Genomic DNA, 54,906 nt, shown 5'->3' on the forward strand with positions numbered 1-54,906 from the left:
GCCCCCGCTCTGCGCCCCTGCCTGATCGCTTCGCGCTCAGGCGTTCATCGGCACCGGAAGCGGTGCCTCCGAAAGCGTGCCTCTTCACCCCTGAAGAGGAGAGGGGTGACGCGCGCCGGCCGCTCCGTGCCCGCAGAGGGCGCTCTGCTTTTCTGTAGGGGCGAATTCATTCGCCAAGCAGACCGCAGGTCTGCCTTGGGAAATCCGAAACCAGCCGAACGACCCTCACCCCCAGCCCCTCTCCCAGAGGGCGAGGGGTGACGCGCGCCGGCCGCTCCGCGCCAACCGGCAGGCACTTCGCCCCTCTGTAGGGGCGATTTCAATCGCCAAGCAGACCGCAGGTTCGCCCTAGAGACCCCCAGCACAACCCAACCACCCTCACCCCAACCCTCTCCCGCAAGCGGGAGAGGGGGCTGTCCGTGCCGGCGTTCAGCTCCGGCACAATCCTGTAGGGGCGATTTCAATCGCAAAGCAGGACGCAGTCCTGCCCTGAGGTACTCACAACGGGCACTCAACCCACCCTCAAACACCTCCCTGGCGCCATCCGTGTCTCACCCTGGCATGCATTCACTTGCCGGCTCGCAAACTGCCGGCTAGCCTGCCCCACGGTCTGAACAAGGAACCCCTAGATGCTGAACATCGTCCTGATCGCCGGCTCCAGCCGCGCCAACAGTCAGTCGGGCAAGGTTGCCCGTTTCATCCGCCAGCGCCTGATCGAACTCGACAAGGCCAGCCCCAGCTCCTGCAGCATCATCGACCTCGGCCAGGGCCCGCTGCCCCTGTGGCCGGCAGAAGACACCGGCCCCTGGAGCGGATACCAGCAGCAATTGCGCGACGCCGATGCGGTGGTGGTGATCGCCCCCGAGTGGAACGGCATGGCCTGCCCGGCCATCAAGAACTTCTTCATCTACGCCAGCAAGGCAGAGCTGGCACACAAGCCGGGCCTGCTGGTGGGCGTGTCCTCCGGCATCGGCGGCGGCTATCCCATCAGTGAGCTGCGCGCTTCGAGCTACAAGAACTGCCGCCTCTGCTACCTGCCGGAGCACCTGATCATTCGCGGCGTCGAGAAAGTGCTGAACGAAGTCGAGCCGGTGAGCGAAGACGACCAGCGCATCCGCACCCGCATGGACTACGACCTGGATATCCTGGCGCGTTACGCCGAAGCCCTGAAGCCGGTCCGCGAAGCCATCGACATGAGCATCCCGGCCTTCGCCAACGGCATGTAAGCAACACAGTTGCTGTAGGGGCGACGACAATCGCTCCTACAGCAATTGATGCTTGTGCAGCAGACGATAGAAAGTCGGCCGCGACACCCCCAGCACCTTGGCCGCATGGCTGAGGTTGCTGCTGTAATGAGCAAGGGCGTCGCATAACGCCTGATATTCAGCCCGCCGCTTGTAGTCCTCCAGCGTGCCCAGCAGGGTGCCATCCACCGGGGCGCTCTGCAGTCCCAGGTCATCCGCCTCGATGGGGCCATTCTCCGCCAGGGCATAACCCCGCCTTACCCGGCTGGCCAGCTCGCGCACATTGCCGGGCCAGCGGTGACGGACCATGGCCGCCAGCGCCTCCTCGCTGAAATGGCTGGGTCGGCGCCCCGCCTCCAGGCTGTAGAGATCGACGAAGTACCCCGCCAGCAGCGCGATATCGCCCTGGCGTTTGCGCAACGGGGTGATCTGCAGGCGGTTCTGTTCCAGCCACTGGCACAGGCCAGGATGGAACGTCCCCTGCTCTACCAGATCGCCCAGTTCCTCGCGGGTCGACGCCAGCACCCGCACATTCAGGCTCAGCACCTCGCCATCGGCATGGCGCAGGGTTTTGGAGCGCAAACAGGACAACAGCCGTTCCTGCTGGCCAGGTGGCAGCTCATGGATGGCGTCGAGAAACAGGGTGCCGCCATTGGCCGACGCCAGCTTGCCCTGGTGGCCGAACAGCAGGTTGGCGGTTTCCGCTTCAGGCAACACACCGCAGTTGAAACTGACGAATGGTCCCGCCACCCGTCGCGACATCCTGTGTAGCGTTCGCGCCACCAGCTCCTTGCCGCTGCCGCTCTCCCCCAGGATCAGCACGGGCTTCTCGCATGGCCCCAGGCGCGCCAATTGCTTGCGCAAGTCCCGCAACGGCCGGCTCTGGCCCAGCAATTCATTCTGGTCGCCCCGGCGATTGCCGATGCCTCGCAGGCGCGCAATGCCGAAAGCGCGCCCCAACAGGCCCTGCAGGCGCGGCAGGTCTACCGGTAGCGGCACGGCGTCGAAGAACCACTCGCCGATGAACTCATCCACGCCCGCCCCCGCCTCGGTCAGCGGATCGATCAGGGCGATCCATTCGGTGCCACTGCGGCTGATCAGGTGTTTGATCCCCTCCGCGCGTTCCAGGTGGTCGCCACGCAATCGCAACAGCCCGATGTCGTAACTGGCCGCCAGGGCCTCGTCCAGGTTCTGGCTGGACACCGTCCAACCAGCCTCTTCCAGGTGGGGTAGGATTCGCCGGCAGTGGTCGCAAGGGTCGACCAGCAGGAGGCGTCGCGGTGCAGAGGAGATGGCTTCCAAAATGAACCTTCCTTGACGCCAAAAATTTGTATTGCCAATAAAAACAATAGTTTGGACGCACTATTTGTAACGCTAGCAAGAACTTTGGCGCGCTATGGAATGTTTCTCTATAAGCGCAATTTCCCTTCGAACTTTGCCCGCCACCACCTCCGGCAATCGTCTCGACAGCGTTCCAATCCGGGCCAATACTCGTGCGATTCCTCCCCTGCCTTGCGGGGCCTGCCATGAACCTGCTTCTACGTGCGGCCACCCTCGACGATCTGTCGGCGCTGGTAGAGCTTGAGACGCGCTGTTTCGAGGCCACCCGCCTCGGCCGGCAACAGTTTCGCTGGATGATGCTGGAAGCCAATGCCTGTCTGATGGTGGCCGAGGGCGATGGCCAATCATTACTCGGCTATGCACTGGTGCTGTTCCGCCAGGGCAGCACCCTCGCCCGCCTCCACTCCGTCGCCACCGACCCGCGCGCCCGTGGCAACGGAATCGGCCAGCGCCTGCTGGACATGGCCGAAACCAGCGCCCGCGAACATGATTGCGCCTACCTGCGGCTGGAGGTCTGCCCCGACGATCGCGACGCCGTGGCACTGTTCGAGCGCAATAGCTACGACCAGCTGGAGCTGCTGAGCGACTTCTTCCCCGACCACCGCGAAGCCCTGCGCATGGAAAAACGCGTGGTCCGGCATCCGCAGGCGTTGCAGCGCCCGGTGCCCTATTACCACCAGACCACCGAATTCACCTGCGGCCCGGCGTGCCTGCTGATGGCCATGGGCGCCCTGGACGGTGCCGTGCCCGGCAATCACCAGGACGAGCTGCGCCTCTGGCGCGAAGCCAGCAGTGTGCACATGCCCGGCGGCCACGGCGGCTGCAGCCCGCATGGACTGGCGCTGGCAGCCTGGCGGCGCGGCTATCGGGTGAGGCTGCACCTGAGCGACAAGGGCCCGTTGTTTCTCGATGAGGTGCGCAATGCCGGCAAGCGCGAGGTGATCCGCCAGGCGCACGAAGACTTCTGTTCCGCCCTGGAAAATACCGACGTCGAACAGCACCTCGGTGACGAACTGGACCTGCGTCCCGTGCTGGATGCCGGTGGCCAACCGCTGGTGCTGGTGGACGGCCATCGCCGCAGTCGCAGTCGGGCGCCGCACTGGGTGCTGGTGACCGATTGCGACCACAACTTCATCTACCTGCACGATCCCAATGCCGAACGCAGCCTGCACAGGCGTGCGCAGGACTGTCAGCACATTCCAGTCACTCATCGCGAGTTCGAGCGCATCAGCCGTTTCGGCCTGGGGAAACAACGCGCGGCGGTGGTGCTCTATCCGCGAGGGACTTAGCACAATTACGTAGTAGCACCTTGCCAACACCCATAGCGATTGGCATAAGGTAGGAATTTTTCAGCAAGCTACAAGGAAGTATCTGATGCGCGTGCTTCGCCGTGTCCTTTGGCTGGTGCTTTTCCTCCTGCTCGCGGGCCTTGCGGTCGTCCTCTATTACGTCGCCAACCCCAACCTCCCGACCTACCAGGCGCCAGACCAGCTGCACTACCTGGACCAGTGGAGCGACCAGGAGCGCCAGACCTACTACTACACGCCACAAGGCACCACGGTTAAGGGCCTGCGCTACGAGTGGTTCACCGCGCTGGAACTGCCCTTCTCCCGCGACAAGTTCGCCCGCCCGGAATACCTGGCGCGCTTCGGTTTCCTGGTAGACCCGAAACAGACCGCCACACCGCAGAACCCCGGCAACCTGCCGGTGGGCATGGCGCGTCACGAGGACGAGAAGACCGGCGTCCACTACCTCGACATCAGCTGCGCCGCCTGCCACACCGGCGAGCTGCGCTACAAGGGCCAGGCCGTGCGCATCGACGGCGGCGCCGCACTGCACTCCCTGGCCTCCACCGTGCCCACCCTGCGCGGCGGCGGCTTCGGCCAGGCGCTGGGCATGAGCATGGCCTTCACCTACTACAACCCGCTGAAGTTCAGCCGCTTTGCCGAACAAGTGCTGGGCGAACGCTATCCAGAGGGCAAGGACGAGCTGCGCCGCGACTTCAAGAACGTCCTCGACCGCCTGCTCGGCACCGCCTGGAACGATACCCATCGCGGGCTCTACCCCACCCAGGAAGGCTTCGGCCGCACCGACGCGTTCGGCCGCATCGCCAATAGCGTCTACGGCGACGCCATCAGCCCCGACAACTACCGCGTAGCCGACGCCCCGGTGAGCTACCCGCACCTCTGGGACATCTGGAAGTTCGACTGGGTGCAGTGGAACGCCTCGGCCATGCAGCCCATGGCCCGCAACGTCGGCGAAGCGCTGGGCGTCGGCGCCACCCTGCACCTGTTCCAGGCCGACGGCAGTGCTGTCCCGGAAGCCGAACGCTACGCCTCCACTGTGCGCGTGCGCGATCTCCACACTCTGGAAGAAACCCTGAAGCAGCTCGCCCCGCCGCGCTGGCCGGAAGAGGTCTTCGGCAAGGTGGACGTAGCCCGCGCCAGTCAGGGCCGCGCCCTCTTCGCTGAGAACTGCGCCTACTGCCACGCCCCCCACGTGGTCCCGGCGGACAAACGCATGGCGCCCGATCGGGACCCGGAGTGGCACATGCGCGTCGTGCCCATCGAAGAAATCGGCACCGACTCCACCACCGCCGACAACATCGCCGATCACCGCTTCGACATCAGCAAGCTGGGCTGGACCCGCGAACAACTGGCCAAGCTGGATGTGAAGCTGTTCGACGGCAGCCTGGACAAGATCGACTTCAAGAGCATTTCCAGCGCCCAGGGCCTGGCCTACATCACCGCCTTCGTCGAGAACCAGGCCTACCAGCAGGCCGGTATTTCTGGCGAGGAGCGTGCCCGCATGGACGGCTTCGGCCTGCCCATCGGCGTGCAGGAAAAACGCGGCTACAAGCCCCGCCCCCTGGACGGTATCTGGGCCACCCCGCCCTTCCTGCACAACGGCTCGGTGCCCACCCTGTTCCAGCTGCTTTCCCCGGTTACCGAACGGGTCAGCCAGTTCCATGTCGGCAGCTTCGAGTACGACCCGAAATTCGTCGGTTTCCAGACCACCGCCTTCCCCGGCAGCTTCCTGCTGGACACCCGCATCAAGGGCAATGGCAACGGTGGCCACGAGTTCCGCGACGGTTGCCGCAAGAACGGCGTGATCGGCCGTGCCCTCTCCCCGGATGAACGCCTGGCGCTGATCGAGTACCTCAAGGTGCTCGGCAACCCTACGCTGGAAGGCCAGCTCACCCCGGTGGAACCCCGCCCCTGGACCCCCGGACCGTCCTGCGAGGGCTGAGCCCTCGCCAACACTGAAGCAGACAAAGGACACAAGCACTCATGCTCAAGCGTTTCTGGCTCTGGCTCGGCCGACTCCTCGGCAAGCTCCTTCTCTTCGTGCTGGTGGTCGGCGTGATCGGCTGGCTGGCGGGCGAGGCCTACTACGGCTGGAAGTTCTCCGGTCCGGTGCCCACCGAAGAAGTCATCCCCGCCGATGAAGCGGTGCAGACCCGCGCCATCATCGAAGACGCTGTCCGCATCGTCGAACAGCACCGCGACAATACCCGCGTGCTGCGCGACGCCCACGCCAAGGCCCACGGTTGCGTGAAGGCGGAAGTCAGCGTCCTGCCGGACCTGGACGCCAGCCTGCGTGCCGGCGTATTCACCGAGCCGGGCAAGACCTGGCAGGCGGTGATGCGCCTGTCCAACGGCAACGCCTTCCCGCAGTTCGACAGCGCGCGCGACGCCCGCGGCCTGGCCATCAAGCTGCTCGACGTGCCCGGCGAAAAACTGATGAAGAGCCCGGTACACGCCAACGAACAGGACTTCGTGATGTTCAACCATCCGGTGTTCTTCGTGCGTGACGTGGCCCAGTACCGGCAGAACTTCAATGCCCAGGCCAACGGCCAGAAGGTCGGTGCCTTCTTCCCCAGCCTCGACCCGCGCAGCTGGGAAATCCGCCACCTGATCATCGCCCTGAAGACCCTCGCACCGGCCCCGGACAGCCCGGTGAGCGCCACCTACAGCTCCATTTCGCCGTACAAGCTGGGCGAGGCGAACATCAAGTACCGGGTCATCCCCGACCCGCAGAGCTGCCCGCCCTATGAGTTGCCGGAGCAGAACACCGCCCTGCCCAACTTCCTGCGCAACGCTCTGTACCAGCAGCTGTCCCTCGACCGCGTGCCGGCCTGCTTCGCCTTCCAGGTACAGAAGCAGAACGCCCAGCACTACATGCCGATCGAGGACACCAGCGTCGAGTGGGACGAATCCGTCTCCCCCTTCGTGACCGTCGCCACCATCAAGGTCCCGGCCCAGGACTTCGACAGCCGCGAGCAGAACGTCGCCTGCGACAACCTCTCCTTCAACCCCTGGCACGGCCTGCCCGAGCATCGCCCCATCGGCGGCATCAACCGGCTGCGCAAGGCGGTATACGAGGCGGTGAGCGCCTATCGCCACGAGCGCAACGGAGCGAGCGACGCGACGGTGCAGTGAAACTGACAAGTAACCCCCTCACCCCAGAGGGAGAGGGGGCTGTCCGTGCACCACCTCGATCCTGTGCTCTTCCTGTAGGGGCGAATTTATTCGCCAAGGGCAGCGCAGCTGCCCCAACCAAGCGATTGAAATCGGTGCGCATAGTGCACTCTACCGCCCCGCCAACAGGAATCCCCGCCCTCACCTGCCCCACCCATCAGTCCGGCAAGGACATGCCCCATGCTGGTGCTAGCCTTTTCTGATACCCGCCGGGCGCCCAGAGCCCGTCCGGCGCAGCGCCTACGGGCCACCCCATCGACCGCGGATCCTGCCCGAGGCCAGCCCGGCTGCCCGTCCCGCCTTCGCCATGAAGCCCGCTCCGGACAGCGAACGTCCACAGGTCACGGAGTAAGGCCATGGCCCAATATCGCGGCGCCCTGCCACAACTGGAGGGCGAGCTTTTCCTCACCGACGGTGGCATCGAGACCACCCTGGTTTTCCATGAGGGGATTGCCCTTCCTGATTTCGCGGCCTTCGTGCTGCTCAACTACCCGGACGGCCAGGAAGCCCTGCGCAAGTACTTTCGCGCCTACTGCGCCCTCGCCAGCCATTACGGCACCGGGCTGATCCTGGAAAGTCCGACCTGGCGCGCCAATCCCGACTGGGCGAGCCACCTCGGCTTCACCCCCCAGGGCATGGCCGAGGCCAATCGCCAGGCCATCGCCCTGCTTCAGGAGCTGCGTGGTGAAGTGGAAAGCGGTCGTACCCCGGTGGTGATCAGCGGCTGCATCGGCCCACGGGGCGATGGTTATGCCGCCGACGAGGCCATGGACGAGTTCGAGGCGCAGCGTTACCACAGCGAGCAGATCGGCGTATTTGCCGAGACCTCCGCCGACATGGTCACGGCCCTCACCATGAACTACGTGGACGAAGCGCTGGGCATCGCCCTCGCCGCACGCGAGGCCCGTCTGCCCGTGGTCATCTCCTTCAGTGTGGAAACCGACGGCAGACTGCCCACCGGCCAGACACTGAAGGAAGCCATCGAGCAGGTCGACAGCGCCACTGCCGCCTACCCGGCCTACTACATGATCAACTGCGCCCACCCCGACCATTTCGAAGATGTGCTGGTACCAGGCAGCCGTTGGGTGCAGCGCATTCGCGGATTGCGCGCGAACGCATCGCGCAGGAGCCACGCGGAGCTGAACGAGGCGGTCGCCCTGGACAGCGGCGATCCGGAAGAGCTGGGCGCCCAGTACGCACGGCTGCGCCAGCGCCTGCCGCACATCAACGTGATGGGTGGCTGCTGCGGCACCGACCACCGCCATATCGAGCAGATCGCCAAGGCGTGCAAGCCGTTGTTCCGCGCGGCGTTGTAGTAGCGAACCTGTCGCTGTTCTGTAGGGGCGAATTCATTCGCCAAGCAGGACGAAGTCCTGCCCGCCTCCGTAGCCTTGGGGCAGCTTCGCTGCCCTTGGCGAATGAATTCGCCCCTACAAGGTCCCAGTCACCCCAAACATCCCGTTGCACCTCCCCACCTCACCCCAAATACCCGAGTAATGGCCTCAACTATGCTGTAAGTGAACACGGCATGGCGGGAGGCCCTCATGATCCGCTGGCTGCTTGGCAGGCTGCTGTGCCTGGCCCTGCTCCTGCCCGGCACGTTGCTGGCCGCCGGGAGCGTCACCGTGCTGACCGTGGACGGCCCCATCGGACCGGCCACCGCCGACTACCTCACCCGTGGCATCGAACGTGCCGAAACCGACAAGTCGCAACTGGTGGTGATCCAGATCGATACCCCCGGCGGCCTGGACACCTCGATGCGCAGCATCATCAAGGCGATCCTCGCCAGCCCAGTGCCCATCGCCAGCTTCGTCGGCCCCAGCGGCGCCAGGGCAGCCAGCGCCGGCACTTACATCCTCTATGCCAGCCATATCGCCGCCATGGCGCCGGGCACCAACCTCGGCGCAGCGACTCCGGTGCAGATCGGCGGCATGCCGGGGCAGCCGGAGGGAGACAAGCCCACCGGTGACAAGGGCGAGAAGAAGGACGACAAGGCCGGCGTCAGTGGCAATGAGGAAACTCTGGCCCGTAAGCAGGTCAACGATGCGGCTGCCTATATCCGCGGCCTGGCGCAAATGCGCGGACGCAATGCCGAGTGGGCCGAACAGGCGGTGCGCGAATCCGTCAGCCTCTCCGCCACCGACGCAGAACGCCTGAAGGTAGTGGACCTGCTCGCCAATGACGTCCACGACCTGATCGCCAAGGTGAATGGGCGGACCTTTGAAATCGCCGGGCAGAAAGTCACCCTGGTCACCGCCGGCGCACCACTGGTGCAGCGTGAGCCGGACTGGCGCGCACAGATTCTTGCAGTGATCACCAACCCCAGCGTCGCGCTGATACTGATGATGATCGGGGTCTACGGCCTGATCTTCGAATTCTCCAATCCCGGCAGCGGCGTCGGCGGCGTGATCGGTGGCATCTGCCTGATCCTCGCCCTCTATGCGCTGCAACTGTTGCCGGTGAACTTCGCCGGCATCGCCCTGATCCTGCTCGGCATCCTATTCATGGCGGCCGAAGCCTTCATGCCCAGCTTCGGCATCATCGGCTTTGGCGGCATCGCCGCCTTCGTGGTCGGCGCCGTGATCCTGATCGACACCGAAGTACCAGGCTTCGGTATCCCCCTGTCGCTGATCCTCACCGTGGGGCTGTCCAGCGGGTTGGTGATCTTCGCCATCATCGCCATGGCAGTGCGTGCACGCGGGCGGGCGCTGGTCAGCGGCGACGCCGGGCTGGTGGGCAGCCAGACCGTCCTGCTCGACCTGATGGCGGGCGACCCGCGCAGCGGCTGGGTGCAATTGCAGGGCGAGCGTTGGCAGGTACGTAGCGAAGCCCCATTGAGGAGCGGCCAGCGCGTACTCGTGCTGGCGCGCAATGGATTGTTGCTGGACGTGAAGGCGGATGAAGGTCCGCCCAAAGGAGACTGAACATGGCCTTTCCGCTGAGTTTTGCCACCCTCCTGTTCCTATTGATCGTGCTGGCGGTTTCGGCCATCCGCATCTTCCGAGAATACGAGCGCGGCGTGGTGTTCCAGCTCGGGCGCTTCTGGAAGGTAAAGGGACCGGGGCTGGTGCTGATCATCCCGGCGATCCAGCAGGTCGTGCGGGTAGACCTGCGCACCGTGGTGCTGGACGTGCCTCCTCAGGACGTGATATCCCGCGACAACGTCTCGGTGAAGGTCAACGCGGTGGTCTATTTCCGGGTGCTGGACCCGCAACGCGCCATCATCCAGGTGGAGAACTTCCTCATGGCCACCAGCCAACTGGCCCAGACCACCCTGCGCGCGGTGCTCGGCAAGCATGAGCTGGACGAGATGCTGGCCGAGCGCGAACGCCTCAACGTCGATATCCAGCAGGCGCTGGACTCCCAGACCGACGCTTGGGGCATCAAGGTCTCCAACGTCGAGATCAAGCACGTCGACATCAACGAATCCATGGTCCGCGCCATCGCGCGCCAGGCCGAGGCCGAGCGCGAACGCCGGGCCAAGGTGATCCACGCCGAAGGCGAGCTGCAGGCCTCGGAGAAGCTGATGCAGGCGGCGGAGATGCTCAGCCGCCAGGATGGCGCCATGCAACTGCGCTACATGCAGACGCTCGGCTCCATCGCCAACGACAAGACCACCACCATCGTCTTCCCCCTGCCAGTGGACTTGCTCGGAGGCATGGCCAAGGGTGGGCGAAAGGACCAGGAAAGCTGACGACATTCCCGAGACAGCCTGCTTTATCCGCAATTTTCAGGGAGATTCCCTGAAAACCCGCCACAATTCGGCGGGGGCGCAATGGCCGGGTTTCTACACTTGTTCAAAGGACAACAAGAACCCTGGAGGTCGCCATGCGTATCGGAGTGCCGAAGGAGATCAAGAACCACGAATACCGGGTCGGCCTGACCCCGCAATCTGTGGCCGAATTGACCCGCCAGGGGCATGAAGTCTGGGTGGAGACCAGGGCAGGTGCCGCCATCGGATTTTCCGACGAGGACTACCAGGCCGCCGGCGCCAGGATTGCCAGCGGCGCCGGGGAGGTCTTCGAGCAAGCCGAACTCATCGTCAAGGTCAAGGAACCCCTCACCCAGGAGCGCGCGCGCCTGCGTCCGGAGCAGACCCTGTTCACCTACCTCCACCTGGCCCCGGATCGCCCGCAGACTGACGAGTTGATCGCCTCCGGCGCCACCTGCATCGCCTACGAGACCGTCACTGACAGTCATGGTCGCCTGCCCCTGCTGGCGCCCATGTCGGAAGTGGCCGGGCGCATGTCCATCCAGGCCGGCGCCAGTTGCCTGGAAAAAGCCAAGGGCGGTCGTGGCGTGCTGCTGGGCGGCGTGCCCGGTGTGGCGCCGGGCAAGGTCGTGGTGCTGGGCGGCGGCGTGGTCGGTACCCATGCGCTGGCCATGGCGGTTGGCCTGGGCGCCGATGTCACGGTGCTCGACAAGAGCATGGACGCGCTGCGCCGGCTCGACTCCCTCTACGGCAATCGCATCACCACCCTCTATTCCACCCACGGCACCGTGCGTGAGCAGGTGCTGGCGGCGGACCTGGTGATCGGTGGCGTACTGATTCCTGGTGCGGCGGCACCCAAACTCGTCACCGCCGAAATGGTGGCGCGTATGCAGGAAGGCGCGGTGCTGGTGGATGTGGCCATCGACCAGGGCGGCTGCGCGGAAACTTCGCATGCCACCACCCATGCCGAGCCCACCTACGTGGTGGATGGCGTGGTGCACTATTGCGTGGCCAACATGCCCGGTGCGGTGGCGCGTACCTCCACCCTGGCGCTGAACAACGCCACCCTGCCCTTTGTCATCGCCCTGGCACAGAAAGGCACACGCAAGGCGCTGGAAGACGACATGCACCTGCGCCACGGCCTGAACGTGGCGAAAGGACGACTCACCAACGGCAGCGTCGCCGCCGCGCACCACATGGACTACGTGCATCTGGAGGAGATGCTCAAGCAGCTCTGACGGACCTGTAGCGGCGAATTCATTCGCCAAGCAGGCCGCAGGCCTGCCCAAACACAACCCAGCAAAACCAAAGAAGGCGCCCTAGGGCGCCTTCTTCATTCATCAATCCAGCCTCAGCCGCAGCTGAACTGTTTCACCACACCAAGCTCATCGACATCGATGTTCAGGCGGCGGGAGTTGTAGTCCATGGTGATCGGCTGGTGGGGGCGCAGCACACGGGCCATTTCGGCACCAGATTGGCGCTTGGCCTGCTCGACCAGCGCGGTATCGGCATTCTTGCCCACCAGGGCGGCCACGGCGGCGCTATTGCAGGTGCCGGAGAGCGACGGCGTGGCGGCGCTGGTGCTTTCCTCGGCGGCAGGTGCGGCAGCGGCTGGAGTCTCGGGCTTGTCGGTCGAGCTGCAACCAGCCAGGAGCAGGCCGGCAAGGGCGAGACTGAGGGAAATCGGCTTGAAGTACATATGGGGTCCTCTACTAAACGAACATCCTGGCGTGCGCCTGCAATGGCGTTGTGCATCGCGGCGGGGCTCCTGCCCGCGAGCGCACAGCCGGTGCATTCTATCCTCTGCCTTTGACTCCGGTCAGTCAGCTGCGGCCTAATGCCCCGCTCCTGAAACCTGCCGAAACACTCCATGCCCCGCACCCCGAGCATACGCCCCAGCACCCTCCACCTGCCCCAGGGTAATTGGAGCACGGTGCTCGACTGCCTCTGCGACCGCTTCCCTGCCATTGCACGCGAAACCTGGCAGGAGCGCATGGAGACCGGCAAGGTGACCGACGGCGAGGGTAATCCGCTCAGCCCGGCGCATCCCTATCAGGCGGCGATGCGGGTGCACTACTTCCGCGAGGTGAAGGGCGAGAGGGCCATTCCCTTCGAGGAAACCGTGCTGCATGTCGATGAGCACCTGGTGGTGGCCGACAAGCCGCACTTCCTGCCGGTGATGCCGGCCGGCGAGTACGTCGAGGAAACCCTGCAGGCGCGCCTCACCCGGCGTCTGGGTAATCCGCACCTGGTGCCGTTGCATCGCATCGACCGCCACACCGCCGGTCTCGTGCTGTTCTCCGCCAACCCGGCCAGCCGCAACATCTACCACGCGCTGTTTCGCGACCGCGAGATTCACAAGCGCTACGAGGCCATCGCCCCTGCCCTGCCCCATCTGGCGTTTCCGCTGCTGCGGGAAACCCGCCTCGGCAAGGGCGAGCCGTTCTTTCGCATGCAGGAAATCGAGGGCGAGCCCAATACCCGCACCCGTCTGGATGTACTGGAAAAAAACGGCGACCTTTGGCGCTACGACCTTGAACCCATCACCGGCAAGCAGCACCAGTTGCGGGTGCACCTGGCGTCCCTCGGCGCGGCCATCTGCAACGACGGGTTCTACCCGGAACTGACCGACAAGGGCGGACCTGACGACTATGGCCGCCCCCTGAAGCTGCTGGCCCGCAGCCTCGAATTCGATGACCCCATCAGCGGCGAATCGCGCCGCTTCGACAGCCGCCTGCGCCTGGACTGGTAACTCCACACCCCGCCGCGACCCTTGACGGCGGATATGACGGCAATAATATTACAGTCGTAATTCAAGCAGGATATTGCCTGGCTGGAAGGCTCGCGGTTGTCCACTAGGCTTCTGCATTCCCCTTACGACTTTTGCATCGAGGTGAACTCATGAGCGCATACGACGTGGTAGTGATCGGCGGTGGGCCGGGCGGCTACAACGCGGCGATCAAGGCTGGCCAGCTGGGCATGAAGGTGGCCTGCGTCGAAGGCCGGGAAACCCTGGGCGGCACCTGCCTGAACGTCGGCTGCATGCCCTCCAAGGCCCTGCTGCATGCCTCCGAACTCTATGAGGCGGCGTCCGGCAAGGAGTTCGCCACCCTGGGCATCCAGGTCAAGCCCAAGCTCGACCTGGCGCAGATGATGGCGCAGAAGGCCGAGAGCGTGACCGCCCTGACCAAGGGCATCGAGTTCCTCTTCCGCAAGAACAAGGTGGAATGGGTCAAGGGCTGGGGCCGCATCGACGGCGCCGGCAAGGTCGTGGTGACGGCCGCCGACGGTCAGCAGCAGATCCTGGAAACCCGCCACATCGTCATCGCCACCGGCTCTGAACCCACGCCGCTGCCTGGGGTGACCATCGACAACAAACGCATCCTCGACTCCACCGGCGCCCTGTCGCTGCCGGAGGTGCCCAAGCATCTGGTGGTGATCGGCGCCGGCGTGATCGGCCTGGAGCTGGGCTCGGTCTGGCGCCGTCTGGGGGCCCAGGTGACGGTAGTGGAATACCTCGGCCGCATCTGCCCCGGCCTGGACGATGAAACCGCCAAGACCCTGCAACGCGCCCTGACCAAACAGGGCATGACCTTCAAGCTCGGCTCCAAGGTCACCAGCGCCAAGTCCGGCAAGGCCGGTGTGGAACTGTCCATCGAACCCGCCGCCGGCGGCCTGGCGGAAACCCTCAAGGCCGACTACGTGCTGGTAGCCATCGGCCGCCGCCCCTACACCGAAGGCCTCGGCCTGGAAACTGTCGGCCTGACCACCGACACCCGCGGCATGCTCGCCAACGAACGCCATCAGACGCTGGCTCCCAATGTCTGGGTCATCGGCGACGTCACCTCCGGCCCGATGCTCGCCCACAAGGCCGAAGACGAAGCCATCGTCTGCATCGAGCGCATCGCTGGCCAGGCGGCCGAGGTGAACTACAACGTCATCCCCAACGTGATCTACACCCGCCCGGAAGTGGCCAGCGTGGGCAAGAGCGAGGAACAGCTGAAGGCCGAAGGGCGCCCCTACCGTGTCGGCAAATTCCCCTTCACCGCCAACAGCCGAGCCAAGATCAACCACGAAACCGAAGGCTTCGTGAAGGTATTGGCGGACGAACGCACAGACGAAGTGCTGGGCGTTCACATGGTCGGCCCGAGCGTCAGCGAGATGATCGGCGAGTACTGCGTGGCCATGGAATTCTCCGCCTCGGCCGAAGACATCGCCCTCATCTGCCACCCCCACCCAACCCGCTCCGAAGCCCTGCGCCAGGCCGCGATGGATGTGCACGGAGCAGCGATGCAGGCCTGATCCCGAGAGATGCCTGAACCTGTGGGAGCGAATTCATTCTCGAACGAATTCGCTCCCACATGGACTGGATACCATTCGACCCGCCTCAACGGCGGGTTCCATTTGCCCGCACATGACACCCACGCACTCCCGCAGGTTGGCGCAGAGTGAAGCGAAGCCCAACGATCGGCAGTCTGATCGAGGAAGACGTTGGTGTTGGCAGGCGGGTTAGCGAGAAAGACCGCAACTGAAGGTGGAAGTGGGGAGCAGATCGCTGCGTTGAAGCCTGTGGTTAGGAATTAGGTCTGCTTTCGGCCGATTGTGTTGAAAAAGGCGGTTCTGCGACAGCCAGTCGGCCAGGTGCGCCAGCTTTCGAGGTGGCTGCAAGCCACTTCAAGTTGCCTTTCGGCGTTTCACTGAGCCACCGGGCTCAGGTTTGCGGGTTAATTCGAGGGTTTCTGCTCGCAGCAGGCGTACCTATCCCGTGATCGGTGGCCCGTGAGGCATGAGCTTGGCCATGCGTCGCAGGTTTTGCACCGTCGCGGCCAAGGTGAATTCGTCGGTGGCGCCGGTCAGGCCACGCAGCCGTAAACGGTCGAGTTTCATGATCCGTTTGAGGTGGGCGAACAGCATCTCCACCTTCTTGCGCTCGCAGCGAGAGACGAGGTACTCCGGTGTCTTGGCGATGCGTCGAGCCACGTCGCGAGCCGCCTCATGGATACTGCGGACGATCTTCCGATTCGGCGTATTGGGACAGCACTTGGCTTTCAGCGGGCAGGTGGCGCAGTCGGCTTGGCTGGAGCGGTAGATGATGGTGTTGGCCTTGGTCACCCGGGTTCTCGGTTGGGTGAAGGCGCGCCATTCACTGCGTAGCGGTTTGCCGGCTGGGCAGCGGTATTCCTTGGCCTCCTGATTCCAGTGAAAGTCGTTGCTGGAGAGACTGTCGTCCTTGCGTTCGGTCTTGTCCCACACCGGCACATGCGGCGCGATGTTCTTCTCTTCGACCATCCAGGCCAGCATCGGGGCCGTGCCATAGGCGGTATCGCCGATCAGGCGTTCCGGTGTGAGGTCGAAGTGCGCTTCGACGCGCTCGACCATCGTTTTGGTCGACTCGACTTCGGCAGTCCGATGCGCCGGGGTGGCTTCCACATCCAGGATCACGCCGTGCTCGGTGTCGATCAGGTAATTCGTGGAGTAGGCAAAGTAGGCCGGGCCACCTAGCGCGGCGGTCCACCGGGACTGCGGATCGGTGAGTGAAATTTTCTTGGGCAGGGCTTCGGCCAGCGCCTCTTCATCAAGGGCTTCGAGGTACTCGCGCACGGCGCGGCTGCTGAGCGCCGGATCGCGCCAGTCGACCTCATCGCCCGCTACGCCACGTTGCCGGCTGGCATCCGCCTTGATGATGCTGGCGTCGACGGCGAAGCCTTCGCCCTTGATCAGCCCAGCGGTCATGCAGCGCCGGAGCACCTCATTGAACAACCAGCGGAACAGGCCGCTGTCACGGAAGCGGCCGTGGCGATTCTTCGAGAAGGTCGAGTGATTGGGCACTTCGTCTTCCAGGCCCAGGCGGCAGAACCAACGATAGGCCAGGTTCAGGTGCACCTCTTCACACAACCGCCGCTCGGAACGGATGCCGTAGCAGTAGCCGACCACCAGCATGCGCACCATCAACTCCGGATCAATCGATGGGACTGTAGAAGTCGGCCAGGTGAGCACGCAGGTCACTGAGATCCAGGCACTGATCGATGCTGCGCAGGAGGTGTTGGACTGGGACGTGCTCTTCCAGGTTGAACGAGTAGAACAGGCGCGCCTGTCCTCCCGGTAACTGCCCCATCATGCTGCCTGCCCCCATGCTCACTGAGCGTGCGATTCTGCCGGCGGCATGGGGCGGCAGCTACTTTTTCAACAGAATCGGCCAGAAGCGGTCATTCCTCAAAAACTCACAACTGCAAGCCTCGGCAATGACTTCAGCTGAGGCTGAACGGAGCACCTGTTGGGTAGAACGTGCCTCCCCCGGAGTAGTTAATCGTGCGCAGCTCTTCATTCGGGAAATACCAGCGACCGTTGCTGAACGCTCGCCCGTCTGCATACGCAGCCACGACTTCAGCAATGAACAGGTCATAGCGTTTCTGTATGTGCGGCTCCTGAATTACACGGCACTCCAGATACGCCAGAGAGTCGGGGACGATAGGCGCCTGGATCACCTTGGCACGTGCCTCGCCAATACCGAAGCGGGCGAGTTTGTCGACCTCCCTCCCGCTGAACGAGCCCACTGCTAAAGTCACTTCCGCCTGCACGCGAGAGGGCAGGTTGAGCACGAAGCTGCCTGAACCCTCCAGCAGCGGGCGGCTGAAAGTGCTGCCATCTAAAACCAGCAATACCTTCGGTGGATCGAAGTCCAGCGGCATGGCCCACGAGGCAGCCATCATGTTGCGCACGCCACCATGCTCGAAAGTTACCAGTGAGGTGGGACCGTGATTGAGGAGGCGGTCGGCGGATTTGGCCAACTGAAGGTCTTTCAGGTGCATTATCTGTTACTTACTCAAAGAGTTCGGCAATAAAGGCGCTGGCGACTTCGAGGTAACGATCAATGTCCGCCTCGGAATGAGCGAATGATACTTGCGGCCCAGCAGAAAGAATTCCGTCCCACACCCCTCGATTGGCCATGAACAGACGCCGGCAATCGATGAATGCCGCATCCATTGACAGGTTGGCTTCAGCGCCGTTGCGCGGCAGCTGTGGCGTCAAGCAATATCCCGAATGCGGACCAAGCTCGAAGGCGCACCAAGGTAGATCATGGCGGGATCTGCAGATATGGCTGGCCATGCAAGAAGATCAGCGCCAGCGCATCGGCTGACGCCGACTATTCGACTTCCTGGATGATCGATTGCCGCAACGTATGAAGATTGCGTAGAGGCCAAAACTAAGTCTGCTGCTGGTCTAGCCAGCTTAGTTAGAAGCGCATGAGGGATTAAGTAGATCTACTGAGGTAACCATGAAAACTCTTCCCTTTCAATCAGCTGTCGGAGTAGATCTTGGAGGTACCAAGCTATTAATTAGATACCGGAATCATTCGTTCCGATTTGATACAGGACCGATGTTCGGTGCGGCCGATCTCACTAAGATATTGAAGAGTTTTATCGATGCGCACACAGAGCCAGGATGTGTTATTGGCATAGCGATACCGGGTCTAATCGAGAATGACTCAGTTGCTGCTTGTGATGTTTTGCCGGGACTTATTGGATGGAGTGCGAGGACTCTACTTGATTCCCGAATTAGCAGAATTTCATTAGTGAACGATGCGAAGGCAGCACTTCACGCTACTGCACTTGACTTACCGATCGACAGCACAGCCATCGCAGTCATGGCCGGTACTGCTATAGGTTGCGGCATTATGGTCAACGGGCACCAGCTTCTAGGAGCACATGGTTGGGCAGGCGAGCTAGGATACTGGCCGATACAGACATCGGTCTCGCAGTGGCTCAGGCTTGATGAGGTTGCCGGCGGGCGCTATATGGCCAATCGGCTTGGTGTCGATGGTAACCAATTGGCCCTGTTAGGCCATCAAGGCAATCAAGCCGCATTAGATGTGATTTCTCAAGGTGGCCACGCCCTCGGCGGTGTTCTCGGAGGATTAATTAATTTATTCAATCCTCATAGGCTCTCAGTTGGAGGAGGCGCACTCTGGCTTCCTGGGTATTGGACTGAAGCACAAGCTCAAATTGACGCCTTGGCCATTCCAAGTATGTTAGCTGGCTGTGAGATCCGGACGGTTCATGATGTGGAAGACCTAGTAGCCATGGGGGCCGCGCAAATCGCAGTGAAGACTCTTTGCTAATTCATGAATCGCCCTTGCTTGTGTAGCAACTCCCACTCGGCGACTGCCTCTGGCTGATTGCTACCGCTTGCAGGTGCCAACTATGGGTCATAAGCCGCCCCATAGCTAATCCCCTCCCCTTGCCCTCCCGCGTCCCCATCCCTATCCTGCCCCGGCCACGGTCAATCCCGTGGCCGGGTTTGGCGACCCAGTAGCAACAGGCGCGATTGCGCCACAAGGTGCATGCGAAAAACGGCGAACGTTTTTTGCAGGCCTTTGCACATGTGCAGCTTTTAGTTGCACCGTTTCATGGCAGATCGCGCGGGGAGACCCTCGGGTCTGCCGGCTCCTGTTGCCCGGTTCGCCAACCCCGCGCGGTCTGCCACCCTTCGTTTGGCGACGTCTGGTGGCAGCTCCTCAATCCAAGCAACAGGAGTTCCACCATGCACGACGCATACACCCCCAACGTTTTCTATCACCACGCCCAACGGCTGCACGCCGTGATGATCGACAACCAGCCCTGGTTCGTCGCCCACGATTTTGCCGAGCTGATGGGCATCCGCAATTCCCGCCGCTTGCTTCAGGCCCTGGAGCGTTTCGAGAAGCGCACCGTCTTGCTCGCGTATACCGACGACTTCCACGAAGAAGTGGACGCCATCAGCGATGCCGGTGCCTACAAGGCGCTGTTTCGCTTCGCCCGGCCCACGTCTGCCGAGATCAGCCGCTGGCTGAGCGAGGTCCTGGTGCCGACGCTGCACGACTATCACCGGGTCCCGAGTGCCGAACCGCGACGGGCCTTTATCAGCTGGGCCAGCCGGCAGCTGGGTGTGGTGAGTTGGCAGCGGGAGTTGTGGGTGGCCTGGCGGGATTTGCCGGTCTTTATCGAAGACGGCAAGGAGGTGTCGGCATGAGCATCGATCACGAACAACGCCGACTGCAGGCGCTGGTGACTCGCCTGGACGCGCGACTGCATACGACCCAGGTGATTGCCGAAATCATCCTGGACAACTCGGCGCTGCGGGACGGTATTCCCCGCACTGCTGTGAGATCGAGAAAGGCGATCCGCACCGAAGCAACGGATCGCCCCCCTCAAACCTCTATCCCCCCTTTCCTAGAGCCCCGGCGTGGAGAAGCTGGCGCTAGCAGCGATCAACTGGCCCTGGCCTACGTTGTAGGTCAATTGAAAAGTGGCCAGCACCGACTCCGTGGCCGCAGACTTCTTGGCGTTCGCTGGCGAGATGGGGAACGTCAGCTCCACCACGTCGCTCGCGATGAGTAAACGGAGCACCTGGTTCTCGCCATGAACCAGAAAGAGCGTCCCGCTCTGCTGGCCGACGCCGGTCGCCTCGATAAAGTCGATGAGCAGGAATACCCCCGGCGGCGCGCCCGGGTCGTCATCGACGAACGCGGTGGAGATGATGCGCGCGACCCCGTTGATGTCGATGTCCTCGGTTTTGCCTGCCAAGGTGCCGGCGATGGGGACCGTCCGCACATCCGTGCGACGTTCGAAGCTGCGCGAGGAGGCCGCACTACTGGACTCCAGGACTGCCACCAACCCGGCGAATGCCAGCAGCGCTGGCGGAATTCTTCCATGCAGGATGTTCATGCTGTGCTCCTATCGAAAGGCCGTCGGCAGGACCTCGGTCGGGTCCACGAAGCGCACTCCCTGAGGTGTCGGGATCGGCGTTGGCAGCGGACGCAGGAACGCGCCACCGGCGTCGTCGATTTCCCAACGCAGAAGCATGGCGTTGTCTTCGTGGGTGGTGTTGTGACAGTGCTCCATGAACATCCCGCCGAAATCCCGGAACTGCATGGTGAGGGTGACGCTGGTACCCGGGTGCAGGCGATAGACATCCTTGCGGCCGCGTTCCCAGGCCGGGACGTTGTCTGGCCGGCCGTTGCGAGCGAGGATCTGGCCCTCTTCGAAATGGATATGAATCGGGTGGTCCCAGCCCGCACCGCCGTTCCTCAGCGTCCATATCTCGCGAGTGCCAAAGCGAGGGGCCGCCGAGATGCGGCCAAAGTCCGCGTCAAGCTTGCCGCCGCCATCGGTCCCGATGCCCCATGGACCAACGAACGACGAGATGGGGTCGCTGGAGGTCTGGGTGGCGCCACGACCGAATACGAAGGTGCGCTCGGCTGCCACCGGGATCTTCGTCAGGTCCGGGTTCTGGATCAGTTGGTCCGGTACCTGGCTGACATCGGGCCGAGCCGGATCGCGAACGATGCGGAACTCCAGGAAGCGACCGACGCACGGGTCGGTGGACGCGCCCGACATCGCATCGCGCAGCGAGAGGTCCTGAATGGGCCTACGGCCGTTTTCGTGCTCGGCGAGATTGACCATCCAGACCTTGCTCCCGATGGAATAACGGGAGAAGTCGATGACGATGTCGTAGCGCTCGGCGATGCCCATTTCGTCGAGGGTCGTGAGCGTCACCGGAGTTGGCAGCAGGTTACCGTCATTGGCGATCTGGACCATCGGCGAGGCGTCGCTCAGGGCCAGCTTGAAGAAGCGAGCCACCGCCGCGTTGAGGATGCGGAAGCGGTACTTGCGCCGCTCCACTTCGAAGAACGGCTTGTAGACCAGGTTCACCGTCATCACATCGCCAAGGAATCCGTCGAAGTCGAAGATATCCATCGCCAGTTGGCCGTCCTGGTCCCAGGCCTTGTCCGCGAGCATCAGGTTCACGTCGTAGTCGAGATTGCCGTACGACTTGGCCGAGCCACTGGGCAGGCGCAGGTTCACGCCGTCGTCGATCTCCTCGTTACCGCGATCGAGGCTGCTGTAGATGTTGAACATCCCGGCGTTGCCCTTGTACACGTTTTGCGAGGTGAAGCTGAACATGTGGTCGTGGAACCAGTGGGTGCTCATGGTTTCGTGGTAGTCACCCTGCAGGTTTTCGATACCACCGGCATCGTTGGGCGAACCGCAACGCGGGTCGTTGGCGCCCTGGTTGATGCTGAAGTAGCCGCCGTGGCAGATCGGGTAGTGGTAGTCGTAGAACTCGCCGGGGAAGAAATAGGCTCCGGTGAATCCGTCGTTCTCCGCGCCGTGGTGACCGTTGTGCTCGTGGGTGGTGATGGTGTGAATACCGAAGCCGCCGTTCTGCGTCGGGTCCTCCGGCAGGCGGTTGTGGTGCCGCAACAGGATGTGCTCGTGGTATCGGCCGACCAGCAGCTTGGGCGGCAGGGTGCCGTTGAAGGTCCATAACGCCAGCGGCCCCTGGTCCGGCAAGTCGGGGTGGAACGCCGGGCGCAGTGCGTGCGCCGGGTCGATCCCGGAGTTCAGTTCCGAAGGCACGCCGGGGTTGTAGACGGTGTTGGGCTTGGCACCTTCCTGGGTGACCTCGACCGTCACCTTGGGTGGAAAATCGTTCCAGTGCTGGTGGGCCCAGATCGGTCCCGGTGGCCGCCCCTCGATGGGGCCGGTGCCGCCACCCAACACGGCGGGCACCGGTTGCTGCGTGGTGTTGGCCTGTTCGGTCGGGTCAGGGCCTGGCGTTCCCGGGAACGCCGGAATGGGATTCATCACGCCCGCTCCGAAGGTGAATGCCTTGCGGGGCAGTACATCGAAGCGTGGCATCGGTTGGGTGAAAGGTTGCACGCCGAACAGCGGGCTGGGTGACAACCCCGTGGGGATGCCTAACGTCGTCGCATAGGCGCTGCTGGAGAAGGGAGTCAAGCCGTGTACGGGAACCAGCAAGCCACTGGAAGTCGCCAGGCCCCATTTGATGAAGTCGCGTCGAGTGACTTCCCCTTTTGATAAGGCAGTTGCCAGTTCCGCGAAATTCCTACTCGCAATTTCTGCTTCGCGCAGCCGTGCCCTTGACGCATCTTTCGGAAGGTACATCAGCCACTCCTCGCCATAGACCCCTGTAATCAAATTGTCAGGGAACGAAATCGGCGAAGGGCGCCAAAGAGTTGGAAACTACGTGAATAGCTAACGGTTTCGCGAAGCGGGAACCAAGCGTAGCGCTGTCACGGGTATGAGCGTGACGAGTGGTAGAGCCGAGACGGATCCTGTTGCGGCTTTCACCTTCTCCATCCAATGGAAATACTTTGTTACAACTCCTCCGATACTGTCAATCGGCCATCTGACAGCTATCAGTCTGATTGCGCCTTATGGAGCAAGGTTGATCGCAGATGGCGATATCGAGATTGCTCCTGTATCGCTGGCCTTACTAAAGCCTTGGAACGACCCTCCACCGTTCGGCGAGCACATCCGATGAAGCCGACTAACACCTGACCACCCTGCCCTTTCCGAACAGCACAGGGTGCCCCGGGCCGTATGCGTTATTGCGCCGCTGACCGGTCAATAGGTAATCGCCCCCTGCTCGCAGCGGCCTGACACAGGAATCAGTTTGATCGCCTCCGGCCGCTGGCTGTCTAAGAAGTGATACTCCTCTGGAGAACATCATGAAAAAGCCCACCCAACAGCACGCTGCAGGCCTGGTGATGGCCAAGGAAGTCGTCACCCGAGAAGGCACGTGCGTCAGTGATCTGCCAGCGATGCTCGAAACATTGATCAACGAAGCAATCGCCTCACCCGTTGGCCGCCCGGCACTCATGGAATTGTTCGACCTGGTCAGAGAACTCAGGAAAGCCGGCGCCACCACCTCACCCAGCCTGCACAAGACTGAATACGAAAGAGGCATAGGATTCGCCCTGGTCCTGGTCCTGAAGCGGATCAAGGCGCTGCGGTGACTCACGACTGACGGGTGAATGCTCGGCATCAGGGCCCTCTCGGCCAGGTGAGCAAATCCGAGAAAGTGAAACCGTGGATGATGCCGCCCGAAATGAAAGCGCCTCCGACAGAGGTTCAACCTGCCAGAGGCGCCGATGCCCCCTAAGAGGGTGGGGCACCCATCAGCCTAGACGTCCACCTGAAGACTGCCGCCCCATCCATTGCCCCAGTATCACCACCCATCTATCCGGGCCTGAAATGAAGTTGCTGGTGACGCCTGCCGGGCAAGGAGTTTGAGTACCTGTCAGCCCCTTTGGTGGTCAGTGAATCGTAGGGAAGCGCTCTTTCACCAATGCCTGAGCCTGATGGGCCATATGATCGAGCAGGCGGTCGCGTTTGTTCTCGGCCTCGCTCATGGCCTTCTTGCCGTGTTGCTGCACCAGGTAGGCGTGGATCTGCCGCACTTCCTTGGATTGGAATATCGGGGTCAGATCCTGCACCGCCACCATGCCGTCCGAGCGGTGGTCGCGGGTGTTCAGCAGCACGTGCGGCCCCTGCACTGCCAGTACCTGAAACCCCATCGATTCAAAGGTAGGCACCTTGTTCGCCACGCAGGCCAGTTCAACGTGGGGCCGATGCTTGACCATCCGCTGCAACATCGCTCGGGCAATACCGCGTCGGCGGTGGCTGGCCTTGACGGCGATATAGGCGAGAGTGCAGGCCTCGGCATCATCCTGGCTCGGCAGATACAGGGCAAAACCCAGCACCTGGGAGGGATCTTCATCATCCAGGGCCAGGATCAACCGCGCAGTGCTATCCAGAGAGCTGTCCATGGCCTGCAGATACAGATGTACCTCGTAGCCAATCACGTACTGATACAACTGATAGAGCGGATTGCTAGGCGTCAGCGACACCGGGCTGATGTCGCTGAAATAGTCCACCACCATTTGTAGAACCTGGCTCTTCAGGGATTCGGGCGGCGATGTGTCCAGGTTTGCAAGGGTGAACATTCGAAGCTGGCTCCGGGTATGCCCGATCCGGAGGGATCAGCGCTGGCGCCATTGTAACGCCCGCGAGCACCGAGCGTTCCCACCGACACTCGCATGGGCCGCCCCCACAGACGAGCGTGGACCGCATTGCGGACCTGAACGTCGGACGCCCCTCAAAACGCCAACGCCCGCCCCAGCACGTCGCCGCGCGGGTCCCCTTCCCTGCTCACCAGGGCGTAGTTGTAGCCATTCCTGGACCAGTACCTGGCCTCCAGCTCGCCGTCCCGGCGCTGGCCCTGCTTCATGCTCGGGTACAGCGAGCCCGGCGCGCGCAGATACAGGCTGACCCGTTGTCCCTGGTTGTCTTCGAACAGGAGCAACGCCGCTGCGCCCTGTTCGGTCACCAGCCAGCGGCCACCTACCGGGGTGAAGCCGTAGGGGCTGAGGTCGGGTATCCGCGCTGCATGGCTGAAGCGCTGATCCAGCCACGCCTGGAGTTCGCCGGGCTGCCTGGCGCGGATGTCGACCACCGGGCTGGCGGCGAACAGGCGGTGAGCCTGGAGGGCATCCTGCATCGGTGGATTGGCCGCCAGCAGGCTCATGTCCCGCGCTTGCCAGCCGCCCAGGCCGCCCGCACCGAGCGCCAGGACGAAGGATGCCGCCAGGGCCAGGCGACGCTGCTTGCGCGCACGCAGTGAAGCCCGGATGGCCACCGGGTCGAGGCGCGGGTTGGGCGCCAGGCCCGGATTGGCCAGGGCCACGCGGAGCATCTGGGCATCCCGCCGCCAGGCCTCCACCCGTGCGGCCGCTTCCGGATTGGCCGCCAGATAGGCTTCCACCGCCTTGCTCTGCTCGGCGTCGAGCTGGCCGTCGAGGTAGGCGTGCAGGTCATCTTCGCTGGGATGGAATGCGTTCATTTGAGTACCCGCAGATGAGGGTTGGACATCTCGCCCTCGGCCAGCTCACGCAGCGCCTTGCGCGCGCGGGACAGCCTGGACATCACGGTGCCGATGGGAATGCCGAGGGTATCGGCGGCCTCTTTGTAGCTGAGCCCCTCCACGCTCACCAGGAGCAGGAGCGCGCGCTGCTCCGCCGGCAGCCGGCCGAACGCCTCGAGGGTGGCCTGGTTGACCACCAGCTCCTCAGTGGAGGGCGCTTCCTCGGTGCGGCCGCCGAATATTTCCAGCAGCCGCGCGTGGCGACGGGCCCGCCGCTGGCCGTCGAGGAACTGCCGGTAGAGGATGGCGAACAGCCAGGCGCGGAGGTTGCCGTCGCCCTTGCTGCTCCAGCGCGACAGCGCCCGCTCCAGCGTCGCCTGGACCAGGTCGTCGGCGCTGCTCGCATTGCGCGTCAGCCACAGCGCGAAACGTCGCAGCCTCTGTAATAACTCCCGCAGTTCCGCGTCTTCGATCATGTTCATAGCCAGGTGTTGTGCCGCTCTTGCCAAGGGTGCGACGGGAAGACGTGCGAGGCGGGATTTTATTCCCGACCGGGAATAAAGCCCCGGTACCTGCGTCTCACCGGCTCATGGACAAGGGCATTTCGCCCGGGAGTATCGCATGAGCAAGGCACCACCCAAGGGGATCGACCTGGCGGCACGGCTGGCCGTAATCGGCCTCGCCACTGGCGGACTGGCAGCCGCCTTCGCCTACGCCGGCGGCTGGATCGGCGGCGAGCACCTGACGCCGCAGCGGATCATCGACGCCTTCGAGGCCAACGCCGGCAAGTTCCCCGGCTACCGCAAGAACCACGCGAAAGGCATCTGCATTGCCGGCCACTTCGAGAGCAACGGCCAGGCTGCGCAACTGTCCCGCGCCTCCGTCTTCGCCCCCGGCACGGTGCCGGTGATCGGCCGCCTGGCCATCGGCGGCAGCAATCCCCATGCGCCGGATGCCGGCGTACCCACCCGCAGCATGGCGCTGCTGTTCCAGTTGCCCGGCGGCGAGCAGTGGCGCACCGGCATGAACACGCCACCGGTGCTGCCGGTGGCTACCCCGGAAGCCTTCTACGAGCAGGTACTGGCCGCCCGTCCCGATCCCGCCACCGGCAAGCCGGACCCGGCAAAGATGCAGGCCTTCTTCGCCGCCCATCCGGAAAGCGCCGCCTTCCGCCAGTGGTCGCAGAGCGCCAAGCCCAGCAACAGTTTTGCCAACGTCGCCTACAACGGCATCAACGCCTTCCGTCTGGTGGACGCTGCCGGCAATGGCCACTTCGTGCGCTGGTCGGTTCAACCGGAGACACCCTTCGAGCCCCTGGGCGCCGCCGGCACCGACGCGAATTTCCTCAGCCACGACCTGCAACAACGCCTGGCGCGGGGTCCATTGCGCTGGCACCTGATGCTGACCCTCGCCGAACCCGGCGACCCCACCCATGACGCGACCCGCCAGTGGCCGGCCGACCGCCGCCAGGTGGATGCCGGCACCCTGGTCGTGGAAAGCGCCGAGCCGCAGGACAGTGGCGCCTGCCGCGACATCAACTACGACCCGACGGTACTGCCCGACGGCATCCAGGTCTCGGACGACCCGATCCTCGCCGCACGTTCGGCCGCTTATGCCGTGTCCTACAACCGCCGCACCCGGGAAGGCGCACCCGGCACTGGGCAAGGAGTCCAGCAATGAACACCCCGACCCACTTCAGCCCGCTGCTGCGGGTCCTCCACTGGCTGATGGCGATCCTGCTGCTGGCCATGCTCTTCATCGGCGTCAGCATGGTGAGCGACCTGTCGCCGCGCCACAGCGCACTGGTGGCGCTGCACAAGCCGCTGGGCGTGACGTTGCTGGTCCTGGTGCTGATCCGCCTGGCCGTGCGCCTGACCCGTCCGGTGCCATCCCTGCCCAGCGACATGCCCTACTGGCAGCAACGTATCGCCAAGCTGTCCCACCTGCTGCTCTACGGCCTGATGATCGCCCTGCCCCTGGTGGGCTGGGCCATGCAGTCCGCTGGCGACTACCCGGTGGTGCTCCACGACTCCCTGTTGCTGCCGCCCATCGTCCCGCAGGACGCGCGGCTCTATGCCTCGCTGCGCGTGGCCCACACTGTACTGGCGTACCTGCTGTTCATCAGCATCCTGGCGCACCTGGCGGCGGCCCTCTACCACGCGCTCATCCGCAGGGATGGCGTGCTTTCGAGCATGACCACCGGCAGGGGCATCCGATCGATGCCTGACGGTCAGTAGACGCGGGCATTCCCCGCAAACCAACTCTCCAGCAGGAGAACCCCACCATGAAAACCCTAGTCGTCGCCTTGAGCCTCAGCCTTGCCTCCACCGTCACCCTGGCCGCCACGGACCAGAACGCACCGCCGGTCACCCAGTACGAGTACGGCGTGCACCTGGATATCGCGCGGGTGGTCCAGATGACCGACCTCACCACCTTCTGCGGCGTGGGGCCGGCGCGCATGACCTACGAGGACAGCCAGATGCAGACGAAGACCGTCGAGTACCTGGTCTGGGGCACCGGCTGCAAGAACGACTACTGAGGAGCTTTAGGTTGGTCTGAGCGCAACGAAGCCCAACAGCGCATCGTTGGGCTTCGCAGGCTCAGACCGGCGTGGCCCACACCAACCTACGAAACCCGGGCGCTCGCCGACGGTCCATGCGCGGCAAGCCCTGAATCAGAACCAGCCTTTCCACTTGAACCAGGCGTACGGCAGGATCGCCGACACCACCATCAGGCCCAGCGCCACCGGGTAGCCGAAGGCCCAGTCCAGCTCCGGCATGGACCTGAAGTTCATGCCATACACCGTGCCCACCAAGGTCGGCGGCAGGAAGAGCACGGCGGCGATGGAGAACACCTTGATGATGCTGTTCTGCTCGATGTCGATCAGCCCCAGGGTGGCGCTGAGCAGGAAGGCAATCTCGTCGAACATCTTCGCCACGTAGTCCACCAGGGAGCGGATGTCCCGCTCGATGGAGCGCGAACGGTCCAGGCCGGGCTCGCTCAGCCAGAGTTCCGACCAGGCGTTCGAATAGTCCAGCACCCGCCCCATGCTGATCAGGCTCTCGCGCAGCTTCACCAGGCCCGAGTTGTTGCGACCCAGGCGTTTGACCACCTGCTGCAGGTCGGTCCGGCTGCCCTTGCGCTGCGGCGCGGCACCACGCTCCTCGCTGAACACCGCACCGGACATCTCGTCCAGTTCGCGCTGCATGAGCTCCAGCATGTCGGCGATGTGATCCACCACGCTGCCGCACAGGGACAGGAAGATCTGCTCGCTGGAGGAGTGGGTTTCAGGCTCGCGGAGGAACTTGTCTTCCAGGTATTCGAAGAACGGCAGGTTGGCGTAGCGCACCGTTACCAGGTAGTCGGGCGCCACCACGAACATCACGTCGCTGGAGATCGGCCGCTGCTCGCGCAGGCCGCTCACCAGGGTGGCGTTCATGTAGAGGGTGCCGGCGTGCTGGTAGAGACGCGAGGTTTCCTCGATCTCGACGATGGCCTCGCGAGAGGGAATTTCCACCCCTAGCGACCGGCCGATGAAGGCCGCTTCTTCCGGTTCGGGGTCCATCAGGTCGATCCACAGGGTGGCCGGGGGAATGGCCACGCCGGGCTGGCCAGCGCTGGCGTGCAGGACGCCGCCATCCTGCGCGTAGTAGTGGATCATCCAGGTTGCTCCTTGGGCGTCTGGGAATGAGTAAAGCACCGGTCATGCCCTGCGAAGACGCGTCTGGCGGACCGGGAGGCACGCGTCCGGCAATTGGACTAGGTTCTGGTTAGGCGAACGGAGACCACCATGACCCAGCGCAACTCACCCGTGCCCCCGGGCGAAGCGGTGCCCTGGTTCACCAGCAGCACCCCCAGCCGCGAACGCTTCACCTTCGACACCACCGCCGGGCGCTACATCGTCCTGTGCTTCCTCGGCTCCTCCGCGGACCCGACGGCGGCGCGGGTGCTGACCGACCTGCTGGCCCGCCGCGAATGCTTCGACGACGACCAGGCGGCTTTCTTCGGTGTGACCGCCGACCCGCGCGACCGGGAACAACAGCGCGTGCGCGACCTGTTACCGGGCATCCGTTTCTTCTGGGACATGGACCGCAGCATCTGCAACCTGTTTGGCGTGCAGCGCGAGAACGGCGCCATCCGCCAGATGACCTACCTGCTCGACGCGCGCCTGCGGGTGATCGCCGTGCTGCCGATCCTGCCCGGCGGCGAAGGCCATATCGATACCCTCATCGCCCTGCTAAAGGCCCAGGAACCCATTCCGCCGGCCGCGCCCGCCCTGCCCCAGGCGCCGGTGCTGGTGGTGCCACGCATCTTCGAACCCGAACTGTGCAAGACGCTGATCGACTACTACGACCATCACGGCGGCGCCGACTCGGGCTACATGATCGAGCGCGACGGCAAGACGGTCGAAGTGGTCAAGTACGATCACAAGCGCCGCCGCGATTGCGCCCTCGAAGACCAGCAACTGTGCCAGTCCTGCATGCATCGCATCACCCTGCGGCTGGTCCCGGAGATCCAGAAGGCCTTTCAGTTCCATGCCACGCGCATGGAGCGCTACCTGGTGGCGTGCTACGACGCCAGCGAAGGCGGCCACTTCCGCCCCCACCGCGACAACACCACCAAGGGCACCGCACACCGCCGCTTCGCTGTTTCCCTGTTCCTCAACAGCGGCGAGTACGAAGGCGGCCAGCTGCGCTTTCCGGAGTTCGGCCGCAGCCTCTACAACGCACCAACCGGCGGCGCCGTGGTGTTCTCCTGTTCGCTGTTGCACGAGGCCACGCCCGTCACCTCCGGCCGCCGCTACATGTTCCTGCCCTTCCTCTATGACGAGGAAGCCAGGCGCATCCGCGAGGAAAACCAGCAGTACCTGGAAAGCTCGACTGAGCAATGACCGGCGGCCTGGCATATCATTCAGCGCCTCGCGACTGACTGATGGATACCCCAATGAGCCACGAAACCCTGCTGGACGCCCTGCTCGACGCCGACATGCTGGAAATCGACGACCTGCACGCCTGGGAGTTCGACTTGGACGAAGCGCTGGTGGAAGCGCTGGACGCCGGCCAATCGGGCGACCCCGAGGCCCAGCTGCTGCGCATCGAATGCATGGACGGCCGCTCCCGCCGCGAATGGCGCTTCAGCCAGGACGCCGTGCAGGCCGCGCGCTTCGACGCCGAAACCGGCTGCTGGAAACTGGCTGGCACCGATGGCGAACACACCCTGCGCTGTTTTGACGCCTTCGGCGGCGATGCCGAGGATGAAGACGAGCAGGAGTGAGCTGTCTGCTCTAGGGGCGAACCTGCGGTCCGCTTGGCGATTGAAATCGCCCCTACAACGCAATACCCGACGGGCTGAGGCGCTCTTCTCCTGTGGGGGCGAATTCATTCGCCAAGGATGGCGTAGCCGTCCCCCTGCCCACTAAGCCGCCTCAGGTGAGGACATTGCGCACAAACCGCACCAACTGCTCGCCTTCGTTGGCATAGATGTAGGGCTGGTCGCTACCGAACACCAGGAAATCTCCGGCCGCTATCTGATGCGTCTCGCCACTGTGCAGGACGGTCAGATCCCCTTCGATCACGTAGATCATCTCTCGCCAGCCTTCGGCATCCGGTTCGGCCCTGTAGCGCTCACCCGGCGCCAGCGACCAACTCCAGAGCTCCACTTCATGCCGTGTCGCTGAACTGGCCAGCAAGGTGGCCTTGCTGCCGGGCTTGGCGCCCACCCAGGCCACGGCATTGATACGGGAACGATCGGGGCGATCCGGTTGTTGCACCAGATCGGGAAAGAGCACGCCGAGGGCGGCGGCGATTCGGTCCAGCGTGGCCAGACTGACATTCACATCACCGCCTTCGATGCCCACCAGCATGCGCCGGCTGACGCCGGCAGCAGTGGCCAGGGCTTCCTGGCTGAGGCCCGCGGCACGGCGCAGGCGGCGGACGTTCTCGGAGACGTGCTCCAGGACGTTGGGACGTTCATCGGATTTGGGCAACATATTGCTCACACCCTGGCTTTTGCGCATTATGTTGCACATTAGCATTCGAATACGCCAGCCCTCTACCGTTCTGCCGGATCAGCCACCATGACCTCGCTGTCGCGCCGCCTCGCCTCCACCCTGCTGCCCGTTTCCGTCCTCCTGGTGGCAATGGCCTCCATCCAGAGCGGCGCGTCGCTCGCCAAAAGCCTGTTCCCGGTAATCGGCCCCCAGGGCACCACCACCCTGCGCCTGGTGTTCGCGGCCATCATCCTCACGCTGGTCCTTCGGCCCTGGCGTGCACGCATCAGCAAGGAATCCCTCAAACCGCTGATCCTCTACGGCCTGGCCCTGGGCGGCATGAACCTGATGTTCTACATGTCCCTGCGCACCATCCCGCTGGGCATCGCCGTCGCCCTCGAATTCACCGGCCCCCTGGCGGTGGCGCTGTTCGCTTCGCGCCGCGCCATCGACTTCATCTGGATCGGCCTGGCAGCCCTGGGCCTCTGGCTCCTGCTGCCGCTGGGGAAGACGGGAGGCCACCTGGACCTGACGGGCATGGCCTACGCCCTTGGCGCAGGCGTCTGCTGGGCGCTGTACATCCTCTACGGCGCCAAGGCCGGCAGCGACCACGGCATGCAGGGCGCGGCCCTCGGCGTGCTGGTGGCGGCCATCTTCACGGCGCCGATCGGCATCGCCCATGCAGGCGTCGACCTGCTGCGCCCGGAACTGTTGCCCATAGCGCTGGGCGTCGCCCTGCTCTCCACGGCCATCCCCTACACCCTGGAAATGGTCGCCCTGACCCGCCTGCCGACACAGACCTTCGGCACTTTGATGAGCATCGAGCCCGCATTCGGCGCTCTTTCCGGGCTGATCTTCCTCGGCGAGCACCTGTCGCTGCTGCAGTGGCTGGCGATCTTCTGCATCATCCTCGCGTCCGTCGGCTGCACCGTCACGGCGCCACCGCGCCAGCCGTCCCAGCCCCTGGTGCCAGCCGACTAATCCGGGCATTTCCGCTGATTTTCCTCTTGCGGAGAACGGGTGATTCTCCGCAGGCTATAGCGATCCGGACCGCGTCTTACAGGTACCCCAATGAACAGACTTCCCTATGTCGCCACCGGCTGCCAGCCGGTGAACTGGCAGCTGGACCAGATCGTCAGCGACTTGCGCGACGCCCGCGCCCAATGGCGTAGCCGGCACGGCCGCCTGCAGGACCGTGGCGGCCGCGAACTGCCCTCCCGCGTCACCGTCGGTCACATCATCGAAGCCCTGTCCGGTGCCCTCTTCCCCATGCGCCTCGGCCCAGCCGACCTGCGCGAAGAGAGCGAGGACTTCTACGTCGGCCATACCCTGGATGTGGCGCTCAACGCCCTGGCCGGTGAAGTGCGCCGCGAACTCTCCTATACCGCGCGCCACAACGGTGCCAGTGGCGATGACATCGCCTGCCAGGCCATCGAGATCGTCAAGGGATTCGCCGCCACCCTGCCCAAGCTGCGGGTGCTGCTGGATACCGACGTGCTGGCCGCCTTCCAGGGCGACCCGGCGGCGCGCAGCGTGGATGAAGTGCTGATCTGCTATCCGGGCGTGCACGCGGTGATCCACCACCGCCTGGCCCACTATTTCTACAAGGCCGGCCTGCCGCTGCTGGCGCGGATGATCGCCGAGATCGCCCACTCCGCCACCGGCATCGACATCCACCCCGGCGCGCAGATCGGCAAGAGCTTCTTCATCGACCACGGCACCGGCGTGGTGATCGGCGAGACCGCGATCATCGGCGAGCGGGTGCGCATCTACCAGGCGGTGACCCTCGGCGCCAAGCGCTTCCCGGCGGACGAGGAAGGCAACCTGCAGAAGGGCCAGCCTCGCCACCCGATCGTCGAAGACGACGTGGTGATCTACGCCGGCGCGACCATCCTCGGCCGCATCACCATCGGCAAGGGCTCCACCATCGGCGGTAACGTCTGGCTGACCCGCAGCGTGCCGGAAGACAGCAACATCACCCAGGCTAACCTGCAGAACGAAAGCGGGGTTTGACGTTGTGGGGGCGAATTCATTCGCAATTGAAATCGCTCCCACAGAGGCTCGGTACCCACATTTCCCCCCTCACCCCAGCCCTCTCCCTCAGGGAGAGGGGGCTGACGGTGCAGGACTGAAAGATCGTGCCAACAGTAGGGTGGAAATCGCTTTTCATTTCCACCAACAAAAAACGGCCCCATCAGGGGCCGTTTTTCATTGCGCGCTCAGCTCAACGCAGCTTGTCCACCATCGCCGCGATCACCGACAGCACATCCTTGCCCAGGCGCTTGGAACGTTCGCCGTTCCAGGCGGTACGCGGGTGCGGGTTGTCGTCGTGGTCCTTGAACGGCATCTCGATGGTGAAGGACAGGCAGTCGAAGGCCATACCCACCGCATTGCACGCCAGGGTGGTGTTGGCCTTGCCCGGTTCGTCGCGGGGATAGCCGAACGCCGTCTGGAACTCCGCCCCCATTTCCACCAGGCGCTGGCGGAACTCGCTTTCCAGGGCTTCCAGGCGCGGCGTGTAACCGGGGTTGCCTTCGCAGCCGGCGGTGAACACGTGAGGGATTTCCTCGTCGCCATGGATGTCGAGGAACAGGTCCACGCCCACCTTGCGCATCTGCTGCTGGACGAAGAACACCTCCGGGGTCTCGGTGTCGTCGGCCGACTGCCAGGCGCGGTTGAGGTCCTTGCCGGCGACGTTGGTCCGCAGGTGGCCACGGAAGGCGCCGTCCGGGTTCATGTTCGGCACCAGGTAGAGGTCGGCCTTGGCCAGCAGCGCGTCGATCTCGGCATCTCCCTCCTTCGACAGGCGCTCGACCACCCCTTCCATGTACCACTCGGCCATGTGTTCGCCGGGGTGCTGCTGGGCGATGATCCAGACCTTGCGCTGGGCGTTCGGGTTGCGGCTGACGCGCAGCAGCGGAATCTCGCGACCCTCGATGCTCTTGCCCACCGCCACCACTTCGGCGCCGGTCTTGTCCAGGGCTTCGCTGATGAGCCAGTCGTGACGGGCGCGGCTGTAGGGCTCGAAATAGGCGAACCAGATCTGCTCGTGGGTGGGCTCAAGGGCAAAGTGCAGGCCCTTGTCGTCGAAACTGCTGGGCACACGGAACCAGTTGACCTGGTCGTAGGACGCGGTGGCGTTGTAGCCGGTCCAGGCGTGGCTGTAGGCGGACTGCCCGGCGTTGGTCAGGCTGAAGCCGTGGCGCTGGCCGGGGGTCATGCCCTCGACCTTGAAGTGGAACCACTGGAAGTGGTGGCTCTTCAGGTCCGGCCGCATGGCCAGCAGCACCTGCTGCGGGTTGCTGGCGTCAATCACTTCGATATTGCCGCTGTCGAAGTCCGAGCTGATCTTCATGAATACCTCAGGGGCTCTTTTTTTCACGGTACGAACAGCATCGCAGGTCGCGCCGTGCGGGAAAATCGTCGGGGCGACATCGACGGACAGCCGGTGCCCCGTATGGAGGTTATTCGCCTCGGTCTTCCAGGCGGGCAAGGCGTGCTTCCAGGTCCGCGACCCGCGCTTCCAGCTCTTCGATGCGGGCATCGGCAGCGGCGCGCGCCTCGCCACCCCGCTCCGGCTGGCTGGCGCGGGCCTCCAGCAGGGCCTCGAGGTCGGCCGGCTCGCCCATCAGGTGCATGTAGCGGTCTTCGCGCTGGCCGCCCTGGCGCGGCATCAGGACTGCCAGACCACGGCCGATGAGGCGTTCGAGCTGGTGGCGGACGTCTTCGGTGTCGTCGAAATCGGCCATGCGGTTGCTGCGGGTCAGCAGCTCGCCCAGGGTCTGCGGGCCGCGCAGGAGCAGCAGGCCGATGAGGATCAGCTGCGGCTGCACCACTTCCAGGGCCTTGTCCGCGCGCTGCTCCCAGCGGTCGGCGCGGCTGCCCATCACCAGCTTCACCAGGCCACGCGACTCCAGGTTGCGCAGCGACTGGCCGGCCTGGCCGGGAGTGACGTTCATCACCGGCTCACGGCTGGTCTTCTGGTTGCTGGCCAGTACCAGGGCGTTGAGGGTCAGCGGGTAGGACTCGGGGGTGGTGGCCTGCTTCTCGATCAGGCTGCCGAGGAGCCGGGCCTCGATGGCGTTGAGCGGAGCGTCGGCGAACTGGGCATGGATCTCGGTGGACATAGCACTATCCGTCTGCTGAAAAGTGCCACTAGCCTAGTCTCCGCCGGCTAGCGAGAAAAGCGCTGCACCAGGAAGTCGATGAAGGCCCTCACCTTGGCGGGCAGCCGGCGCCCCGGCGGGCACACCGCGTAGATCTGCGAAGCGGGCAGCGGAAAGTCCTGCAACACCTCCACCAACCGGCCGCTGGCGAGATTTTCCTCCAGCAGAAAGCGCGGTAGCGACACCAGCCCGAGGCCATCCATCGCCGCCTGCACCAGCACCTCGCCATTGTTGGCGATCAATCTGGGCCGCACCGTCACCGAACGCCATTCACGCCCCATGAGGAACTGCCACTGGCTGCTGTTGGCGCGGTTCTTGTAGCCCAGGCACTGGTGTTCGCGCAGGTCGTCGGGCACGTGCGGGGTGCCGTGTTCGGCGAGGTAGGCGGGGCTGGCGCAGATGGCGTGCGGGCAAGGCCCTAGCTCGCGCGCCACCAGGGTGGAATCCGGCAGGCGGCCGATGCGCAGCGTGAGGTCGTAGCCTTCGTTGACCAGGTCCACGTAGCGGTCGTTCAGGTCCAGCTCCACCTCGAGACCTGGATGGGCCTGCATGAACTCGTTGAGCGCCGGCGACAGGTACTTGAGCCCGAACGACATGGGCGCGGCCAGTCGCAGGCGTCCGCGCAACTCGCTCTGCAGGCTGCGGGTTGCCTCCTCGGCTTCGGTCAGGTCGCGAAGGATGCGCTGGGTGCGCTCGAAGTAGTCCATCCCGGTCTCGGTCAGGCTGAGGCGCCGGGTGGTGCGATTGAACAGCCGGCACTCCAGGTGCCGCTCCAGCGCACTCATGCGCCGGCTGACCACTGATTTTGCGATGTTCAAGCGCTGCGCGGCCGCCGAGAAGCCGCCGGTCTCGACCACGACCACGAATACCCGCATGTCTTCGAACAGGTTCATCGCTATCCGCCTGTGAGGAACGAGTGGCCGTTATCACAGGTTTAGCGGATTTGGGCATTGGCATTTGTTAAGGCACTTTGTGCTCTGTGGGAGCGATTTCAATCGCGATGCGAATCGCAGATTCGCCCCACTGTCGTACCAAGGGCCGCTGCGCGGCCATTCGCGAATGAATTCGCTCCCACAATTGGCATTCGCATTGGCAAGACGCGCATTCGCGGGCCGAAATCTTGTAGGGGCGAATTCATTCGCCAAGCAGGCCGAAGGTCTGCGCTTGAATGCCATGGGGGCAGCTTCGCTTCCCTTGGCGAATGAATTCGCCCCTACAGAAGTAGAATCCCTCTGGAAGAGCTCCCGCTACAGAACCACCACCCTCCCCTCCACCACCCTCACCGGCACTGGTTCCAGCCGGCTGCCTTCACAGGGGCCTTCGATGCAGTGGCCGTCCTCGAAGCGGAACAGGGCGCTGTGGTGGGCGCACATCAGCACCTGGCTGCGATAGGTGCAGAACTCGCCGGGGCGGAAGTCCAGCGGCACCGAGAAATGCGGGCAGCGATTGCGATAGCCCCACACCTCCTCGCCACGGCGCACCAGTACCAACGGCAACGCCTTGCCCTCCAGCTCGGCGTCCAGGGCCAGGGCGCCACCGTCGGCGATGGCGTCCAGCGCGCAGAGCGGGTTCATCCCCGCAGCTCCGGGTTGCCCAGGCCCCAGTTCCAGGGGCGGATCTCGATGTGCTCGAACAGCCCGGCAAGTACGTAGGGGTCGTCGCCGAGAAAGGCCTGCACCTCGGCCAGGCTCATCGCCTCCACCACCAGCAATGTGCCGTTCATGCGGCCATTGCTGTGGTCCAGCGTCGGACCGCCGAGGCGCACCACAACCCGGTGCGGATAGGGATTGCGCAGGTGTTCGCGATGAGCCGGACGCACCTGGTTGCGCAGGCTGATCTGGTTCGGCTTGTCGGTGGCGAAGACGGCGAAGTACTGGCTCATCAGGCTGCTCGCTCCAGCACGAAGTCGTAGCTGGCCAGGCGGAAATCACCGTCGAAGCCGAATTGCGCCGCCAGCGGATGGTTCGCCTGGCACGGCTGGTAGACCACCTTGAGGGAGTCCTTGACGCCGAACACCACGTCCGAGTCCAGGTACGGATCGTCATGGTTGAACAGGTGGGTGACCAGGGTGCGCTGACCGGACGCCATGACCATGAAGTGCAGGTGCGCCGGCCGCCAGGGGTGGCGGTCGCTGGCTTGCAGCAGGCGCCCCACCGGGCCATCGGTGGGAATGGGATAGCTCACCGGCAAGGTGGTGCGAATGGCGAAACGACCCTCCGCGTCGGTGCGATAACGCCCGCGCAGGTTGGTCAGGGGCTGCTCCGGGTCCTGCCCGGAATACATGCCGTTCTCCGCGGTCTGCCAGACATCCAGCACCGCATTGGCGATGGGTTCGCCCACCGCATCCAGTACCCGCCCCTGCACCAGGGCCGGTTCGCCCGGAGTGAAGGCCATGTTCTCGCCGTGGCCACGCTCCGGCATGCCGGCGATGTAGAACGGCCCGAACACCGTGGTTTCGGTCGCCGACTCGCAGGCACGGTGATTGATGGCGTCCACCAGCATGGACAGGCCGATCACATCCGAGAGCAGGATGAATTCCTGGCGCACGGTGCCGTCGCACTTCTTGCCGGTATCGGTGAGAAAGCGGATGCCTTCCAGCCATTCGTCCTCGGTCAACTCCACCTCGCTGGCGAACGCGTGGAGATGCCGAACCAGGCTCTGCACCACCTGGCGCAGGCGCGGGTTGGGCGTGTTGGCGAAGGCGGCAACCGCCTGGGCGGAAATCTTCGCTTCGTTAGTCGGGATGTTGTTCATCTTGTGTTCCCGTGAGTCCAGGTTTGCTGATCCGTAGGGTGCGTCGTGCGCACGAGAAAGCGCGTGCGCGGGAACTGGTGCGCGCGGCGCACCCTACGAGCGACGTCAGGCCGGTGGCAGGCCCTGCCAGGCGCGCACGAGCATGGCTTCGATGGCGTCCTGCTCGAACGGGCGTGGGTTGTAGTAGGGGCTGGAGCAGGCGATTACCGCCGTCTCCGCCGGGCCTTCCTCGGGCAGGCCGATCTCGGCCAGGGAGGCCGGGATTCCCAGCTTGCGGTTCAGGGCGAACAACAGCGGCCCCACCTCCTCCGCCTCCTTGCCCCCCAGCGCACGGGCGGCGCGACGCAGCGGCTCGGCGGCAGCCTCGCGGTTGTAGTGGGCGGCATGGGGCAGCACCACTGCATGGGCCTGGGCATGGGGCAGATTGAAGGTGCCGCCCAGGGTGTGGCAGAGCTTGTGGTGGATGGCCATGCCCACCGAGCCCAGGCAGATGCCGGCCAACCAGGCCCCGTAGAGCGCGCGGCTGCGGGCTTCGGCGTCTTCCGGGTTGACGACCACGCCCGGCAGGGACTCGGCCAGGGCGCGAATCGACTCTTCCGCCATCAGCGTGATGATGGGGTTGGCGTCCTGGGCATAGAGCGCCTCCACCGCATGGGCCATGGCGTTCATGCCGGAGCAGGCGGAGATGGCCGTGGGCAGGCTCAGAGTCAGCTGCGGGTCGTAGACCACGGTCTTCGGCAGCACGCGGAAATCGCGCCCGGTTTTCTTCAGGCGGTTCTCGGTGAGGCCGTAGATGGGGGTCATCTCGGAGCCGGCATAGGTCGTCGGCACCGCCAGGATCGGCAGGCCGGACTCCAGTGCGATGGCCTTGCCAAGACCGATGGTGGAGCCACCGCCGATGGCAACGCAGCAGTCGGCGCCAAGCCGGACCGCCTCTTCACGCGCGGCTCGGGCCACTTCCACCGGCACATGCATCACCGCCTGCGGATAGACCCCGGCGGCGCGCTCGCCAAGGATGCCCGCCACCCGCTCGCCCAAGTGGCGCTGTTCCGGCGTGGTGAGGATCAACGCGCGGCGGGCGCCGAGCTTGTCCAGTTCCTCGGCCAGCAAGTCCAGCTTGCCCCAGCCGAACACCACGCGGGATGCCAGGCCCTGGTAGATGAAAGGATTCATGGTCGACCTCAACGCTTGAAATGGGGCGGAATCTTCGCGTCCACGTTGACCCACACGGAGCGGGCCTCGGTGTAGTCGTGGATGGCCTCGAAGCCCATCTCACGGCCATAGCCCGACTGGCCGACACCGCCGAAGGGGCTGCCGGGGCTGACGCGCTTGTAGCAGTTGATCCAGCACATGCCCGCGTGGATGTTCGCCGCCATGCGGTGAGCACGCTGCAGGTCGCGGGTCCACAGACCGCTGCCCAGGCCGTACTGGGTGCCGTTGGCGATTGCCAGAGCTTCGTCATCCGTGGAGAAGCGCAGCACAGTGACGAACGGGCCGAACACCTCTTCCTGGGCCACGCGGTGATCCGGCTGGGCTTCGACCACAGTCGGCTCGACGTAGTAGCCATCGGCGAGCGCCGGATCGCTGGGTGCCTTGCCGCCGGTAAGTATGCGGCCACCCTGGGCGCGGGCGATGTCCACATAGTCCATCACGCGGTCGCGGTGCTGGGCGGACGTCAGTGGGCCCATTTCAGTGTTCGGGTCCAGCGGGCTGCCCAGGCGGATGGAGCGCGCCAGGCCGATGAAACGTTCGAGGAATTCGTCAGCAATGCGCTCGTGGAGAATCAGCCGCGAACCGGCGATGCAGGCCTGCCCCTGGTTATGGAAGATCGCCCAGGCGGCGCCATTCACGGCGGCGTCCAGATCGGCGTCCTCGAAGACGATGTTGGCGCCCTTCCCGCCCAGCTCCAGCTGTACCCGCTTGAGGTTGCCCTGGGAGGCTTCGACGATGCGACGGCCGGTGGCGGTGGAGCCGGTGAAGCAGATCTTGCCCACGTCCTCGTGCTCGGCCAGGCGCTGGCCGGCGGTGTGGCCGTAACCCGGCACCACGTTGACCACGCCGTCGGGGAAGCCAACTTCCTTCATCAGCTCGGCGATGCGCAGAGTGGACAGCGGGGTGATCTCCGACGGTTTGATCACCACCGTGTTACCGGCGGCGAGCGCCGGGCCCATCTTCCAGCTGGTGAACATCAGCGGGAAGTTCCACGGCACGATCTGGCCGACCACGCCGATAGGTTTGCGCTGCACGTAGTTGAGGAAACCGGCTTCCACCGGGATCACCGCCCCTTCGATCTTGTCGGCCATGCCGCCGAAGTAGCGGAAACAGGCGGCGGTGCGCGGGACATCGAGGCCGCGGGAGTCGCGAATTGGATGGCCGGTGTCCAGGGATTCCAGCTGCGCCAGTTCTTCTGCCTGTTCCTCGATCTTGTCCGCCAGTTTCAGCAGCAGGCGACCGCGCTCGGCGCCCGACAGTGCGGCCCAGGCCGGAAAGGCGCGCTTGGCCGCGGCAACAGCCAGGTCCACGTCCTCGGCTTCAGCGGCAGCGATATGGGTGATCAATGAGCCGTCATGGGGCGACAGGACTTCGATCGTCCCGCCCTTCTGGGCCGGCACGAAGCGGCCATCGATGAAGAGTTGGTTCTGCATAAAAAAGCTCTCCGGGCGCCGTGACCAGGCACGGCGCCCATATGTGGCATGAATTGCCCACCTCTCCCCTCAGGGGAGAGGGGCGCTGGGAGTCAGAACTCCACCGGGTACGGCGGCAGCTCACCGCTCTCGTAGCGTTGCGGCAGGTTCGGCGTGGCGTTCTCCCACACCAGCAGCATGGAGCGCTTGGTGGAGTAGCCCTGGTGGCGGATGTCCGCGGGCATGGCGCAGATGTCGCCCGGACGCATGGTGATGCGGGCACGCGGGGCGCCGTCGTCCTTGTCGGCGACGTCCCAGATGATTTCGTCGGAGAGTTGCAGGAACCACTCCACGCGGTCGTTGCCGTGGAACACCGGGAGGATGAATTCCTCGGTGGTCGGGCAGAACAGGCTGGCCTTGCACACCGAGCTGACCGAGGGGTTCCAGGTCACGTCGGAGCGGGACAGGTACTTGTACAGGTTGAAGGCATGCAGCTCGCCTTCGAAGCCTTCGGCGGCGTGGATTTCCGGCTCGTCCTGGGGCACGTCGGCGAACTGGCGGTTCACCGGCAGGTCGTTGCGCAGCGGCGAGTCATCCGGCAGGCCGGGCATCCGGCGGGTGGCGACGCGGAAGCGTTCGATGGCCTCGATGTTGTCGCCGTTCTTGCGACCGAAGGCGCTGCCGGTTTCTTCCGGCGCGGCGAAGGGGTCGAAGCCGGCATTGGTCCAGTCACGCAGGATGGCCTTGAACGTGGCCATGATCTTCGGCGTTTCGAACTGCTCGGTGTAGTCGACGCCCGCCTCGCGCAGCACGCCGTTGAAGGTGCCGGCATAGAGGTCGACCTTGCCGTAATGGTTGCGGGTGCCGATCACCTCGTCGAAGTTCACCCAGCCGTAGAAGAAGCCCCAGGCCACATCGCGCATGGTGGCGCGCAGGAAGGCGTCGGCGGGGATCAGGTGCGAGCGCTCCTGGCCCTTGGCCGGCCACTGGATGCGCGCGAAGTATTCATCGCGGGAAAAGGTGAAGGCGCCCAGCTTGAAGCTGCGGTAGCCGGTAATGGAGTCAGGCAGGCTGGCTTCGACTTCATCGGCGGCGAAGCTGGCGGAGGTGTCGAGGGTTTCGAGCATGGCCATGGTGGATGTCCTCTTGTTCTGGTCGTCGGTCGGGGCTGTCACTTCAGGCAGATGTCTGCCCACTTCTCCACCGACAGCGGTCCCTTGATGGTCTGCAGCAGGAGTACCGAAGGCTGCGCGCTTTCGAAGCGGTAGGCGCAGGCGGCCGGTAACAGGGCCTGGTGACCGCGCTTGAGCAGGACGTAACCCATCGGGCGGCCCTTGGGCTGCTCACCGGCCAGGTGAGTGCCTTCGCCGTCACCCAGTGGCTCGTCCAGCTTGAGGAAATCCACCCGCACTTCGCCGTCCACCGAGATGGCGAATTCATCGTGGGCGGCGGTGTACCAGGGAGAGGTGCCTTCGGCACGCAGGGTCTCGATGACGTAGCCAAGGTTCAGGCCGACCACCACCTTTTCATAAGGAGCGGATCGACTGGCGACGTCGAAGATGTTGGAGAAGGCGTAGTGGCGAGCTTCGCCCTGGATGATCTCGATCGACCCAATGCGATGGTCGTCGAGCGAGCCGAAGACGGTACGGAAAGCGGCAGTGCTCATCTCATTCACCGTTTGTTGTTGTAGTGGGTGAGTGAACGTTACGAGCGACGCCGACAACCAACAATTCCAGGGCGGACGACAACAGTGTTTGCAAAACGCGAACAGTACCGCAGCAGCTCTGGAACAGCGCTTTCAGCCAGAACGGCGAGCTAACCGGCGCAGAAAAAGATGCAACTGTGGCAACGATGGAGGGACTCTATCGCGCAGATTGATCGAACTAATCGATTATACCAATTCATGGAAATAGCCTTTCCATTCGGCGTAATAACGCCCAAATAAAACGCCTAACTCTTTGTTTTTAATAGATCACACATAACTATTACTGACGTCGATGGTAATCATCACGCAGCATCACTTCTTCATCGAAATCACATCAGTAACATGGGCCCCGTAGACAAATTTCAACCCTCACCGAGGTGCCCGAAAATGAAGAAGCAAATCCTTGCCAGCCTGTTCATCGCCAGCCTGTCCGCCACTGCTTTCGCCCTGCCCCAGGGTGCCGTTGTCGCTGAAGGTGGTTCCGACCGCACCAGCATCCACCGCGTAGCCGAAGGTGGCGCTGACCGTACCGGTGCCAACCGTATCGCTGAAGGCGGTGCCGACCGTACTGGCGCCAACCGTATCGCTGAAGGTGGTGCCGACCGCACTGGCGCAAACCGCATCGCTGAAGGCGGTGCCGATCGCACTGGCGCCAACCGCATCGCTGAAGGCGGTGCCGATCGCACTGGCGCCAACCGTATCGCCGAAGGCGGTGCAGACCGCACTGGCGCCAACCGTGTCGCTGAAGGTGGCTCCGACCGCACCGGTGCCAATCGTGTCGCTGAAGGTGGTGCCGACCGCACTGGCGCCAACCGTGTCGCCGAAGGTGGTGCCGACCGTACTGGCGCCAACCGCATCAGCTGATCCCGGAGCACCGTTCAGAGGCGGGCAATCACGATGTATGCAAACCCTCGAAAGGCAGAAGGCGCCACTTGTGGCGCCTTCAGTCTATTTGGGAAACAGGAATACGAGTAACCAGCGCGCGGCCTTGCCTGTGGGAGCGATTTCAATCGCGACGCAGACCGCAGGTTCGCCTTTCAGCTTCCCTTCCCGGCACCTGGCTGAAGGCCAGACCCTGCGCAACGCTCAACCGCCGGTGCGCACGGTGCACCCTACCCCCACCTCCGTCCCCCCCGGTACATGGCTGCCCGTAGGGTGCGCTGCGCGCACCGATTCCGGGGCCGGCCCCGCGCGACACCCAACCGCCGCCCCTACTTCACCAGGCTCAGGCGCTTGTCGGTGAACACGCAGATCACCCCCGCCTCGTTGTACATGACCGGGTGATTGAAGTCGCAATACGCCGCCGCCACGCTCAGCGGCAGGGACTGGTTGACCGCCTTGCCCGCCTTGAACCAGGACATCTGTCCGGACTTGCACAGCTTGGCCTCGGCATCGGTGCTGTAAGTGCAGAGCACCGCCTGGTCGATGGGTTCCTCTTTCATGCAACCAACCAGCGGCAAGGCCGCCAGGCCAACGAGCGCGAGTTTTTTCAAAGGGGTCATGGATAGCTCCGTAGTGGGATGATCCGCCGAATCTGCGGACCCAGGGCCTTTGATCCATGGCCCCGTGCCAGGTTCCGCGGCAGGATCAGGTATAGCCGGTGTACAGCAGCATTCCCCAGGACATCAGGAAGATCGCTGCCAGTCCAACCAGATAATAGACACCCGCCAGCAACAGCCTGGTGGCGAGTGGGCGGGGTGAGTCGTGGATCAGCGGAAGCGCCGAAATGGCCGGCACCAGGAACATGCCGAAGGTGCTCAGACTGGAGTTGAACAACCAGTTGATCTGGAAGAATTCGTGAAGCAACTGGGCGAGGAAGATGAACAGCACAGGGGACCAGACCGGAGCGACCAGTAACAGGGCCTCCACCGGATCCCGAAAAGGATGCTTCTGCTCGCTATGGACGCCCATTTCGCCCCCTGTTCAGGTGGCCCAAGGTTCTTTTGAAACATTTTGTGTGAGGCTAGCCAAGCCTGCATCCAGTGCAAGCCCACGCCGGCTGTAGCCGACATCCTGCCGCCCGGCGGTCATGGCCGGCACAGGGTCTATAGTCGTTGGAGGTCTTTTTTGTCCGTTCAACGCCCTACCGGAGACCCGTCATGGATACCAGCCATCATTCTCTCAGCGCTCTTTTCGACCAACTCGGCCTGCCTTCCGACAAGAGCGGGATAGACCGCTTCGTCACCAGCCACCGCCTGGCGGTGGGTCAGCCCCTGCCCGATGCACCGTTCTGGAACAATGCTCAGTCCGCCTTCCTGCGCGACGCCCTGCTGGAGGATTCCGACTGGGCCGAGGAAGCCGACGAACTGGCGGTGCTCCTGAGCAAATGAGCGGAACGCAAAAAGGCGGCCACAGGGGCCGCCTTTTTCATGCCGCGGATCAGAAATCCTGGACCGTTGGCCGCAGTACCACTTCGCTGATGTCCACGTCGGCCGGCTGTTCGATGGCGTAGGCGATGGCCCGCGCCACGGACTCGGCCGGAATGGCCATCTTGTAGAACTCGCCCAGGGCCTGGCTGCTTTCCTCGTGGGAGCTGCCGTGCTTCAGCTCGGAGTCCACTGCGCCGGGGGAGATCACCGTGGTACGGATGCTGCCACCGACCTCATGGCGCAAACCTTCGCTGATGGCGCGTACCGCGAACTTGGTGGCGCTGTAGACCGTACCACCCGGGCTGAACACCTTGATCCCGGCCACGGAGGCGACGTTGATGAAATGCCCGCTACCCTGCTTGCGGAACAGCGGCAGCGCCGACGCCACGCCGTGGAGTACGCCCATGACGTTGATATCGAACATGCGCGACCACTCGTCGACCTTGACCTCGTCCATGGGCGCGATGGCCATCAGACCGGCGTTGTTCACCAGCACATCGACACGGCCAAAGCGCTGGACCGCGCCTTCGATCAGCGCAGCCACCTGGCTGGCGGAGGTGACGTCGGTGGCGATGGCCAGGGCTTCGCCGCCAGCGGCTTCGATTTCGGCGACCAGGCCTTGCAGGCGCTCGACCCGACGCGCACCGAGTACCACCTTGGCGCCCAGGGATGCCAGGTGGCGGGCGGTGGCTTCGCCCAACCCGCTGCTGGCACCGGTAATGACCACGACCTTGGTGGAAATGTTGTTGCTCATGAGGGCACTCCCAGGAAGCCCGGAGTCGGGATGAATCCGGTAACTGGGCGCCAGTATCGGGAAGGTATTGCCGACACTGAATGGAATAGTCAGGATTTTGAAATTCCACAAAATGGAACACCGAACATGTTCAATCGCATCGAACTGCTGCGCATCCTCTGTGTCGCCGCGGAAACCCCGAGCTTCCGCGAAGCCGCTACCCGCCTGGGTGCCTCACCGCAAACCGTGACCCGCGCCATCAAGGACCTCGAAGACCAGTTCGGCGAACCGCTGTTCCACCGCAGCACCCGCCATGTGCAGATCACCGTCTTCGGCGAGCGTCTCGCCAGCCAGGCACGCGAAGCCCTGGCCGGCCTGGATCAGCTGTTCCAGCAACATGGCGGCAAGCGCGAAGAGGAGTTGGCCGGGCGCGTGGGCATCGCCGCGCCCCGTTCGGTCGGGCGGCGCTTCCTGCTTCCCGTGCTGGCGCAGATCGCCCGCGAGCATCCGCGCATCCATTTCGACATGCGCCTGTCCGACCAGCTCACCGATTCGGTCGAGCAGCAGATCGACCTCGGCGTACGCATCGGCTTCATCCGCGACCGTCGCTACATCGCGCGGGCAGTTGCGCAGATTCCGCTACTGGTGGTGGGCACTCCGGAACTACTGCAGCGCCATGGCGCGCCGAAATCGCTGGACGATCTACACCAGTTGCCCACCACTGCGCTGATCGACAACAACACCGGCCGTGTCTGGCCCTGGATGTTCGCCAACGGGCAACAGATCCAGCCGGCCAACGCCGCGTTCTGCACCGACGACCAGGAAAACGAAGTGGAGGCCGTACTGGCCGGCATCGGCTTCGGCCAGTTGCCCATCTACCTGGCCGAACCGCACCTGCGTGCGGGCCGTCTGGTGCCCGTTTTACAGGACCAGGCGCCGCCGCCCTGGGAGATGTTCATCTACCGCCCGCAGCAGGGCCCCGTACCGTCCCGGGTGAGGCTGGTGCACGACTTGCTGGTGCAGCACCTGTCCGATCCGGCCTTTGTGCCGCAGGGCTGACTGGACAGGATGAATTCGGAAATCTTGTAGGAGCGAGCTTGCTCGCGCAGGATCGGCACAGACTGTTCGCGAGCAAGCTCGCTCCTACGACTTTGGCAGTAAGCCAGGGCAGCGGATCAAGGTCACGTCATGCCATCGACGGGAATGATGTTCACCATCACCCCCTTTCAATTCCGCGCTGGATGCACCGGCGTCACTATCGCTCCATCGGCCTTGCGGCCAACCGGAACGAGATCAACGCCATGTCTGCCGACCCTCGAATCAGCGACAGCCTGTACCAGGTCACCCACGTGACCCTCGACGAACTCCGCCTGCACTTCGAAACCGAAGTGGTGGTCAGCCTGGATGACGGCCGCCTGGCCGTGCGCGAGGCCCCGACTCCAGTGGCGGAGCGCAAGGCCCTGCGCGAACTGATCTACGCCAGCCAGGCCGCCTGATTCCCTCGGCAGCCTGTATCAGGCCTGCTGCACCTGCCGAGGCAGCGGCAGCTTGTAGATGCGCTGCCCCACGGCCGCATAGATCGCATTGGCCACTGCCGGCGCGATGGGCGGCACGCCCGGTTCCCCTACCCCGGTTGGCGCTTGCGCCGATGGCACGATGTGCACCTCCACCACCGGCATCTCGTTGATCCGCAGCACCTGGAAATCGTGGAAGTTGGATTGCTCGACCACGCCCTCCTTCAAGGTGATGGCGCCGTGCAGCGCAGCCGCCAGGCCGTAGCCGATCCCGCCTTCCATCTGCGCGCGGATCACATCCGGATTGACCGCCAGGCCGCAATCCACCGCACAGACCACCCGGTCCACCTTGAAGCTTCCGTCCGCCTTGACCGTCACCTCCGCGACCTGGGCGACGAAGGAGCCGAACGACTCGTGCACGGCAATTCCGCGGCCACGCTTTTCGCCCTCCGCTCCCGGCTTCAACGGCTGGTCCCAGCCGGCTTTCTGCGCGGCCAGCTCCAGCGCACCGAGATGGCGCGGCTTCTTGCCCAGCAGTTCGTGACGGTACGCGTAGGGGTCCTTGCCGGCAGTGGTGGCCGCCTGGTCGACCAGGGTTTCCACCGCATAGGCGGTATGGGTATGTCCCACTGAGCGCCACCATTGAACCGGGACGCTGATGTCATCCGGCGTATGCAGCTCCACCTGCAAGTTAGGCACCGCGTAGGACAGGTTGGCCGCTCCCTCGACCGACGTGTGGTCGATGCCTTCCTTCACCATCGCCCCCTCGAAGGCCGTTCCCTTGAGGATGGACTGACCCACCACGCGCTGGTGCCAGCCCTGCAACTTGCCTTCGCTATCCAGCGCCAGGCGGGCACGGTGCAGATAGGCAGGGCGGAAGAAACCGCCGTGGGTGTCATCCTCGCGGGTCCAGACCAGTTTCACCGGCACCTCGTGCCCCTTGGCTCGGGCCGCCTTGGCGATGGCCACGGCCTCCAGCAGGTAATCCGACTGCGGATTGGCACGACGGCCGAAACTGCCGCCGGCGTAGAGCTGGGTCAGGCTGACCTTCTCCACCGGAATGCCCAGGTACTTGGCAATGGCCAGTTGGTCCACCGTCTGGAACTGCTCGCCGTTCCACACATCGCACTGGCCGGCGGAAATCTTCACCAGGCAGTTCATCGGTTCCATGGCGGCGTGGGCCAGATAGGGGAACTCGTAGTCGGCCTCGATCAACTTGGCCGGTTGCGCCAGGGCTGCCGCAATGTCGCCCTGCTTGCCGGCGATCAGCCCTTCCTTGCTCGCTGCCTCGCGGTAACGGGCGAAGATCTCCTCGCTGCCCAGCTTGAATGCCTTGCTTTCGTCCCACTCCACCACCAGGGCGTCACGCCCCTGGCGCGCGGCCCAGGTGTTCTTCGCCAGCACCGCCACACCGGCCCGGCCATGGGGCGTGTCCTTGAACTCCACCACCTCGACCACGCCGGGCACGGCCTTGGCCTTGCCCGCATCGACGGACTTCGGCACCCCGCCGAAACGCGGCGGGTAGGCGACCACCGCCACCAGCATGCCGGGCAGCTTGAAGTCCTGGGTGAAGGTGGCGCTGCCGTCGGTCTTGTCGGCGCTGTCCTTGCGAGACAGGCGCTCCTGGCCGATCAGCGTGAATTCCTTGGGCGATTTGAGCTTCACCTCGCTCGGCAGCGGCTGGTGCGCCGCGGCTTCGGCCAGTTCACCGAATCCGGCCTGCTTGCCGGATGCGGCATGGCTGACCACGCCCTTGCTCACGCTGATCTCCGCAGCCGGCACCTTCCATTGCTCGGCGGCAGCGGCCACCAGCATGGCGCGGGCGCTGGCACCCGCCTTGCGCATCTGCTCGAAGGAGTTGGCGATGGCCGAGCTGCCGCCGGTGCCCTGCATCGGGCCGAAGGCGAGGTTGTTGTAGAGCGCGGCGTTGGCTGGTGCGCCCTCGACGCGCACCTGGCTCCAGTCGGCATCCAGTTCCTCGGCCAGCAGGGTGGCCAGACCCGTGTAGGTGCCCTGCCCCATCTCCACATGCTTGGCGAGGATGGTCACGCTGCCATCTCCGGCGATACGGACGAAGGCGTTGGGCGCAAAGGGTTCGGCGGTGGCAGCCAGCGCTTCGCCACCCCGCAGCAGCGGTGCGAAGGCGATGCCGAGGGCGAAGCCGCCGCTGCCCTTGAGGAAGGTGCGCCGGCTGACATTGAGAATGCCGCTGGCCGCCCGGGTTTCGATTTCGAAGGTGCCCATGTCGATTCTCCTCAAGCCAGGGTGCCGGCGGCTTCATGGATGGCGGCGCGAATCCGCACGTAGGTGGCGCAGCGGCAGATATTGCCGCTCATGGCCGCGTCGATATCGGCATCGCTCGGTTTTGGATTGCCCCGCAACAGCGCAGTGGCGGACATGATCTGCCCGGACTGGCAGTAACCGCACTGCACCACGTCGAGCTTGCGCCAGGCGGCCTGCACGGCCTTGCCCACCGGGTCTTCGCTCACGGCCTCGACCGTGGTGATCTTCTTGCCCACCACCGCCGAAACCGGCGTGACGCAGGAGCGGGTCGCCTGGCCGTCGATATGCACGGTGCAGGCACCGCACAGGGCCATGCCGCAACCGTACTTGGTGCCCGTCAGATTGGCGACGTCGCGCAGGGCCCATAACAAGGGCATGTCCGCGGGCACGTCGAGTTCGTGGTCCTTGCCGTTCAGGTTGAGAGTAATCATCAGGCTCACCACCTCTGTCTGGATGGTTCAGGAAAAGCCGCTCGGCAACGCCGAGGGCATTCAGGATAAGGATGGTCCAGGGCGCCCCTGCCGGGGCGGTTTCACGCCGACTGGCGCAGGCGCGCAATGTCCCGCACGGGCGGTGCGCCGAACAGCCGGCTGTATTCGCGGCTGAACTGCGATGGGCTTTCGTAGCCCACCCGGCCGCCGGCGCTGGCGGCGTCCAGGGCTTCCACCAGCATCAGCCGGCGCGCCTCCTGCAGACGCAACTGCTTCTGGAACTGCAGCGGGCTCATGGCCGTCATCGCCTTGAAGTGGTGATGCAGCGCCGAGGCGCTCATGTTCACCTCGCTGGCCAGGCGCTCGATCTGCAGCGGCTGGTGAAAGTTCTTCCGCAACCAGTTCACCGCCCGGCCGATGCGGTGGCCCTGGGTGCCGCTGCTGGCGATCTGGCGCAGCTGCGCGCACTGCTCGCCGCGCAGCAGGCGGTAGAGAATCTCGCGGCGCACCAGCGGCGCTAGCGCGGGGATGTCTTCGGGGGTATCCAGCAGCCGCACCAGACGCAGCACGGCGTCCTGCAACGAATCGCCCAATCCGCTGACCGACAGGCAGCGCGGACAGGATTGCGGCACGGGCGTGGGAATCGGCAGCTCCATCAGCAGGGTGCTGATTTCCTTCGGGTCGAGTTCCAGACGCAGGCTGAGGAACGGCACCTCGGGGCTGGCCTCGGTGACCTGACCGATCACCGGCAGGTCAACGGACACCACCAGGTATTCCGACGGCCCGTAGTAATAGGTTTCGTCCCCCAGCAGTACTTTCTTGCGCCCCTGTACAACCAGGCCGAGGGCCGGCTCGTAAAGGCAGTGCAGCGGCTCGCTGGGCTGGGTGGCGCGATACAGGATGAGGCCCGGAATGGCAGTTTCCAGCAGGCCGCCCTGGCGGGTGAATCGTTCAATGATCCGCACCAGCTCCTGCTGCTGGCGCGCGACGGAGTCGGATTCCTGAGTGGCGAGGAATGCATGTGCATTCATGGTTTGGACCCTCGGGGAAGATGGGCCAACTCTACCCATGGCTTGCAGGCTCGTCTCGCGCTTGGCAGTGGTTCAGGAGGATCAGGCAATAATCCAGCAGGATTCGGCTATCGACCCGGCCGCCTCGCGCGGCACACTGCCCAACATTCCACAACAAGACAGATTCGGGGCGGACCCAACGGCCCGCCCCGCCTTCCTCAGTCGGCAACCTTCATCACCACACGCCCACCTGCCGGGCAGGTTTCCATGTGACGGTTGGCCTCGACGAAGTCCTCGAACGCGAATACGCGATCAATCGGAGGCTTCAACAGATGATCACGGGTCATCTGGTTGATATGGTCCAGCGCCCGCTTGACCGAAGCCTCATTAGCCTCGATGCCCAGCTCCGGAGAACCGGTGAAGTCGAGTACGCAATGACGATAGAACTGCAGATGTTTCTTGAACGCGGCGCAGGCCGGGAACGCGGTGTCGTTGCCGCCGTTGCAGCCATAGACCACCAGCTTGCCGCGCTGCGCGGCGACGTCGCCCAGAAGCTTCATCTGCTGGCCGGCGCACTGGTCCAGGACCACTTCGACGCCTTTGCCCTGGGTGAAGCGCTCGACTTCCAGGACCAGGTCCTGCTCTTCGGTGACGATGATCTTGTCGGCACCCAATTGCTTGAGGAAGGCACGGCTTTCCGGGTAGCTGGTGGAGGCGATGACCTTGGCACCCAGCGCCTTCGCGAGCTGTACCGTCTGCGGTGCCAGGCAGTGCCCGGCCTCGGTGACCAGGACGTGCTGACCAGGCTTCACGCCGCCCAGGTCGACCAGGGCGAAATAGGCCATCAGCAGTGCCGTGTAATGAATGCTGGCTTCCTCCGGCGTCAACGCGTCGGGATAGGCCACCAGGCCGCTACGCGGCATCAGGACCAGGTCGCCCCAGGCCGGATGCTGGCTCGGCGTACTGGCCGGGAAGCTGGCAACGGGCGTGCCGACGGCCAGGTCTTCAACGCCCTCGCCAACGGCTTCCACGATGCCGGCCATCTCGGAACCAAGGCCGGAAGGTAATTTCGCCGCCTGTTCGGCCGCCAGGTTCTGCCGCCAGAGCACGTCCCTCCAGCCCACACCCAGGGCCTGGGTACGCACCAGCACTTCACCCGGCCCCGGAACGGGGGTCGGCAGCTCATCCAGTTGGAGGACTTCAGGGCCTCCGAACTGATGGAAACGGATCATGCGGGACATCACATACCTCGCCTGTTGACTCTTCATAGCCACGGACTCTATCCGGGCTTTATCCACAAAACCACCCGCAGCCATTGATAGTTGTCATAAACGGCGATGATGTGAGCCTTGACGACCGGACCGGGGAATTGCACCTTTCACACATTAATTACGGATGATTCCATGAACCGGAACGACCTGCGAAGAGTTGACCTCAACCTTCTTATAGTGTTCGAGACGCTCATGCATGAGCGCAGCGTGACACGCGCAGCGGAAAAGCTCTTCCTCGGCCAGCCGGCGATCAGCGCGGCGCTGGCGCGACTGCGCACCCTGTTCGACGATCCGCTATTCGTCCGTACCGGCCGCAGCATGGAGCCCTCGGCGCGAGCCGTGGAAATCTTTGCCCTCCTCTCCCCGGCCCTGGACTCCATCTCCACTGCCGTCAGCCGTGCCGCCGACTTCGACCCGGCCACCAGCAATGCGGTGTTCCGCATTGGCCTGTCGGACGACGTGGAGTTCGCCCTGCTTCCTGCCCTGCTCCGCCGCCTGCGCGCCGAAGCTCCTGGCGTGGTGCTGGTGGTACGGCGCACCAACTACCTGTTGATGCCCAACCTGCTGGCCTCCGGCGAAATTTCCGTCGGCGTCGCCTACACGGAGGAACTGCCGGCCAACGCCAAGCGCAAGACCTTGCGACGCTCCAAGCCCAAGCTGCTGCGCGCCGACTCGGTGCCCGGCGCGCTGAGCCTGGACGACTACTGCGAACGGCCCCACGCCCTGGTGTCCTTCGCCGGCGACCTGGGTGGCTTCGTCGACGAGGAACTGGCCAAGGTAGGCAAGACCCGCAAGGTCGTGCTCGCCGTGCCGCAGTTCAATGGCCTCGGCACCCTGCTCTCGGGCACCGACCTGGTGGCCATGGTGCCGGACTACACCGCCTCCGCCCTGACTGCCGCCGGCGGCCTGCGCGCCGAGGACCCGCCCATGCCGACCCAGGCATTCGAGCTGTCCATGGCCTGGCGCGGCGCCCAGGACAACGACCCCGCCGAGCGCTGGCTGCGTTCGCGCATCCAGATGTACTGCGGCGATCCGGATAGCTTGGAATAGCCGCCCCCACAAGCCTGCTCCTCTGTGTGGGGGCGCAGCTTTTCCTGTAGGGGCGAATTCATTCGCCAAGCAGGCCGAAGGTCTGCCCATCAACCATTCCGGGGCTGCTTCGCACCCCTTGGCGATTGAAATCGCCCCTACAATTCTTGATCCAGCTACAAACCATCAACGTTCCCATAACTCCACCCTGATCAATCACTTCCAGTGATATTCATCTTCAGGGCATTCGATTCGTCTGGTCGAATCCCAGCTTGCAGACTCCGCCCATTCATAAAACCAATTGGCGGAGCTGTCCCATGGAAGCACTTCACAAGAATCTCTGGCGTTACCCACTTACCCTTGCGGCAGCAGTGGTACTGGTCGCCTGTGGCAAGGCACCGGAAGCCAACCTCAACCACGCAGCCCCCAAAGTCTCCGTCGCCGAGGTGATCGAGCAGCCCCTCAACGAGTGGGATGAGTTCACCGGCCGCCTGGAAGCCCCCGAATCCGTCGAAATCCGTCCGCGCGTTTCCGGCTACATCGATCGCGTGGCCTTCGACGAAGGCAGCCTGGTGAAGAAAGGCGACCTGCTGTTCCAGATCGACCCGCGCCCCTTCGAGGCCGAGGTCAAGCGCCTGGAGGCCCAGCTGCAACAGGCCCGCGCCAACCAGGGCCGAGCCGCCAACGAAGCCCGCCGCGGCGAACGCCTGCGTCAGACCAACGCCATCTCCGCCGAACTGGCCGACGCCCGCACAACTGCCGCTGTCGAAGCCCAGGCCGCCGTCGCCGCCACCCAGGCGGAACTCGACAACGCCAAGCTCAACCTCAGCTTCACCCGCGTGACCGCGCCCATCGATGGCCGCGTCAGCCGTGCCGAAATCACCGAAGGCAACCTGGTCAACGCCAGCCAGTCGCTGCTGACCTCGGTGGTGTCCACCGACAAGGTCTACGCCTACTTCGACGCCGACGAGCGCGCCTTCCTCAAGTACGTGGAACTGGCCCGCAAGACCGGCTCCGACACCCGCGCCGCCAGCCCTGTCTACATGGGCCTGTCCAGCGAAACCGGCAACCCGCACCTGGGCCAGCTGGACTTCCTCGACAACCAGGTCAACCCGCGCACCGGCACCATCCGTGGCCGCGCCGTGTTCGACAACAAGGACGGCCGCTTCACCCCCGGCCTCTACGCCCGCATCAAGCTGGTGGGCAGCGAGACCTACCCGGCCGCGCTGATCAAGGACGAAGCCATCGGCACTGACCTCGGCAAGAAGTTCGTCCTGGTGCTCGGTGACGACAACAAGGTCAATTACCGCTCCATCGAGCTGGGTCCGAAGCTGGAAGGCCTGCGCATCGTCCGCAACGGCCTGGCCAAGGGCGAGAAGATCGTCGTCAACGGCCTGCAGCGCGCCATGCCGGGCGCCCCGGTGGAACCGGAAGCCGTGCCCATGGCCGACGAAGCCACCCTCGACCAGTTGGCCCGCCTGCGCCAGTCCGTGGAAGAGCGCGACGCCCCGCGCGTTGCCGAGCAGAACGCCACCAAACCT

54 protein-coding genes and 1 pseudogene (1 of these 55 only partly in view) are annotated in these 54,906 nt (G+C 64.3%); 26 read left to right on the forward strand and 29 right to left on the reverse strand.

Going from position 1 to position 54,906, the window contains the following annotated elements:
* The first annotated feature begins 629 nt into the window (after positions 1–629).
* Positions 630–1,226 (forward strand): NAD(P)H-dependent oxidoreductase, encoded by a 597-nt coding sequence (locus E8E91_RS02660; protein ID WP_280374480.1) that lies wholly within the window; start codon positions 630–632, stop codon positions 1,224–1,226.
* A gap of 36 nt (positions 1,227–1,262) precedes the next feature.
* Here the strand turns inward: E8E91_RS02660 and E8E91_RS02665 are convergent, their stop codons facing one another.
* Positions 1,263–2,537, reverse strand: a complete 1,275-nt coding sequence (locus E8E91_RS02665; protein ID WP_280374645.1) for a sigma-54 dependent transcriptional regulator — start codon at positions 2,535–2,537, stop codon at positions 1,263–1,265.
* A 233-nt stretch (positions 2,538–2,770) separates the two neighbouring features.
* Here E8E91_RS02665 and E8E91_RS02670 point away from each other — a divergent pair, with 233 nt between their 5' ends.
* The 7 genes from E8E91_RS02670 (at position 2,771) to ald (ending at position 12,016) form a co-directional block, all read left to right on the forward strand.
* Positions 2,771–3,874, forward strand: a complete 1,104-nt coding sequence (locus E8E91_RS02670; RefSeq protein WP_280374481.1) for a GNAT family N-acetyltransferase/peptidase C39 family protein — start codon at positions 2,771–2,773, stop codon at positions 3,872–3,874.
* Between the two features lie 85 nt (positions 3,875–3,959).
* Positions 3,960–5,834, forward strand: coding sequence for a di-heme-cytochrome C peroxidase (locus E8E91_RS02675; RefSeq protein WP_280374482.1), 1,875 nt, complete (start codon positions 3,960–3,962; stop codon positions 5,832–5,834).
* A gap of 41 nt (positions 5,835–5,875) precedes the next feature.
* Positions 5,876–7,027 (forward strand): catalase family protein, encoded by a 1,152-nt coding sequence (locus E8E91_RS02680; RefSeq protein WP_280374483.1) that lies wholly within the window; start codon positions 5,876–5,878, stop codon positions 7,025–7,027.
* 395 nt (positions 7,028–7,422) lie between these two features.
* Positions 7,423–8,382 carry a homocysteine S-methyltransferase family protein gene (locus E8E91_RS02685; RefSeq protein WP_280374484.1) on the forward strand — a complete coding sequence of 320 codons (960 nt, stop codon included), beginning with the start codon at positions 7,423–7,425 and terminating at the stop codon, positions 8,380–8,382.
* A gap of 228 nt (positions 8,383–8,610) precedes the next feature.
* Positions 8,611–9,990, forward strand: a complete 1,380-nt coding sequence (locus E8E91_RS02690; protein ID WP_280374485.1) for a nodulation protein NfeD — start codon at positions 8,611–8,613, stop codon at positions 9,988–9,990.
* Between the two features lie 2 nt (positions 9,991–9,992).
* Positions 9,993–10,760 (forward strand): slipin family protein, encoded by a 768-nt coding sequence (locus E8E91_RS02695; protein WP_280369617.1) that lies wholly within the window; start codon positions 9,993–9,995, stop codon positions 10,758–10,760.
* 134 nt (positions 10,761–10,894) lie between these two features.
* Positions 10,895–12,016 carry an alanine dehydrogenase gene (gene ald, locus E8E91_RS02700; RefSeq protein WP_280374486.1) on the forward strand — a complete coding sequence of 374 codons (1,122 nt, stop codon included), beginning with the start codon at positions 10,895–10,897 and terminating at the stop codon, positions 12,014–12,016.
* A gap of 113 nt (positions 12,017–12,129) precedes the next feature.
* On the opposite strand, the gene E8E91_RS02705 is transcribed toward ald, so the two are convergent.
* Positions 12,130–12,477 (reverse strand): I78 family peptidase inhibitor, encoded by a 348-nt coding sequence (locus tag E8E91_RS02705; protein ID WP_280374487.1) that lies wholly within the window; start codon positions 12,475–12,477, stop codon positions 12,130–12,132.
* Between the two features lie 171 nt (positions 12,478–12,648).
* Between E8E91_RS02705 and E8E91_RS02710 the strand changes: the two genes are divergently transcribed.
* Together E8E91_RS02710 and lpdA are read left to right on the forward strand one after the other, a co-directional pair.
* Positions 12,649–13,530, forward strand: coding sequence for a pseudouridine synthase (locus E8E91_RS02710; protein WP_280374488.1), 882 nt, complete (start codon positions 12,649–12,651; stop codon positions 13,528–13,530).
* A 149-nt stretch (positions 13,531–13,679) separates the two neighbouring features.
* The gene (gene lpdA / locus E8E91_RS02715; RefSeq protein ID WP_280374489.1) at positions 13,680–15,080 is read left to right on the forward strand and encodes a dihydrolipoyl dehydrogenase; all 1,401 of its coding nucleotides are present in this window, start codon (positions 13,680–13,682) and stop codon (positions 15,078–15,080) included.
* A 456-nt stretch (positions 15,081–15,536) separates the two neighbouring features.
* Here the strand turns inward: lpdA and E8E91_RS02720 are convergent.
* The 3 genes and pseudogenes from E8E91_RS02720 to E8E91_RS02730 all read right to left on the reverse strand — a co-directional run bounded on the left by E8E91_RS02720 (position 15,537) and on the right by E8E91_RS02730 (position 17,807).
* Positions 15,537–16,896: pseudogene (locus E8E91_RS02720) on the reverse strand (IS1182 family transposase).
* A gap of 130 nt (positions 16,897–17,026) precedes the next feature.
* Positions 17,027–17,587 (reverse strand): flavin reductase family protein, encoded by a 561-nt coding sequence (locus E8E91_RS02725; protein ID WP_280374490.1) that lies wholly within the window; start codon positions 17,585–17,587, stop codon positions 17,027–17,029.
* Positions 17,588–17,597: 10 nt separating this feature from the next.
* Positions 17,598–17,807: a hypothetical protein gene (locus E8E91_RS02730; RefSeq protein WP_280374491.1), complete on the reverse strand. Its 210-nt coding sequence runs from the start codon at positions 17,805–17,807 to the stop codon at positions 17,598–17,600.
* Between the two features lie 247 nt (positions 17,808–18,054).
* Here E8E91_RS02730 and E8E91_RS02735 point away from each other — a divergent pair, with 247 nt between their 5' ends.
* Together E8E91_RS02735 and E8E91_RS02740 are read left to right on the forward strand one after the other, a co-directional pair.
* Positions 18,055–18,897: an ROK family protein gene (locus tag E8E91_RS02735; RefSeq protein WP_280374492.1), complete on the forward strand. Its 843-nt coding sequence runs from the start codon at positions 18,055–18,057 to the stop codon at positions 18,895–18,897.
* A gap of 422 nt (positions 18,898–19,319) precedes the next feature.
* The gene (locus tag E8E91_RS02740; protein ID WP_280374493.1) at positions 19,320–19,787 is read left to right on the forward strand and encodes a BRO family protein; all 468 of its coding nucleotides are present in this window, start codon (positions 19,320–19,322) and stop codon (positions 19,785–19,787) included.
* Between the two features lie 200 nt (positions 19,788–19,987).
* Here the strand turns inward: E8E91_RS02740 and E8E91_RS02745 are convergent, their stop codons facing one another.
* Both E8E91_RS02745 and E8E91_RS02750 read right to left on the reverse strand, forming a co-directional pair.
* The gene (locus tag E8E91_RS02745; RefSeq protein ID WP_280374494.1) at positions 19,988–20,482 is read right to left on the reverse strand and encodes a hypothetical protein; all 495 of its coding nucleotides are present in this window, start codon (positions 20,480–20,482) and stop codon (positions 19,988–19,990) included.
* Between the two features lie 9 nt (positions 20,483–20,491).
* Positions 20,492–22,579 carry a multicopper oxidase domain-containing protein gene (locus tag E8E91_RS02750; RefSeq protein WP_280374495.1) on the reverse strand — a complete coding sequence of 696 codons (2,088 nt, stop codon included), beginning with the start codon at positions 22,577–22,579 and terminating at the stop codon, positions 20,492–20,494.
* 713 nt (positions 22,580–23,292) lie between these two features.
* Between E8E91_RS02750 and E8E91_RS02755 the strand changes: the two genes are divergently transcribed.
* Complete coding sequence (locus E8E91_RS02755; protein WP_280374496.1) at positions 23,293–23,580, forward strand: hypothetical protein; 288 nt, start codon at positions 23,293–23,295, stop codon at positions 23,578–23,580.
* A gap of 300 nt (positions 23,581–23,880) precedes the next feature.
* Here the strand turns inward: E8E91_RS02755 and E8E91_RS02760 are convergent, their stop codons facing one another.
* The 3 genes from E8E91_RS02760 to E8E91_RS02770 form a co-directional block, all read right to left on the reverse strand.
* Entirely contained in the window at positions 23,881–24,570 is a 690-nt protein-coding gene (locus E8E91_RS02760) for a GNAT family N-acetyltransferase (RefSeq protein WP_280374497.1), read from the reverse strand.
* Positions 24,571–24,722: 152 nt separating this feature from the next.
* Complete coding sequence (locus E8E91_RS02765) at positions 24,723–25,466, reverse strand: anti-sigma factor (protein ID WP_280374498.1); 744 nt, start codon at positions 25,464–25,466, stop codon at positions 24,723–24,725.
* The gene (locus E8E91_RS02770; protein WP_280374499.1) at positions 25,463–25,969 is read right to left on the reverse strand and encodes a sigma-70 family RNA polymerase sigma factor; all 507 of its coding nucleotides are present in this window, start codon (positions 25,967–25,969) and stop codon (positions 25,463–25,465) included. Before E8E91_RS02770 ends, E8E91_RS02765 begins: the two co-directional genes overlap by 4 nt.
* 139 nt (positions 25,970–26,108) lie before the next feature.
* On the opposite strand from E8E91_RS02770, the gene E8E91_RS02775 reads away from it, so the two are divergent.
* Genes E8E91_RS02775 through E8E91_RS02785 form a run of 3 tightly spaced genes read left to right on the forward strand, consistent with a single transcriptional unit; the run spans position 26,109 to position 28,026 of the window.
* The gene (locus tag E8E91_RS02775; RefSeq protein ID WP_280374500.1) at positions 26,109–27,167 is read left to right on the forward strand and encodes a catalase family peroxidase; all 1,059 of its coding nucleotides are present in this window, start codon (positions 26,109–26,111) and stop codon (positions 27,165–27,167) included.
* A complete protein-coding gene (locus tag E8E91_RS02780; RefSeq protein ID WP_280374501.1) occupies positions 27,164–27,724 on the forward strand; it encodes a cytochrome b/b6 domain-containing protein in 561 nt (186 codons plus the stop codon). The genes E8E91_RS02775 and E8E91_RS02780 overlap by 4 nt, the downstream gene beginning before the upstream one ends.
* A 47-nt stretch (positions 27,725–27,771) precedes the next feature.
* Positions 27,772–28,026 (forward strand): DUF2790 domain-containing protein, encoded by a 255-nt coding sequence (locus tag E8E91_RS02785; protein ID WP_190834084.1) that lies wholly within the window; start codon positions 27,772–27,774, stop codon positions 28,024–28,026.
* 135 nt (positions 28,027–28,161) lie between these two features.
* Here the strand turns inward: E8E91_RS02785 and E8E91_RS02790 are convergent, their stop codons facing one another.
* A complete protein-coding gene (locus E8E91_RS02790) occupies positions 28,162–29,148 on the reverse strand; it encodes a magnesium transporter CorA family protein (RefSeq protein ID WP_190834086.1) in 987 nt (328 codons plus the stop codon).
* A gap of 129 nt (positions 29,149–29,277) precedes the next feature.
* Between E8E91_RS02790 and E8E91_RS02795 the strand changes: the two genes are divergently transcribed.
* The gene (locus E8E91_RS02795; protein WP_280374502.1) at positions 29,278–30,378 is read left to right on the forward strand and encodes a 2OG-Fe(II) oxygenase; all 1,101 of its coding nucleotides are present in this window, start codon (positions 29,278–29,280) and stop codon (positions 30,376–30,378) included.
* Positions 30,379–30,431: 53 nt separating this feature from the next.
* Positions 30,432–30,761, forward strand: coding sequence for a DUF5629 family protein (locus tag E8E91_RS02800; protein WP_280374503.1), 330 nt, complete (start codon positions 30,432–30,434; stop codon positions 30,759–30,761).
* A 151-nt stretch (positions 30,762–30,912) separates the two neighbouring features.
* On the opposite strand, the gene E8E91_RS02805 is transcribed toward E8E91_RS02800, so the two are convergent.
* Positions 30,913–31,503: an XRE family transcriptional regulator gene (locus E8E91_RS02805; protein WP_280374504.1), complete on the reverse strand. Its 591-nt coding sequence runs from the start codon at positions 31,501–31,503 to the stop codon at positions 30,913–30,915.
* A 60-nt stretch (positions 31,504–31,563) separates the two neighbouring features.
* Between E8E91_RS02805 and rhtA the strand changes: the two genes are divergently transcribed.
* Positions 31,564–32,457 (forward strand): threonine/homoserine exporter RhtA, encoded by an 894-nt coding sequence (gene rhtA / locus E8E91_RS02810; RefSeq protein ID WP_280374505.1) that lies wholly within the window; start codon positions 31,564–31,566, stop codon positions 32,455–32,457.
* Between the two features lie 90 nt (positions 32,458–32,547).
* On the forward strand, positions 32,548–33,489 hold the full coding sequence (gene epsC, locus E8E91_RS02815; RefSeq protein WP_280369573.1) for a serine O-acetyltransferase EpsC: 942 nt from the start codon (positions 32,548–32,550) through the stop codon (positions 33,487–33,489).
* 211 nt (positions 33,490–33,700) lie between these two features.
* Here epsC and E8E91_RS02820 read toward each other — a convergent pair whose 3' ends face one another.
* From E8E91_RS02820 to E8E91_RS02865, 10 genes are all read right to left on the reverse strand, one after another.
* Complete coding sequence (locus E8E91_RS02820; protein WP_280374506.1) at positions 33,701–34,831, reverse strand: M14-type cytosolic carboxypeptidase; 1,131 nt, start codon at positions 34,829–34,831, stop codon at positions 33,701–33,703.
* Between the two features lie 109 nt (positions 34,832–34,940).
* Positions 34,941–35,603 (reverse strand): DUF480 domain-containing protein, encoded by a 663-nt coding sequence (locus E8E91_RS02825; protein ID WP_280374507.1) that lies wholly within the window; start codon positions 35,601–35,603, stop codon positions 34,941–34,943.
* Between the two features lie 47 nt (positions 35,604–35,650).
* The gene (locus tag E8E91_RS02830; RefSeq protein WP_280374508.1) at positions 35,651–36,535 is read right to left on the reverse strand and encodes a LysR family transcriptional regulator; all 885 of its coding nucleotides are present in this window, start codon (positions 36,533–36,535) and stop codon (positions 35,651–35,653) included.
* Between the two features lie 354 nt (positions 36,536–36,889).
* Positions 36,890–37,216 carry a Rieske (2Fe-2S) protein gene (locus E8E91_RS02835; RefSeq protein ID WP_280374509.1) on the reverse strand — a complete coding sequence of 109 codons (327 nt, stop codon included), beginning with the start codon at positions 37,214–37,216 and terminating at the stop codon, positions 36,890–36,892.
* Complete coding sequence (locus E8E91_RS02840; protein WP_280369563.1) at positions 37,213–37,524, reverse strand: YciI family protein; 312 nt, start codon at positions 37,522–37,524, stop codon at positions 37,213–37,215. The genes E8E91_RS02835 and E8E91_RS02840 overlap by 4 nt, the downstream gene beginning before the upstream one ends.
* Entirely contained in the window at positions 37,524–38,396 is an 873-nt protein-coding gene (locus E8E91_RS02845) for an intradiol ring-cleavage dioxygenase (protein WP_280374510.1), read from the reverse strand. The genes E8E91_RS02840 and E8E91_RS02845 overlap by 1 nt, the downstream gene beginning before the upstream one ends.
* A 105-nt stretch (positions 38,397–38,501) precedes the next feature.
* Complete coding sequence (locus E8E91_RS02850; protein ID WP_280374511.1) at positions 38,502–39,569, reverse strand: maleylacetate reductase; 1,068 nt, start codon at positions 39,567–39,569, stop codon at positions 38,502–38,504.
* 8 nt (positions 39,570–39,577) lie between these two features.
* Entirely contained in the window at positions 39,578–41,041 is a 1,464-nt protein-coding gene (locus E8E91_RS02855) for an aldehyde dehydrogenase family protein (RefSeq protein ID WP_280374512.1), read from the reverse strand.
* Between the two features lie 92 nt (positions 41,042–41,133).
* Positions 41,134–42,153, reverse strand: a complete 1,020-nt coding sequence (locus E8E91_RS02860) for a hydroxyquinol 1,2-dioxygenase (protein WP_280374513.1) — start codon at positions 42,151–42,153, stop codon at positions 41,134–41,136.
* Positions 42,154–42,191: 38 nt separating this feature from the next.
* Positions 42,192–42,686, reverse strand: coding sequence for a hydroxyquinol 1,2-dioxygenase (locus tag E8E91_RS02865; RefSeq protein WP_280374514.1), 495 nt, complete (start codon positions 42,684–42,686; stop codon positions 42,192–42,194).
* A 426-nt stretch (positions 42,687–43,112) separates the two neighbouring features.
* On the opposite strand from E8E91_RS02865, the gene E8E91_RS02870 reads away from it, so the two are divergent.
* On the forward strand, positions 43,113–43,589 hold the full coding sequence (locus tag E8E91_RS02870) for a hypothetical protein (protein WP_280374515.1): 477 nt from the start codon (positions 43,113–43,115) through the stop codon (positions 43,587–43,589).
* A gap of 347 nt (positions 43,590–43,936) precedes the next feature.
* Here the strand turns inward: E8E91_RS02870 and E8E91_RS02875 are convergent, their stop codons facing one another.
* Positions 43,937–44,227, reverse strand: a complete 291-nt coding sequence (locus E8E91_RS02875) for a hypothetical protein (RefSeq protein ID WP_280374516.1) — start codon at positions 44,225–44,227, stop codon at positions 43,937–43,939.
* A gap of 85 nt (positions 44,228–44,312) precedes the next feature.
* Positions 44,313–44,636, reverse strand: coding sequence for a hypothetical protein (locus tag E8E91_RS02880; protein WP_280367383.1), 324 nt, complete (start codon positions 44,634–44,636; stop codon positions 44,313–44,315).
* A 188-nt stretch (positions 44,637–44,824) separates the two neighbouring features.
* Between E8E91_RS02880 and E8E91_RS02885 the strand changes: the two genes are divergently transcribed.
* Positions 44,825–45,055, forward strand: a complete 231-nt coding sequence (locus E8E91_RS02885; protein WP_280374517.1) for a DUF2789 domain-containing protein — start codon at positions 44,825–44,827, stop codon at positions 45,053–45,055.
* 49 nt (positions 45,056–45,104) lie between these two features.
* On the opposite strand, the gene E8E91_RS02890 is transcribed toward E8E91_RS02885, so the two are convergent.
* Complete coding sequence (locus E8E91_RS02890; protein WP_280374518.1) at positions 45,105–45,848, reverse strand: SDR family oxidoreductase; 744 nt, start codon at positions 45,846–45,848, stop codon at positions 45,105–45,107.
* A gap of 126 nt (positions 45,849–45,974) precedes the next feature.
* Here E8E91_RS02890 and E8E91_RS02895 point away from each other — a divergent pair, with 126 nt between their 5' ends.
* Positions 45,975–46,886: a LysR family transcriptional regulator gene (locus E8E91_RS02895; RefSeq protein WP_280374519.1), complete on the forward strand. Its 912-nt coding sequence runs from the start codon at positions 45,975–45,977 to the stop codon at positions 46,884–46,886.
* Between the two features lie 242 nt (positions 46,887–47,128).
* Positions 47,129–47,323: a type III secretion system co-regulatory protein PtrC gene (gene ptrC, locus E8E91_RS02900; RefSeq protein WP_151133456.1), complete on the forward strand. Its 195-nt coding sequence runs from the start codon at positions 47,129–47,131 to the stop codon at positions 47,321–47,323.
* 18 nt (positions 47,324–47,341) lie between these two features.
* On the opposite strand, the gene E8E91_RS02905 is transcribed toward ptrC, so the two are convergent.
* The 4 genes from E8E91_RS02905 to E8E91_RS02920 form a co-directional block, all read right to left on the reverse strand.
* Positions 47,342–49,585 (reverse strand): xanthine dehydrogenase family protein molybdopterin-binding subunit, encoded by a 2,244-nt coding sequence (locus E8E91_RS02905; RefSeq protein WP_280374520.1) that lies wholly within the window; start codon positions 49,583–49,585, stop codon positions 47,342–47,344.
* A gap of 11 nt (positions 49,586–49,596) precedes the next feature.
* On the reverse strand, positions 49,597–50,055 hold the full coding sequence (locus E8E91_RS02910) for a (2Fe-2S)-binding protein (protein WP_190834118.1): 459 nt from the start codon (positions 50,053–50,055) through the stop codon (positions 49,597–49,599).
* A gap of 101 nt (positions 50,056–50,156) precedes the next feature.
* Positions 50,157–51,086 carry an AraC family transcriptional regulator gene (locus E8E91_RS02915; RefSeq protein ID WP_280374521.1) on the reverse strand — a complete coding sequence of 310 codons (930 nt, stop codon included), beginning with the start codon at positions 51,084–51,086 and terminating at the stop codon, positions 50,157–50,159.
* A gap of 197 nt (positions 51,087–51,283) precedes the next feature.
* The gene (locus E8E91_RS02920; RefSeq protein ID WP_280367399.1) at positions 51,284–52,306 is read right to left on the reverse strand and encodes a zinc-dependent alcohol dehydrogenase family protein; all 1,023 of its coding nucleotides are present in this window, start codon (positions 52,304–52,306) and stop codon (positions 51,284–51,286) included.
* Positions 52,307–52,468: 162 nt separating this feature from the next.
* Between E8E91_RS02920 and E8E91_RS02925 the strand changes: the two genes are divergently transcribed.
* Entirely contained in the window at positions 52,469–53,386 is a 918-nt protein-coding gene (locus E8E91_RS02925; RefSeq protein ID WP_280374522.1) for a LysR family transcriptional regulator, read from the forward strand.
* A gap of 296 nt (positions 53,387–53,682) precedes the next feature.
* Positions 53,683–54,906, forward strand: the 5' portion of a protein-coding gene (gene mexE / locus E8E91_RS02930) for a multidrug efflux RND transporter periplasmic adaptor subunit MexE (RefSeq protein WP_280374523.1). Its footprint extends 21 nt past the window's final position; only the first 1,224 of its 1,245 coding nucleotides appear in the window; the start codon lies at positions 53,683–53,685; its stop codon lies beyond the right edge, outside the window.

Source organism: Pseudomonas sp. BN515, from assembly GCF_029873155.1.
Lineage (GTDB): Bacteria > Pseudomonadota > Gammaproteobacteria > Pseudomonadales > Pseudomonadaceae > Metapseudomonas.

What these genes read in the sequence shown, in the direction of transcription:
- E8E91_RS02660 (WP_280374480.1), top strand. Translation starts at nt 630, where the DNA reads ATGCTGAACATCGTCCTGATCGCCGGCTCCAGCCGCGCCAACAGTCAG.
- E8E91_RS02670 (WP_280374481.1), top strand. Translation starts at nt 2,771, where the DNA reads ATGAACCTGCTTCTACGTGCGGCCACCCTCGACGATCTGTCGGCGCTG.
- E8E91_RS02675 (WP_280374482.1), top strand. Translation starts at nt 3,960, where the DNA reads ATGCGCGTGCTTCGCCGTGTCCTTTGGCTGGTGCTTTTCCTCCTGCTC.
- E8E91_RS02680 (WP_280374483.1), top strand. Translation starts at nt 5,876, where the DNA reads ATGCTCAAGCGTTTCTGGCTCTGGCTCGGCCGACTCCTCGGCAAGCTC.
- E8E91_RS02685 (WP_280374484.1), top strand. Translation starts at nt 7,423, where the DNA reads ATGGCCCAATATCGCGGCGCCCTGCCACAACTGGAGGGCGAGCTTTTC.
- E8E91_RS02690 (WP_280374485.1), top strand. Translation starts at nt 8,611, where the DNA reads ATGATCCGCTGGCTGCTTGGCAGGCTGCTGTGCCTGGCCCTGCTCCTG.
- E8E91_RS02695 (WP_280369617.1), top strand. Translation starts at nt 9,993, where the DNA reads ATGGCCTTTCCGCTGAGTTTTGCCACCCTCCTGTTCCTATTGATCGTG.
- ald (WP_280374486.1), top strand. Translation starts at nt 10,895, where the DNA reads ATGCGTATCGGAGTGCCGAAGGAGATCAAGAACCACGAATACCGGGTC.
- E8E91_RS02705 (WP_280374487.1), bottom strand. Translation starts at nt 12,477, where the DNA reads ATGTACTTCAAGCCGATTTCCCTCAGTCTCGCCCTTGCCGGCCTGCTC.
- E8E91_RS02710 (WP_280374488.1), top strand. Translation starts at nt 12,649, where the DNA reads ATGCCCCGCACCCCGAGCATACGCCCCAGCACCCTCCACCTGCCCCAG.
- lpdA (WP_280374489.1), top strand. Translation starts at nt 13,680, where the DNA reads ATGAGCGCATACGACGTGGTAGTGATCGGCGGTGGGCCGGGCGGCTAC.
- E8E91_RS02725 (WP_280374490.1), bottom strand. Translation starts at nt 17,587, where the DNA reads ATGCACCTGAAAGACCTTCAGTTGGCCAAATCCGCCGACCGCCTCCTC.
- E8E91_RS02735 (WP_280374492.1), top strand. Translation starts at nt 18,055, where the DNA reads ATGAAAACTCTTCCCTTTCAATCAGCTGTCGGAGTAGATCTTGGAGGT.
- E8E91_RS02740 (WP_280374493.1), top strand. Translation starts at nt 19,320, where the DNA reads ATGCACGACGCATACACCCCCAACGTTTTCTATCACCACGCCCAACGG.
- E8E91_RS02745 (WP_280374494.1), bottom strand. Translation starts at nt 20,482, where the DNA reads ATGAACATCCTGCATGGAAGAATTCCGCCAGCGCTGCTGGCATTCGCC.
- E8E91_RS02755 (WP_280374496.1), top strand. Translation starts at nt 23,293, where the DNA reads ATGAAAAAGCCCACCCAACAGCACGCTGCAGGCCTGGTGATGGCCAAG.
- E8E91_RS02760 (WP_280374497.1), bottom strand. Translation starts at nt 24,570, where the DNA reads ATGTTCACCCTTGCAAACCTGGACACATCGCCGCCCGAATCCCTGAAG.
- E8E91_RS02765 (WP_280374498.1), bottom strand. Translation starts at nt 25,466, where the DNA reads ATGAACGCATTCCATCCCAGCGAAGATGACCTGCACGCCTACCTCGAC.
- E8E91_RS02770 (WP_280374499.1), bottom strand. Translation starts at nt 25,969, where the DNA reads ATGAACATGATCGAAGACGCGGAACTGCGGGAGTTATTACAGAGGCTG.
- E8E91_RS02775 (WP_280374500.1), top strand. Translation starts at nt 26,109, where the DNA reads ATGAGCAAGGCACCACCCAAGGGGATCGACCTGGCGGCACGGCTGGCC.
- E8E91_RS02780 (WP_280374501.1), top strand. Translation starts at nt 27,164, where the DNA reads ATGAACACCCCGACCCACTTCAGCCCGCTGCTGCGGGTCCTCCACTGG.
- E8E91_RS02785 (WP_190834084.1), top strand. Translation starts at nt 27,772, where the DNA reads ATGAAAACCCTAGTCGTCGCCTTGAGCCTCAGCCTTGCCTCCACCGTC.
- E8E91_RS02790 (WP_190834086.1), bottom strand. Translation starts at nt 29,148, where the DNA reads ATGATCCACTACTACGCGCAGGATGGCGGCGTCCTGCACGCCAGCGCT.
- E8E91_RS02795 (WP_280374502.1), top strand. Translation starts at nt 29,278, where the DNA reads ATGACCCAGCGCAACTCACCCGTGCCCCCGGGCGAAGCGGTGCCCTGG.
- E8E91_RS02800 (WP_280374503.1), top strand. Translation starts at nt 30,432, where the DNA reads ATGAGCCACGAAACCCTGCTGGACGCCCTGCTCGACGCCGACATGCTG.
- E8E91_RS02805 (WP_280374504.1), bottom strand. Translation starts at nt 31,503, where the DNA reads ATGCGCAAAAGCCAGGGTGTGAGCAATATGTTGCCCAAATCCGATGAA.
- rhtA (WP_280374505.1), top strand. Translation starts at nt 31,564, where the DNA reads ATGACCTCGCTGTCGCGCCGCCTCGCCTCCACCCTGCTGCCCGTTTCC.
- epsC (WP_280369573.1), top strand. Translation starts at nt 32,548, where the DNA reads ATGAACAGACTTCCCTATGTCGCCACCGGCTGCCAGCCGGTGAACTGG.
- E8E91_RS02820 (WP_280374506.1), bottom strand. Translation starts at nt 34,831, where the DNA reads ATGAAGATCAGCTCGGACTTCGACAGCGGCAATATCGAAGTGATTGAC.
- E8E91_RS02825 (WP_280374507.1), bottom strand. Translation starts at nt 35,603, where the DNA reads ATGTCCACCGAGATCCATGCCCAGTTCGCCGACGCTCCGCTCAACGCC.
- E8E91_RS02830 (WP_280374508.1), bottom strand. Translation starts at nt 36,535, where the DNA reads ATGAACCTGTTCGAAGACATGCGGGTATTCGTGGTCGTGGTCGAGACC.
- E8E91_RS02835 (WP_280374509.1), bottom strand. Translation starts at nt 37,216, where the DNA reads ATGAACCCGCTCTGCGCGCTGGACGCCATCGCCGACGGTGGCGCCCTG.
- E8E91_RS02840 (WP_280369563.1), bottom strand. Translation starts at nt 37,524, where the DNA reads ATGAGCCAGTACTTCGCCGTCTTCGCCACCGACAAGCCGAACCAGATC.
- E8E91_RS02845 (WP_280374510.1), bottom strand. Translation starts at nt 38,396, where the DNA reads ATGAACAACATCCCGACTAACGAAGCGAAGATTTCCGCCCAGGCGGTT.
- E8E91_RS02850 (WP_280374511.1), bottom strand. Translation starts at nt 39,569, where the DNA reads ATGAATCCTTTCATCTACCAGGGCCTGGCATCCCGCGTGGTGTTCGGC.
- E8E91_RS02855 (WP_280374512.1), bottom strand. Translation starts at nt 41,041, where the DNA reads ATGCAGAACCAACTCTTCATCGATGGCCGCTTCGTGCCGGCCCAGAAG.
- E8E91_RS02860 (WP_280374513.1), bottom strand. Translation starts at nt 42,153, where the DNA reads ATGGCCATGCTCGAAACCCTCGACACCTCCGCCAGCTTCGCCGCCGAT.
- E8E91_RS02865 (WP_280374514.1), bottom strand. Translation starts at nt 42,686, where the DNA reads ATGAGCACTGCCGCTTTCCGTACCGTCTTCGGCTCGCTCGACGACCAT.
- E8E91_RS02870 (WP_280374515.1), top strand. Translation starts at nt 43,113, where the DNA reads ATGAAGAAGCAAATCCTTGCCAGCCTGTTCATCGCCAGCCTGTCCGCC.
- E8E91_RS02875 (WP_280374516.1), bottom strand. Translation starts at nt 44,227, where the DNA reads ATGACCCCTTTGAAAAAACTCGCGCTCGTTGGCCTGGCGGCCTTGCCG.
- E8E91_RS02880 (WP_280367383.1), bottom strand. Translation starts at nt 44,636, where the DNA reads ATGGGCGTCCATAGCGAGCAGAAGCATCCTTTTCGGGATCCGGTGGAG.
- E8E91_RS02885 (WP_280374517.1), top strand. Translation starts at nt 44,825, where the DNA reads ATGGATACCAGCCATCATTCTCTCAGCGCTCTTTTCGACCAACTCGGC.
- E8E91_RS02890 (WP_280374518.1), bottom strand. Translation starts at nt 45,848, where the DNA reads ATGAGCAACAACATTTCCACCAAGGTCGTGGTCATTACCGGTGCCAGC.
- E8E91_RS02895 (WP_280374519.1), top strand. Translation starts at nt 45,975, where the DNA reads ATGTTCAATCGCATCGAACTGCTGCGCATCCTCTGTGTCGCCGCGGAA.
- ptrC (WP_151133456.1), top strand. Translation starts at nt 47,129, where the DNA reads ATGTCTGCCGACCCTCGAATCAGCGACAGCCTGTACCAGGTCACCCAC.
- E8E91_RS02905 (WP_280374520.1), bottom strand. Translation starts at nt 49,585, where the DNA reads ATGGGCACCTTCGAAATCGAAACCCGGGCGGCCAGCGGCATTCTCAAT.
- E8E91_RS02910 (WP_190834118.1), bottom strand. Translation starts at nt 50,055, where the DNA reads ATGATTACTCTCAACCTGAACGGCAAGGACCACGAACTCGACGTGCCC.
- E8E91_RS02915 (WP_280374521.1), bottom strand. Translation starts at nt 51,086, where the DNA reads ATGAATGCACATGCATTCCTCGCCACTCAGGAATCCGACTCCGTCGCG.
- E8E91_RS02920 (WP_280367399.1), bottom strand. Translation starts at nt 52,306, where the DNA reads ATGTCCCGCATGATCCGTTTCCATCAGTTCGGAGGCCCTGAAGTCCTC.
- E8E91_RS02925 (WP_280374522.1), top strand. Translation starts at nt 52,469, where the DNA reads ATGAACCGGAACGACCTGCGAAGAGTTGACCTCAACCTTCTTATAGTG.